This is a genomic window from Micromonospora sp. NPDC049257, from assembly GCF_040678915.1.
Classification (GTDB): Bacteria; Actinomycetota; Actinomycetes; order Mycobacteriales; family Micromonosporaceae; genus Micromonospora; species Micromonospora antibiotica.
Window position 1 is genome coordinate 111,723 of sequence record NZ_JBFAQU010000010.1, and the last position, 57,671, is coordinate 169,393.

At 72.5% G+C, this 57,671-nt stretch carries 45 protein-coding genes (2 of these 45 cut by a window edge); 23 read left to right on the forward strand and 22 right to left on the reverse strand.

All coding sequences use genetic code 11. The features are described 5' to 3' along the window. A protein-coding gene (locus AB0K25_RS17180) for a DUF3516 domain-containing protein (protein ID WP_363821045.1) crosses the window boundary here: on the forward strand, positions 1–847 show its final stretch. The gene continues 1,667 nt to the left of window position 1, outside the view; only the last 847 of its 2,514 coding nucleotides appear in the window; the start codon falls outside the window, past its left edge; it ends in the stop codon at positions 845–847. 209 nt (positions 848–1,056) lie between these two features. Here AB0K25_RS17180 and AB0K25_RS17185 read toward each other — a convergent pair whose 3' ends face one another. Further along, positions 1,057–2,493 (reverse strand): hypothetical protein, encoded by a 1,437-nt coding sequence (locus AB0K25_RS17185; RefSeq protein WP_363821048.1) that lies wholly within the window; start codon positions 2,491–2,493, stop codon positions 1,057–1,059. A gap of 502 nt (positions 2,494–2,995) precedes the next feature. Between AB0K25_RS17185 and AB0K25_RS17190 the strand changes: the two genes are divergently transcribed. From AB0K25_RS17190 to AB0K25_RS17200, 3 genes are all read left to right on the forward strand, one after another. Then, entirely contained in the window at positions 2,996–3,331 is a 336-nt protein-coding gene (locus tag AB0K25_RS17190) for a helix-turn-helix transcriptional regulator (RefSeq protein WP_219469388.1), read from the forward strand. Continuing rightward, positions 3,319–5,253 carry a hypothetical protein gene (locus AB0K25_RS17195; protein ID WP_363821051.1) on the forward strand — a complete coding sequence of 645 codons (1,935 nt, stop codon included), beginning with the start codon at positions 3,319–3,321 and terminating at the stop codon, positions 5,251–5,253. The genes AB0K25_RS17190 and AB0K25_RS17195 overlap by 13 nt, the downstream gene beginning before the upstream one ends. Before the next feature lie 283 nt (positions 5,254–5,536). After that, entirely contained in the window at positions 5,537–6,181 is a 645-nt protein-coding gene (locus tag AB0K25_RS17200) for a hypothetical protein (RefSeq protein ID WP_208568983.1), read from the forward strand. A gap of 460 nt (positions 6,182–6,641) precedes the next feature. Here AB0K25_RS17200 and AB0K25_RS17205 read toward each other — a convergent pair whose 3' ends face one another. Beyond that, positions 6,642–6,854 (reverse strand): hypothetical protein, encoded by a 213-nt coding sequence (locus tag AB0K25_RS17205; protein WP_363821054.1) that lies wholly within the window; start codon positions 6,852–6,854, stop codon positions 6,642–6,644. A gap of 141 nt (positions 6,855–6,995) precedes the next feature. Further along, positions 6,996–7,475 (reverse strand): cytidine deaminase, encoded by a 480-nt coding sequence (locus tag AB0K25_RS17210; protein WP_208568985.1) that lies wholly within the window; start codon positions 7,473–7,475, stop codon positions 6,996–6,998. A gap of 360 nt (positions 7,476–7,835) precedes the next feature. Between AB0K25_RS17210 and hrpA the strand changes: the two genes are divergently transcribed. After that, on the forward strand, positions 7,836–11,891 hold the full coding sequence (gene hrpA / locus AB0K25_RS17215; RefSeq protein ID WP_363821057.1) for an ATP-dependent RNA helicase HrpA: 4,056 nt from the start codon (positions 7,836–7,838) through the stop codon (positions 11,889–11,891). Here the strand turns inward: hrpA and AB0K25_RS17220 are convergent, their stop codons facing one another. After that, positions 11,892–12,830 (reverse strand): LysR family transcriptional regulator, encoded by a 939-nt coding sequence (locus AB0K25_RS17220; protein ID WP_208568987.1) that lies wholly within the window; start codon positions 12,828–12,830, stop codon positions 11,892–11,894. 29 nt (positions 12,831–12,859) lie between these two features. Between AB0K25_RS17220 and AB0K25_RS17225 the strand changes: the two genes are divergently transcribed. The 7 genes from AB0K25_RS17225 to AB0K25_RS17255 all read left to right on the forward strand — a co-directional run bounded on the left by AB0K25_RS17225 (position 12,860) and on the right by AB0K25_RS17255 (position 21,445). Next, positions 12,860–13,591, forward strand: coding sequence for a succinate dehydrogenase cytochrome b subunit (locus tag AB0K25_RS17225; RefSeq protein WP_208569079.1), 732 nt, complete (start codon positions 12,860–12,862; stop codon positions 13,589–13,591). Between the two features lies 1 nt (position 13,592). Further along, positions 13,593–15,530, forward strand: coding sequence for a fumarate reductase/succinate dehydrogenase flavoprotein subunit (locus AB0K25_RS17230; protein WP_219469374.1), 1,938 nt, complete (start codon positions 13,593–13,595; stop codon positions 15,528–15,530). Further along, on the forward strand, positions 15,527–16,288 hold the full coding sequence (locus AB0K25_RS17235; RefSeq protein WP_208568989.1) for a succinate dehydrogenase/fumarate reductase iron-sulfur subunit: 762 nt from the start codon (positions 15,527–15,529) through the stop codon (positions 16,286–16,288). The genes AB0K25_RS17230 and AB0K25_RS17235 overlap by 4 nt, the downstream gene beginning before the upstream one ends. Positions 16,289–16,822: 534 nt before the next feature. After that, positions 16,823–18,007, forward strand: a complete 1,185-nt coding sequence (locus tag AB0K25_RS17240) for a zinc-dependent alcohol dehydrogenase (protein ID WP_219469371.1) — start codon at positions 16,823–16,825, stop codon at positions 18,005–18,007. Then, entirely contained in the window at positions 18,004–19,023 is a 1,020-nt protein-coding gene (locus AB0K25_RS17245; RefSeq protein WP_363821062.1) for an SDR family NAD(P)-dependent oxidoreductase, read from the forward strand. Before AB0K25_RS17240 ends, AB0K25_RS17245 begins: the two co-directional genes overlap by 4 nt. 78 nt (positions 19,024–19,101) lie before the next feature. Continuing rightward, positions 19,102–20,121: a serine hydrolase gene (locus AB0K25_RS17250; protein ID WP_219469364.1), complete on the forward strand. Its 1,020-nt coding sequence runs from the start codon at positions 19,102–19,104 to the stop codon at positions 20,119–20,121. A gap of 178 nt (positions 20,122–20,299) precedes the next feature. After that, positions 20,300–21,445, forward strand: a complete 1,146-nt coding sequence (locus AB0K25_RS17255; protein ID WP_357535990.1) for an MBL fold metallo-hydrolase — start codon at positions 20,300–20,302, stop codon at positions 21,443–21,445. Between the two features lie 22 nt (positions 21,446–21,467). On the opposite strand, the gene dgt is transcribed toward AB0K25_RS17255, so the two are convergent. Continuing rightward, positions 21,468–22,979 (reverse strand): dGTP triphosphohydrolase, encoded by a 1,512-nt coding sequence (gene dgt, locus AB0K25_RS17260; RefSeq protein WP_363821065.1) that lies wholly within the window; start codon positions 22,977–22,979, stop codon positions 21,468–21,470. A gap of 258 nt (positions 22,980–23,237) precedes the next feature. Here dgt and AB0K25_RS17265 point away from each other — a divergent pair, with 258 nt between their 5' ends. Continuing rightward, positions 23,238–25,727, forward strand: coding sequence for a Tex family protein (locus AB0K25_RS17265; RefSeq protein ID WP_363821068.1), 2,490 nt, complete (start codon positions 23,238–23,240; stop codon positions 25,725–25,727). A 31-nt stretch (positions 25,728–25,758) separates the two neighbouring features. Continuing rightward, complete coding sequence (locus AB0K25_RS17270) at positions 25,759–26,193, forward strand: hypothetical protein (RefSeq protein WP_357535996.1); 435 nt, start codon at positions 25,759–25,761, stop codon at positions 26,191–26,193. Here the strand turns inward: AB0K25_RS17270 and AB0K25_RS17275 are convergent. Genes AB0K25_RS17275 through AB0K25_RS17285 form a run of 3 tightly spaced genes read right to left on the reverse strand, consistent with a single transcriptional unit; the run spans position 26,156 to position 29,219 of the window. Further along, positions 26,156–27,427, reverse strand: coding sequence for a glycosyltransferase family 4 protein (locus tag AB0K25_RS17275; RefSeq protein ID WP_357535998.1), 1,272 nt, complete (start codon positions 27,425–27,427; stop codon positions 26,156–26,158). The genes AB0K25_RS17270 and AB0K25_RS17275 overlap by 38 nt on opposite strands. 5 nt (positions 27,428–27,432) lie before the next feature. After that, positions 27,433–28,419, reverse strand: a complete 987-nt coding sequence (locus AB0K25_RS17280) for an NAD(P)-dependent oxidoreductase (protein WP_363821072.1) — start codon at positions 28,417–28,419, stop codon at positions 27,433–27,435. Next, positions 28,416–29,219 (reverse strand): sugar transferase, encoded by an 804-nt coding sequence (locus tag AB0K25_RS17285; RefSeq protein WP_363821075.1) that lies wholly within the window; start codon positions 29,217–29,219, stop codon positions 28,416–28,418. Before AB0K25_RS17285 ends, AB0K25_RS17280 begins: the two co-directional genes overlap by 4 nt. A gap of 221 nt (positions 29,220–29,440) precedes the next feature. Between AB0K25_RS17285 and AB0K25_RS17290 the strand changes: the two genes are divergently transcribed. The 3 genes from AB0K25_RS17290 to AB0K25_RS17300 are packed head-to-tail and all read left to right on the forward strand — an operon-like array spanning position 29,441 to position 32,989. Further along, on the forward strand, positions 29,441–30,484 hold the full coding sequence (locus AB0K25_RS17290) for a polysaccharide biosynthesis protein (protein WP_219469350.1): 1,044 nt from the start codon (positions 29,441–29,443) through the stop codon (positions 30,482–30,484). Further along, on the forward strand, positions 30,481–31,467 hold the full coding sequence (locus tag AB0K25_RS17295; protein ID WP_363821078.1) for an SDR family oxidoreductase: 987 nt from the start codon (positions 30,481–30,483) through the stop codon (positions 31,465–31,467). Before AB0K25_RS17290 ends, AB0K25_RS17295 begins: the two co-directional genes overlap by 4 nt. A 55-nt stretch (positions 31,468–31,522) precedes the next feature. Next, positions 31,523–32,989: an O-antigen ligase family protein gene (locus AB0K25_RS17300; RefSeq protein ID WP_363821081.1), complete on the forward strand. Its 1,467-nt coding sequence runs from the start codon at positions 31,523–31,525 to the stop codon at positions 32,987–32,989. 215 nt (positions 32,990–33,204) lie between these two features. On the opposite strand, the gene AB0K25_RS17305 is transcribed toward AB0K25_RS17300, so the two are convergent. The 4 genes from AB0K25_RS17305 to AB0K25_RS17320 are packed head-to-tail and all read right to left on the reverse strand — an operon-like array spanning position 33,205 to position 38,064. Beyond that, positions 33,205–34,458 (reverse strand): glycosyltransferase family 4 protein, encoded by a 1,254-nt coding sequence (locus AB0K25_RS17305; RefSeq protein ID WP_219469341.1) that lies wholly within the window; start codon positions 34,456–34,458, stop codon positions 33,205–33,207. A gap of 5 nt (positions 34,459–34,463) precedes the next feature. Further along, complete coding sequence (locus tag AB0K25_RS17310) at positions 34,464–35,666, reverse strand: glycosyltransferase (RefSeq protein WP_219469338.1); 1,203 nt, start codon at positions 35,664–35,666, stop codon at positions 34,464–34,466. Next, positions 35,651–37,111: an oligosaccharide flippase family protein gene (locus tag AB0K25_RS17315; RefSeq protein WP_219469336.1), complete on the reverse strand. Its 1,461-nt coding sequence runs from the start codon at positions 37,109–37,111 to the stop codon at positions 35,651–35,653. Before AB0K25_RS17315 ends, AB0K25_RS17310 begins: the two co-directional genes overlap by 16 nt. Continuing rightward, the gene (locus AB0K25_RS17320; RefSeq protein ID WP_219469331.1) at positions 37,108–38,064 is read right to left on the reverse strand and encodes an NAD-dependent epimerase/dehydratase family protein; all 957 of its coding nucleotides are present in this window, start codon (positions 38,062–38,064) and stop codon (positions 37,108–37,110) included. Before AB0K25_RS17320 ends, AB0K25_RS17315 begins: the two co-directional genes overlap by 4 nt. 237 nt (positions 38,065–38,301) lie before the next feature. Here AB0K25_RS17320 and AB0K25_RS17325 point away from each other — a divergent pair, with 237 nt between their 5' ends. Next, positions 38,302–40,332: a hypothetical protein gene (locus AB0K25_RS17325; RefSeq protein ID WP_363821084.1), complete on the forward strand. Its 2,031-nt coding sequence runs from the start codon at positions 38,302–38,304 to the stop codon at positions 40,330–40,332. A 57-nt stretch (positions 40,333–40,389) separates the two neighbouring features. On the opposite strand, the gene AB0K25_RS17330 is transcribed toward AB0K25_RS17325, so the two are convergent. Together AB0K25_RS17330 and AB0K25_RS17335 are read right to left on the reverse strand one after the other, a co-directional pair. Continuing rightward, complete coding sequence (locus AB0K25_RS17330) at positions 40,390–40,896, reverse strand: acyltransferase (RefSeq protein ID WP_357536015.1); 507 nt, start codon at positions 40,894–40,896, stop codon at positions 40,390–40,392. Positions 40,897–41,046: 150 nt separating this feature from the next. Then, positions 41,047–42,270, reverse strand: a complete 1,224-nt coding sequence (locus AB0K25_RS17335) for a glycosyltransferase family 4 protein (RefSeq protein WP_357536017.1) — start codon at positions 42,268–42,270, stop codon at positions 41,047–41,049. Positions 42,271–42,494: 224 nt separating this feature from the next. Between AB0K25_RS17335 and AB0K25_RS17340 the strand changes: the two genes are divergently transcribed. Further along, positions 42,495–43,223 carry an acetyltransferase gene (locus AB0K25_RS17340; RefSeq protein ID WP_357536019.1) on the forward strand — a complete coding sequence of 243 codons (729 nt, stop codon included), beginning with the start codon at positions 42,495–42,497 and terminating at the stop codon, positions 43,221–43,223. Here AB0K25_RS17340 and wecB read toward each other — a convergent pair. After that, on the reverse strand, positions 43,152–44,276 hold the full coding sequence (wecB, locus tag AB0K25_RS17345; RefSeq protein ID WP_363821088.1) for a UDP-N-acetylglucosamine 2-epimerase (non-hydrolyzing): 1,125 nt from the start codon (positions 44,274–44,276) through the stop codon (positions 43,152–43,154). The two genes, AB0K25_RS17340 and wecB, sit on opposite strands and share 72 nt — an antisense overlap. Positions 44,277–44,340: 64 nt before the next feature. Further along, positions 44,341–45,582, reverse strand: coding sequence for a glycosyltransferase (locus AB0K25_RS17350; RefSeq protein ID WP_357536023.1), 1,242 nt, complete (start codon positions 45,580–45,582; stop codon positions 44,341–44,343). Between the two features lie 180 nt (positions 45,583–45,762). Between AB0K25_RS17350 and gmd the strand changes: the two genes are divergently transcribed. From gmd to AB0K25_RS17365, 3 genes are read left to right on the forward strand one after another with little or no spacing between them, the layout of a single operon-like run. After that, entirely contained in the window at positions 45,763–46,776 is a 1,014-nt protein-coding gene (gene gmd / locus AB0K25_RS17355) for a GDP-mannose 4,6-dehydratase (protein WP_357536025.1), read from the forward strand. Continuing rightward, positions 46,773–47,975, forward strand: a complete 1,203-nt coding sequence (locus AB0K25_RS17360; RefSeq protein WP_363821092.1) for a glycosyltransferase — start codon at positions 46,773–46,775, stop codon at positions 47,973–47,975. Before gmd ends, AB0K25_RS17360 begins: the two co-directional genes overlap by 4 nt. A gap of 2 nt (positions 47,976–47,977) precedes the next feature. Next, complete coding sequence (locus tag AB0K25_RS17365) at positions 47,978–49,096, forward strand: DegT/DnrJ/EryC1/StrS aminotransferase family protein (RefSeq protein WP_363821095.1); 1,119 nt, start codon at positions 47,978–47,980, stop codon at positions 49,094–49,096. 73 nt (positions 49,097–49,169) lie between these two features. Here AB0K25_RS17365 and AB0K25_RS17370 read toward each other — a convergent pair whose 3' ends face one another. The 5 genes from AB0K25_RS17370 to glgC all read right to left on the reverse strand — a co-directional run bounded on the left by AB0K25_RS17370 (position 49,170) and on the right by glgC (position 56,051). Further along, entirely contained in the window at positions 49,170–50,444 is a 1,275-nt protein-coding gene (locus tag AB0K25_RS17370) for a hypothetical protein (RefSeq protein ID WP_363821097.1), read from the reverse strand. Then, positions 50,441–51,661, reverse strand: coding sequence for a hypothetical protein (locus AB0K25_RS17375; RefSeq protein ID WP_363821100.1), 1,221 nt, complete (start codon positions 51,659–51,661; stop codon positions 50,441–50,443). Before AB0K25_RS17375 ends, AB0K25_RS17370 begins: the two co-directional genes overlap by 4 nt. Before the next feature lie 23 nt (positions 51,662–51,684). Continuing rightward, positions 51,685–52,827, reverse strand: coding sequence for a hypothetical protein (locus AB0K25_RS17380; RefSeq protein WP_363821103.1), 1,143 nt, complete (start codon positions 52,825–52,827; stop codon positions 51,685–51,687). 285 nt (positions 52,828–53,112) lie between these two features. Then, entirely contained in the window at positions 53,113–54,750 is a 1,638-nt protein-coding gene (gene pgm, locus AB0K25_RS17385) for a phosphoglucomutase (alpha-D-glucose-1,6-bisphosphate-dependent) (protein ID WP_363821106.1), read from the reverse strand. 68 nt (positions 54,751–54,818) lie between these two features. Then, a complete protein-coding gene (gene glgC, locus AB0K25_RS17390; protein ID WP_363821109.1) occupies positions 54,819–56,051 on the reverse strand; it encodes a glucose-1-phosphate adenylyltransferase in 1,233 nt (410 codons plus the stop codon). Positions 56,052–56,146: 95 nt separating this feature from the next. Here glgC and glgA point away from each other — a divergent pair, with 95 nt between their 5' ends. Further along, positions 56,147–57,349, forward strand: a complete 1,203-nt coding sequence (glgA, locus tag AB0K25_RS17395) for a glycogen synthase (RefSeq protein WP_363821112.1) — start codon at positions 56,147–56,149, stop codon at positions 57,347–57,349. Positions 57,350–57,401: 52 nt separating this feature from the next. Here the strand turns inward: glgA and AB0K25_RS17400 are convergent, their stop codons facing one another. Continuing rightward, positions 57,402–57,671, reverse strand: partial view of a type II toxin-antitoxin system VapC family toxin gene (locus AB0K25_RS17400; protein ID WP_363821115.1) — the 3' portion only. The gene runs 186 nt beyond the window's last position; the window shows 270 of its 456 coding nt (coding positions 187–456); its start codon lies beyond the right edge, outside the window — the gene reads right to left on this strand; the stop codon is at positions 57,402–57,404.

Genomic DNA, 57,671 nt, shown 5'->3' on the forward strand with positions numbered 1-57,671 from the left:
CAAGGCGCGCGGCGAGGCGGTCGCCGCGATGAAGGCCGACGGCATCGAGTACGAGGCCCGCATGGAGCTGCTCGACGAGGTGACCTGGCCGAAGCCGCTGGCGGAGCTGCTGCACGCCGCGTACGAGATGTACCGGCAGGGGCACCCCTGGGTGGCCGACCACCAGCTCTCCCCCAAGTCCGTCGTGCGGGACATGTACGAACGCGCGATGACCTTCGGCGAGTACGTGCAGTTCTACGGGCTGACCCGCTCCGAGGGCCTCGTCCTGCGCTACCTCGCCGACGCGTACAAGACGCTGCGGCAGACCGTCCCGGAGGACGCCAAGACCGAGGAGCTGATCGACCTCATCGAGTGGCTGGGCGAGCTGGTCCGCCAGGTCGACTCCAGCCTGATCGACGAGTGGGAGCGGCTGCGCAACCCCTCCGACGTCGCCGACGCCGCATTGGCGCACGCGTCGCTTGAGGAGCGGGTGCCGGCGGTCACCCGCAACGCCCGCGCCTTCCGGGTGCTGGTCCGCAACGCGTTGTTCCGTCGGGTCGAGCTGGCCGCCCTGCGCCGCTGGTGGGACCTCGGCGAGCTGGACGGCGCATCGGGCTGGGACGCCGACGCCTGGGCGGAGGCGCTGGAGCCGTACTTCGAGGCGTACGACGGGATCGGGGTGGGGCCGGACGCGCGCGGCCCGGCGCTGCTCATGATCGAACAGGGGCGGGAGAAGTGGGCCGTCCGGCAGATCCTGGACGACCCGGAGGGCGACCACGACTGGGGGATCAGCGCCGAGGTCGACCTGGCCGCCTCGGACGAGGTGGGGGCCGCCGTCGTCCGGGTGACGGACGTCGGGCAGCTCTAGCGCGGAGGTCGGGGTGCGGTCGGCTGCCGGATCGACCTGACGGTGGTCGACCCGGCCCCGCCGACCGTGCTCGACCCGGCCCCGCCACGGTGCTCGGCCCCGCTCCGCCACGGTGCTCGACCCGGCCCCGGCGAGGCGGCGGCATCACCTGTTGGTGACACCGCCACCTCGCCCACGGTGCGCCCGCACCGCCCGGGTGACCGGATCGGTCAGGAACCGGCGGGTTCCTCGGCCGGTCCCGCCGCCGTGGCGGCGTGCAGACCGTGCGTCGCGAGATCGTCGGCCACGGCCAGCCCGAGCCGCACACCGCCGACGTTGGGGCCGAGATCGATCCGGTCCTCGTCGTCCACGGCGAACGCGTCGAACACCCAGTGCACCCCGAGGTAGACCCGGCTACGACCGTTCTCCTCGATCATCTGCCACAGCCCGCCGGGGAACCGGCGTGCCAGGCGTGGACGTACCGTGCCGGTGTTGTCCACGCTGATGCCGTTCAGTTCGTCGGACACGAACTCCAGCCCGTCGGCGAGGTCGTCCGGGCCGTGGCCGCCCCGGCCATAGAACTGGCGCACCGTCTGCAGTGCCGCCGCACCGAACGTCGCGTGACCCGACGGGTAGGCGGGGAAGTTCGGGGTGCGGTTCTTCTGCCCGACGTTGTTGGTGTTCGGCGCACCCGACGGCAGCCACCCGATGTCAGTGTCCGGGTCCAGTTCCGTACCGCCCTGTCCGGTCGGCCCCAGCGCACTGTCGTGCTCCCGGATCCCGACCACCGGACGCCACAGGTCGTGGCGGTACTTCTCGGTCCAGCAGAGAATCCCACCGTCCGCCATCGCGGTGTTGACCAGTGCGAACAGCCTGGCGTTGGCGGCCGGGTCGTTGTCCCGCGCCCGGGCGACCCGCCGGACGATCTGGTTGAACAGTCGTGGTGGCGTGCCGAGGCCCTTGGCACCGTCGTAGGCCCAGAACAGCCCGATGCCGGTTTCGGTGGGCGTCCGCTGCGGGAACCGGTCGGGCAGCGTACCGGTGAGGTGCGCGGCGATGCCCTTGCCGCGGATCTGCCGCAGGGCCCGCCGGTAGGCCCGGTCGCCGGGACGCGGCGGGCCGTCCAGACGGTGGCGGACGCTGACCGCGAAGCAGGCTGAGCGGGCACCGTGGAAGGGCGCGTAGAAGCCCTGCCCGGGGTTGTCCGGGTCCTCCCGGTGGTGTTCCGGGGCGAGCGAGGGCACGTAGCCCTCGTCGCTGTGACCAGGGTCGCCCCGGCGCAGCGCCAGCAGCTTCCCGGCCACCCGCCGCCCGTAGTCGTGGCTCTCGGCGGCGTGTTTGCCGTCGACCAGCCCGGCCGCGAGGTGCCGGGCCGCGAAGTGGTCCCGCTGCGCCGGGTAGAGCGCGCTCAGCGTCGTCCGGGCCGCGCCCGCGACGGCGGCGGCCACGTCGCCCCCGGTCGGCGGCGTCGGCAGCCGGTTGCCGAGGTACGGCTCCTGCCCGCCGACGATGCCGAAGAACGCGTCGTGCATGGCGAGGTGGGTGATGGCCAGCGCCCGCGAACTGCCGAGCGGGCCCCGCGCCCCCGCCTCGGTCGGATCACCCGTCGTGTGGGTGACCCGGTCCGCTTCCAGAGCGACCTCGTTCCAGTACATGATTGGGTCCACGATGCTCCCCCGAGGTGTGGTGGACAGACAGTTTCTCGACACCCGTACCGCATTCGGATGGGCGGCCAGAATTTGACGCGCATTGCGGGAACAATTCCGTTGGGTGCAATTCTCGCCGGGTCTGAGCTGCGGCTACGTCGGCGATTCGACGCCCCGATCCTGGATTGGATGTCGACAATCAATGGTTGCCACCGGCGGCACGACGGGTCAAGCGAAAGCACCGAAATTGTGGGCGACTGTCGGGAGTAGGCATTCGAGAAAACGGTGCAACGGAACCGGGCACGTACGTTGTGCCAGGTGACAGCCCCGCCCGGGGGTCGACCACACGGGGCTGGGCCACGCGCCCCCGCCCCGGAGCTTCCGGCGGGCGGGCCGCGTCCACCGGACGCGCCGGGCCGACGATCTCCGGGACCCGGTGATGTTCGGACCGCAACGATGCGGCGCCGGCCATCTCTGAGACCCTATGTAGCCAAACTCGCCGACCCTATGTAGCGTACGGCCCATGGCGTCATCCCCTCGCATGACGGCCGCCGTGGCCGGCGTGCTGGCGGCGTTTCTCACCGACCCGGCAGCCGAACGGTACGGCCTCGACATCATGCAGGTGACCGGCTATCCCAGCGGTACCGTCTACCCGATCCTCAGCCGGCTGCAGCACGCCGGCTGGCTCGACGCGCACTGGGAGGACATCGATCCCTCCGCGGCGGGCCGGCCGGCCCGTCGCTGGTACCGGCTCAGCGCCGACGGCCTCGTGGCCGCCCGGGCCGGGCTCGCCGCCTACCGGCAGCGCACCGCCACGCCCGGCGCGGCCGTCCGGGTGGAGCCGACGTGGGCTTCGTAGACCGGCTGATCGCGGCCTGCCTGCGGACGGCCGCCCGGCGCTGGCCGGTCAGCCAGCGCGACGACATGGCCCGCGAATGGGTCGCCGAGGTCGCCATGCTGCGGCAGCGCCGCGGCACCGGATGGCGCCGGATGGCCTTCGCGGCCAGTCTCGCCGTCACGCCGCTGACCTTCGACGAGAGTGGGGCGCCACGCGGCAGCTGGGAGTGGATGCGGGCTGGGGCGACGCTGCGGACCATGGCGCGGGTAGCGATGGCCGGCGCTTTCGGCTACGGGCTGGCCCTGGTCGTCCGGGAGATGGTCACGTCACTGCCGGAACTCGTGCCGGCCGACGACACCGGGTTCCTGATCGGCCGCCTGTTCCATGCCGGCGTGACCGCCGCCGTGGTGATGGTCTACGCCGTCCTGGTGGGTCGGTGGGCCGGTCGGCGTGTGGCGCCGGAGCCGGGCCCGGCAGGCAGTCTGGGCGCCGCCGCCTCGGTGGTCGTGCCGCTGGCCGTGCCGATGCCGTACGTTCTGGCCGAGCTGACCTACGAACCGCTGGTGGTGTCCGTGGCGATGGCCGCGGTGTGGGCGGTGACCACCGGGTTGCTGGTGGTCACCGGCATCCGCGGCGCCCGGATCTGGCCGGTGGTCGCCGTGCCGGTCGCCGTGGTCCTGCCGCCCGTCGTCGGCGTGCTGTTGTCGCAGGGCGTCCCGGGCGTGCCGATGTTCCTCCTACCAGACCAGCTGGCCGGCGTCGGACTGTTCCTGCTGCCGTGGACGGTGTGTGCGGTCGTCTTCGGCCGGGCCGTGGTGCGCCGCTGGTCGGCACCGGCCGAGGACGGGCTCGCGTCGCGGGCCTCGGCTGCCGTACCCGCCGTTGCGGTTCCGGCCGCCGGCCCCCGGGTCACCGTGGTCCGGGTTGTGCTGACGGTGCTGGCCGCCGCCGCGGCGCTGGTGTGGGCGATCGGCATGACGGTGTGGCAACCGTTGAGCGAGCCGACCGACGGCGCGATCGGCGAGAACAACACGTACTGGGCCCGGGAACTGCGCTGGAGCGCGTTGATCGCGATCGTCCTGAGCCTGGTCGTGCAGGTACGCGGGGACCGCCGGGCCACCCGCGGCGTGCTGTTCGGCGGGGTCGCCGGGCTGGCCGCCGACATCGTGCTCGACCAGCTGGACCTGACGTCCTCGGCCACCACCGGGCTGGCTGTCGCGGCGGTCTCGGTCGCCGTGGTGGCCTGTGCAGTCATCGGCGCCGCAGCGGTCGTGCCCCGCCCGCCGGTGCTGCTGACCGTGGCGATCGTCGCCGCCGTGCTGTCGGCCATCACGACCCAGACCGAGTCACCGACCGACGGGGAGCCCGGATTGAACCTGGGCAGTGCGGCTGCTGGTTCGCTGCTTGCGGCGGTCGCCGTGCTCGCCGCGGTCCGCGCGGCCGGGACGGTCAGCCGCTGGCGGGCCGCCGCCACGGCTGCGGCCGTCCTGCTCGCCGCCGCCGGCCCGTGGCTGGTGCGCCTGCGGTATCCGCAGCCCGTTGACGGCCGGTTCCACGGGGTCCTGCTGGCCCTCGCGCTGGCCCTGTTCGCCGTGGTGATGCTGGCCGGGCCCCGCCCGCGCACGGCCCGGCAGTGGCTGCGCCCCATGGTGGCCCTCGCCGTCGCTGCAGTCGCCATCCCTGCGCTGATCGTGCCGCTGACCTACCTCTCGATCCTCCTGCCGGTCGGCAGCCTATTCACCGCGATGGCCGGCAGCCCGCCGGTCAACAGCGCCGACCAGGACACCATCGGAGCGCTGATCGCGGTGGTGGTCGGCCTGGTGGTGGCGCGGCTGCTGCGGCCGCTGGTGTTGGACCCGGCGCCGGGATTGCCGGAGTCGGGCGTCACCGCACCGGCCGGTCAAGGCGAGCCGCCGTTCTGGCGGGCGTTCCAGGGCTCCTGAGCAGCGCGGACACGGCTGCTGGCCGGTCCAGCCGAAGATCTCGGTCGGCTGGTCGCTGGCCAGCGCCCCGAAAGTAGGTCTGGACGGTCATCGCGGAGTCCGTCAGACCTGCATCGTGTACGCCACGAACGGACCGTTCCATGTCAACCCCCGCCAGGTGGATCTGGACACCGCAAGGCTCGACTGGACAGGACAAGAGAACCCCCCTCCAGACCCTGGGAGATGTCACACCCGTCGATTAGAATGTATGTACTAATCGAGTTCCTGACCTGGGAGGACGCTCGTGACCGCGCCCGTCAACGCCCCCCTCACGCCGTACGCCACCCTCCTCGGCTTCACCCGGTACGTCGACCGCACCGGGCCCACCAAGGCAAGCTTCGTCGGCGGGCTGCGCAAGCAGCGAGCCAGCCGGCACGGCTTCAACCCGCACGGCCAGTTCGTCAAGGCGCTCAAGGCCGACATCGCCTTCCACACCGGCGGCACCCACCTGGCCGGCGTGGCCGACGTGGTCAAGCCGCGCTGGCGTCCGCTCTACCAGGCACTGGTGCCCGGCGCGACGGCCTGGCTGGAGTCGCTGGGCGAGCCGGCCGGCATCGACCTGGCGCAGACCCGCGACGCCCTCGCGATGCTCGGCGACCTACCCGTCAAGATCAACCCCCACTTCGGCATCCGGTACGCCGACGGTCACGCCGAGGCGGTCCGGCTGCACTTCGACGAGACCCCGCCGAGCGAGGAGGCGGCGTTGGCCACCCTGCACCTGATGGCCCGACACATGGACGCGGTGCTGCCGCACGCCGAGCCGGTCCTGGTCGACGTGCGGCGGGGGGTGGCGCACCGGACACCCGAGCACGTCAAGTCGGCACAGGTGGAGCAGTGGTTGGCCGGCGAGGCCGCCGCCTTCCGCGCCATCTGGTCCACCGCCGCCTGATCCCGGGCAACGGCCGGTCCGGGAGGAGCAGAGCCCACCCGGACCGGCCAGCGCCCACCGGCAGCCCACCGACCCACCGCGACCACCCTCCCCCGGCCCACCCAGCAGCGCACCCCCCAGCAGCGTCGAGGCTCGGACGCTGCTGGCTTTCACCACCCCGCCCATCCCGCCGCGCGGACGCCCCCTGGACTCGGTACCACGGGGACCGGCGTAGCGAGGCCGAGGATGCGGGTCCGCGCGGCGCAAGATCGTGCTCGAACCAGGATGTAGTGGCCTCCAACTGCGGTCGGAAAAGACGCACCCGGTGCCGGGGAAGGGGCCCAGGTGTCAGGGAAGGGGCCACGGTGCCGAGCAAGGACCCCCAGGGTTCGGGGCAGGGCCCCTGGTGCCAAGGAAGGAGACCCGGGTCCGGGGAGGAGGCCCGTCCTACTTCGGAGGGCGGGCGAGGTGGATCAGTCCGTCAGGTGCTGGCCAGGGCATCGAGGATCTTGTTGGCGATGCCGACGCGGATCTTCCAGACATCGCCGGAGACGTCATGCGTCACGCTTGCCCTGACGGATCGAGACCCCGACGTCGACACCGAGGACCCACGGTTCGACACCAAGGAGCGGCCCACGGGTAGCTGCCGGAAGAACTCGCGCCAGCCGAGAAGACCGCGCAGGAACGCCTCCACCGAGTCCAGCGACGCCAAGGATCGGCCCACGGTTCGACACCAAGAATCGGCCCACGGGTTGACGCCAAGGACCGAGGAGTAGAGAACAGGGGCTCCACACCGAGAAGCCGGGACCGGGAGGGATCGGGGCTCGACGCCGGGTCAGTCCTCCGAGGCGGGCCGGCTGGCCGGGACCGTCGGCATCGGCCACTGCCCGGTCCGCACGATCGCCGACGCATCCAGCTGCTGGTCGGCCCAGACGTAGCTGTCCGGCAGCAGGTCGGTCACCGGCAGTTTCCGCAGCGCGTCGATCGGCCCGACGATGACCTGGATGCCCGGGTGGTAGTCGAGCAGTACCTGCCGGCATCGTCCGCACGGCGGAAGCACCCCGCGCCCCCGGTCGCCCACGGCGACGATGGTCTCCAGTTCCGTCTCCCCCTGGGTGGCGGCGGCGCCGAGGGCCACCAGCTCGGCGCAGGGGCCGCCGGTGAAGTGGGCGAGGTTCACCCCGGTGAACACCCGGCCGTCGGCGGTCCGGGCGGCCGCCGCGACGGAGTGGTTGTCGCTGCGGCAGCGCAGCTTGGCGACCGCAGTGGCCGCCTGGACCAGTGCGCGGTCGGTGTCCAGCATCGTCGTCGTCATCCGGCAGCCCCCCGTGTCGCGTCGTCCGGCGGTCAGCGTAGCCCGGCGACGGCCGGTTTCCCGGGCAGCGCTCCGACGGACGCGGCGACACCTGGACCGCCCGGCCCGCAGCACCGTGACCTGCGTCTCGACCCCCTCGGCCCGCAACGCCGTGACCCGTCGGCGCGTCGACACCGTGACCTGCCCGGACCGGAGGCACCCGACGGTGGGCGCGGCGCCGCGCCCGAAAGCCGCTACCCGGGGGCCGCCCCGCAACAGACCGCCACCCGGACCACATCCACACGGCGGAGGCGGCGCCGTAGCCCGGGAGGCGTAACCCGGGGGCGGTCCGGCGGCGGGCTGCCTATCCTTGGCGACGACATGCAGAATCCAACCGCCTCCGGCCCCGCCGCGCCCGCCGATGCCGTGTCCGCCCGTGAGCTGCACCGCCGTCTCACCCCGCTGATGTTCCGCGACCAGCGCCGCCTCCAGCGTCGGCTGGACGGGGTACGCAAGCTGCGTGACCCGCAGCGGCGCGACGAGGCGCTGGTCGAGATCGCCGGGGAGGTGTCCCGGGCGGAGGCCCGGCTGGCCACCCGGCGGGCCGCCGTGCCGAGCATCACCTATCCGGCGCAGTTGCCGGTCAGCGAGCGCCGCGACGACATCGCCGCCGCGATCCGTGACCACCAGGTGGTGATCGTGGCCGGTGAGACCGGCTCCGGCAAGACCACCCAGCTGCCCAAGATCTGCCTGGAGTTGGGGCGTGGGATCACCGGGCTGATCGGGCACACCCAGCCCCGCCGGTTGGCCGCCCGGACGGTCGCCGACCGGATCGCCGAGGAACTCGGCACCGAGCTGGGGGACGTGGTCGGCTACAAGGTCCGTTTCACCGACCAGGTGAGCGACCGCAGCCTGGTCAAGCTGATGACCGACGGCATCCTGCTGGCCGAGTTGCAGACCGACCGGATGCTGCGCCAGTACGACACCCTGATCATCGACGAGGCGCACGAGCGCAGCCTCAACATCGACTTCATCCTCGGCTACCTGCGGCAACTGCTCCCCCAGCGGCCCGACCTCAAGGTGGTCATCACCTCGGCGACGATCGAGACCGCCCGGTTCGCCGAGCACTTCGCCGACGCCGACGGCCGGCCCGCGCCGATCGTCGAGGTGTCCGGGCGGACGTACCCGGTGGAGGTGCGCTACCGGCCGTTGGTCGAGGTCGCCGAGGGCGACGAGGACGGGGCCGACGACGAGGAGAACGTCCGCGACCAGATCCAGGCGATCGGCGACGCGGTGCAGGAGCTGGCCGCCGAGGGGCCGGGCGACATCCTGGTCTTCCTCAGTGGGGAGCGGGAGATCCGGGACACCGCCGAGGCGTTGGGCAAGCTGACCCAGTCGAAACGCTCGCTGCTGGGCACCGAGATCCTGCCGCTGTACGCCCGGCTGTCGGCGGCCGAGCAGCATCGGGTCTTCGCCGCCCACCCCGGTCGCCGGGTGGTGCTCGCCACGAACGTCGCGGAGACCTCGCTGACCGTGCCCGGCATCAAGTACGTGGTGGACCCGGGTTCGGCCCGGATCTCCCGCTACTCCAGCCGGTTGAAGGTGCAGCGGCTGCCCATCGAGCCGGTTTCCCAGGCGTCGGCCAACCAGCGCAAGGGCCGCTGCGGCCGGACCTCCGACGGTATCTGCATCCGGCTCTACGACGAGCAGGACTTCGCCTCCCGGCCGGAGTTCACCGACCCGGAGATCCTGCGCACCAACCTGGCCTCGGTGATCCTCCAGATGACCGCGATCGGTCTCGGTGACCTCGCCGCGTTCCCGTTCATCGACCCACCGGACCGGCGCAACGTCACCGACGGGGTCAACCTGCTGCACGAGCTGGGCGCGTTGGACCCGACCGAGGCCGACCCGGCCAGGCGGCTCACCCCGTTGGGCCGTCGGCTGGCCCAGCTCCCGGTCGACCCCCGGCTGGCCCGGATGGTGATCGAGGGCGAGCGTAACGGCTGCGCCACCGAGGTGCTGGTGATCGCCGCCGCGCTGTCGATCCAGGACCCGCGGGAGCGGCCGGCGGAGAAGCAGGCCCAGGCCGACCAGGCGCACGCCCGGTTCGCCGACAAGGAATCGGACTTCGTGTCGTTCCTCAACCTGTGGCGTTACCTGCGGGAGCAGCAGCGGGAGCTGTCGTCCAGCGCGTTCCGCCGGATGTGCCGGGCGGAGTACCTCAACTACCTGCGGGTACGCGAGTGGCAGGACATCGTCGCCCAGTTGCGCCAGGTGCTGCGTACCCCGGAACAGGGTGACGGGCGGCGGGGGCGGCGGGGCGCGACGCAGGCCCCGCCCGACGGGGGCCGGCGCGGTCCGGCCGCCGACCTGCCGGAGGAGATCGACACCCCGAAGGTGCACCAGTCGCTGTTGCCCGGCCTGCTGTCGCACATCGGGCTCAAGGACGCCCAGAAGCACGAGTACCTGGGCGCCCGGGGGGCGAAGTTCGCGGTCTTCCCCGGCTCGGCGCTGTTCAAGAAGCCGCCGCGCTGGGTGATGGCCGCCGAGCTGGTGGAGACCTCCCGGCTGTGGGGCCGGGTCGCCGGGCGGGTCGAGCCGGAGTGGGTGGAGCCGCTGGCCCAGCACCTGGTCAAGCGCAGCTACAGCGAGCCGCACTGGGAGAAGAAGCAGGCCGCCGTGATGGCCTACGAGAAGGTCACCCTGTACGGCGTCCCGCTGGTCACCTCCCGCAAGGTCAACTTCGGGCGGATCGATCCGGCGCTGAGCCGGGAGCTGTTCATCAGGCACGCCCTGGTCGAGGGGGACTGGCAGACCCACCACCCGTTCTGGCGGGACAACGAGAAGCTCCGCACCGAGATCGAGGAGCTGGAGAACCGGGCCCGCCGCCGGGACATCCTGGTCGACGACGAGAGCATCTTCGCCTTCTACGACCAGCGCATCCCCGCCGACGTGGTCTCCGGGCGACACTTCGACGCCTGGTGGAAGAAGGCCCGGCACGAGCAGCCCGACCTGCTCACCCTCACCCGGGAGGTGCTGGTCAACGCCGGGCGTGGCGGGGTCGACGAGGCCGACTTCCCGGACGAGTGGCAGGCCGACGGGGTGACCCTGCCGCTGACGTACACCTTCGACCCGACGGCCGCCACCGACGGCGTCACCGTCGACATCCCGCTGCCGCTGCTCAACCAGGTGCCGGCGGAGAGTTTCGACTGGCAGGTGCCGGGGCTGCGCGAGGAGCTGGTGATCGCGTTGATCCGGTCGCTGCCCAAGCCGATCCGACGCAACTTCGTCCCGGTGCCGGACCACGCCCGCGCGGCGCTCGCCGCGATCACCCCCGGTGCGGAGCCGCTGCTGGACGCGCTCAGCCGGCAGCTGCGCCGGATGACCGGGGTGACCGTGCCCCGGGAGGCGTGGGAGCCGGCGAAGCTGCCGCCGCACCTGCGGGTGACGTTCCGGGTGATCGGTGACGCCGACAAGCCGGTCGCCGAGGGCAAGGACCTGCCGGCCCTGCAACGCCAGCTCCGCCAGGAGGTACGCCAGGTGGTGGCCGCCGCCGCACCGGAGGTGGCCCGGACCGGGCTGACCGGGTGGACCATCGGCACCCTGCCCCGCACCATCGAGCAGGTCCGGGCCGGCTACGCGGTGACCGCCTACCCGGCGCTGGTCGACGAGGGTACGACGGTCGGGGTGAAGGTCTTCGACTCCGAGGCGGAGCAGGCCGCCGCGCACTGGGCGGGCACCCGGCGGTTGTTGCGGCTGACCGTGCCGTCACCGGCGCAGTTCCTCCAGGGGCGGCTGAGCAACGAGGCGAAGCTGGCGCTGAGCCGCAACCCGCACGGTGGGGTGCAGCAGCTCATCGCCGACGCCGCCGGGGCCGCCATCGACAAGCTGATCGCCGACGCGGGCGGGCCGGCCTGGGACGCCGACGGCTTCGCCGCGCTGCGTGACCGGGTCCGCGCCGACCTGGTCGACACGGTGGTGGAGGTGATGGGCCGGGTCCGCCAGGTGCTCGCCGCCGCGTACGCGGTGGAGCAGCGCCTCGGCGCGACCCGCAACCTGGCCGTGGTGGCCGCCCTGGCCGACCTGCGCCAGCAGCTCACCGGCCTGGTGCACAAGGACTTCATCACCGAGACCGGCTACGCGCGCCTGCCCGACCTGCTGCGCTACCTGACCGCGATGGAGCGCCGACTGGACCGGCTGACTGCCAACCCGCAGCGGGACAAGTCCCAGCAGGACCGGATCGCCACGGTGCAGAAGGAGTACCGGGACCTGGTGGCCGGGCTGCCCCCGACCCGCCGCGCCTCGGCCCCGGTGCGGCAGATCCGCTGGATGATCGAGGAGTTGCGGGTGAACGTCTTCGCGCAGGCCCTCGGCACCCCCTATCCGGTCTCCGAGCAGCGCATCTACCGCGCGATGGACGACGCCGAGGGGCGCTGATCAGGGCAGCGGTTCCACGCCCGGCGGCAGGTCGCTGGTGCTGGTGGCCGCGTGCACGTAGTCGAGCAGGATGCGGCGCAGCTCCCGCCCGGCGTGGGTGGGCACCACGTCGCGGCGGCGGGCCACCGCGATGGTCCGGCGCACCCCGGGCGGGGCGAGCCGGGTGACCCGGATGCCGGGGCGGCGGCTGACCACGATGCCCGGCACCAGGGCGATGCCCAGGCCGGCCTCGACGAAGCTGAGCACGGCGTCCATCTCGCCGCCGTCGACCGAGAAGGTGGGCTCGAAGCCGGCCTCCCGGCACGCCTGGATGGTGGCGTCGCGCAGGTCGTAGCCCTCGCGGAACATCACCAGCGGTTGGTCGCGCAGGTCGGTGATCCGCAACTCGCCGCTGACCAGGGCGGCGGGCAGCGGCTCCACCGAGGCGATCACCAGGCTCTCCCGCAGGATCGGGTCGACCCGCAGCCCGGGGTCGGCCCCCTGCGCGGGCATGATGATCAGGGCGAGGTCGAGGTCGCCGCGCAGCAGGTCGCGGACCAGGTCCTGCGAGCCGCCCTCCTCGACCCGCAGGTCGACGGCGGGGTGGGCGTCGCGGAACCGGCGCAGCACCGGTGGGGCGAGCGAGGTGGCCAGGCTGGGGGTGGCCCCGAGCCGGACCCGGCCCCGGCGCAGGCCGACCAGTTCCTGCACCTCCCGGGTGGCGGTGTCGACGTCGGCGAGGATGCGCTTGGCCAACGGCAGCAGCACCTCACCGGCGGCGGTGAGGGCGATGTTGCCGCGTACCCGCTCGAACAGGGGGGCGCCGAGGGCGGTCTCCAGAGCGTGAACTTGCTTACTCAACGACGGCTGGGTTATGCCGACGAGGTCGGCGGCTTGGGTGAAATGTCGTACTTCAGCCACCGCGACGAAGTACCTCAGCTGATGGAGCTGCATCTTCATAGCTTATGGCTATCGAGACTGCGAGGTCGATGCATTGGACGACTGATTGCAGGGCTCCTAGCGTCGGTCAGGTGGTAATCACGAAAACTCGGTCGCCCATCCGCTCGAACGTCGGTCTCAAGGCCGTCATGGCGGTGACGGGCATCATGCTCGTGCTGTTCCTCGTCGCCCACATGCTCGGCAACCTCAAGGTGTTCACCGGCGAGACCTCGTTCGACCACTACGCCCACTGGCTGCGCGACATCGGCAAGCCGCTGCTGCCCGGGGTCTGGTTCCTGTGGATCCTGCGCACCGCGCTGGTGGTGGCAGTACTCGGGCACATCTGGGCGGCGACCGTGCTGGCCGTCCGGGCCCGCGCCGCCCGACCGGTGCGCTACGCCCACCGCAAGAAGGTCCAGGGCAGCTACGCCGCGCGCACCATGCGCTGGGGCGGCGTGATCATCCTGCTCTTCGTGATCTACCACATCCTGGACCTGACCACCGGCACCCTCAACCCGGTCGGCGACGCCAGCAACCCGTACGGCAACGTGGTCGCCGACTTCGCCCCGGACCGCTGGTACGTGACGCTGTTCTACACGCTGGCGATCGTCACCGTCGGCTTCCACCTGCGGCACGGGGTGTTCTCCGCGTTGCGCAGCCTCGGCCAGCAGACCCCCCGGGGCGAGCGCCGGGCCCGTACCGCCGCGCTGGTCTTCGCCGTCGTGCTCTGCGCCGGCTACCTGGTGGTCCCGTTCGCCGTACTCACCGGATTGGTGTCCTGACATGGAACTCTTCACCGAGGGCGAGCCGATCGCCGACACGTTGGCTCCCGACGGCCCGGTCGAGAAGCGCTGGGAGACCCGCCGCTTCGAGGCCAAGCTGGTCAACCCGGCGAACCGGCGCAAGATGACGGTGATCGTGGTCGGCACCGGCCTGGCCGGTGGCTCCGCCGCCGCCACCCTCGCCGAGCAGGGCTACCGGGTCCGCAGCTACTGCTACCAGGACAGCCCGCGCCGGGCACACTCGATCGCCGCCCAGGGTGGCATCAACGCGGCCAAGAACTACCGCAACGACGGCGACTCGGTGCACCGGCTCTTCTACGACACGGTCAAGGGCGGCGACTTCCGCTCCCGCGAGTCGAACGTGCACCGGCTCGCCGAGGTGTCGGTCAACATCATCGACCAGTGCGTCGCCCAGGGCGTCCCGTTCGCCCGCGAGTACGGCGGGCTGCTGGACACCCGCTCCTTCGGCGGCGCGCAGGTGCAGCGCACCTTCTACGCCCGGGGCCAGACGGGCCAGCAGCTGCTGCTCGGCGCGTACCAGGCGCTGGAGCGGCAGATCGGCCTGGGCAACGTGGAGATGCACACCCGCCACGAGATGCTGGAACTGGTCGTCGTGGACGGCCGGGCCCGGGGCATCGTGGTGCGGGACATGGTCACCGGTGAGATCAGCACCGAGATGGCCGACGCGGTGGTGCTCGCCTCCGGCGGCTACGGCAACGTCTTCTACCTCTCCACCAACGCCAAGGGCTGCAACGTCACCGCCTCCTGGCGGGCACACCGCAAAGGCGCGTACTTCGCCAACCCCTGCTACACCCAGATCCACCCGACCTGCATCCCGGTCTCCGGCGACCACCAGTCCAAGCTGACCCTGATGAGCGAGTCGCTGCGCAACGACGGCCGGGTCTGGGTGCCGCAGAACAAGGACGACGACCGCGCCCCCCGGGACATTCCCGAGAACGAGCGGGACTACTACCTGGAGCGGATCTACCCGTCGTTCGGCAACCTGGTCCCCCGGGACATCGCTTCCCGGGCCGCCAAGAACGTCTGCGACGAGGGCCGGGGCGTCGGGCCGACCAAGCTCGGGGTCTACCTCGACTTCTCCGACGCGATCGACCGGCTCGGCCGCAAGGCCATCGAGGCCAAGTACGGCAACCTGTTCGAGATGTACGAGCGGATCACCGGCGAGGACCCGTACCAGGTGCCGATGCGGATCTACCCGGCCGTGCACTACACGATGGGCGGGCTGTGGGTCGACTACGACCTCCAGTCGACCATCCCCGGCCTGTTCGTCATCGGTGAAGCCAACTTCTCCGACCACGGCGCGAACCGGCTCGGCGCGTCGGCACTGATGCAGGGCCTGGCCGACGGGTACTTCGTGCTGCCCACCACGATCGCCCACTACCTGGCGTCCGGGCCCCGGGAGAAGGTCGACGCCAGCCACCCGGCGGCGGTGCAGGCCCGGCGCGAGGTGGAAGACCGGATCGCCCGGCTGCTGGCCGTGAACGGCGACCGGACGGTGGACTCGTTCCACCGGGAGCTGGGTCAGATCATGTGGGAGCACTGCGGCATGGAGCGCTCCGAGGCCGGGCTGCGCAAGGCCATCGACGAGATCCGGGCACTGCGGGAGCAGTTCTGGCAGCGGGTCCGGGTGCCGGGCGACGGCGAAGGGCTCAACCAGTCGCTGGAGAAGGCCGGTCGGGTGGCCGACTTCTTCGAGCTGGCCGAGCTGATGTGCATCGACGCCCTGCACCGCGAGGAGTCCTGCGGCGGCCACTTCCGGGCCGAGCACCAGACCCCCGACGGTGAGGCGCAGCGCGACGACGACCGGTTCGCCTACGTGGCGGCCTGGGAGTTCACCGGCACCGGTGAGCCGGCCGTGCTGCACAAGGAAGACCTGAAGTTCGAGTACGTCCACCCCACGCAGCGGAGCTACAAGTGAACCTGACCCTGCGCATCTGGCGTCAGTCCGGCCCCCAGGACAAGGGGCGGATGGTGACCTACCCGGTCGACGACGTCTCCCCCGACATGTCGTTCCTGGAGATGCTCGACGTGCTCAACGAGCGGCTGATCCTCTCCGGGGAGGAGCCGGTCGCGTTCGACCACGACTGCCGCGAGGGCATCTGCGGCATGTGCGGCCTGATGATCAACGGGGACGCGCACGGCCCGCAGCGCGGCACCACCGCCTGCCAACTGCACATGCGGCAGTTCAAAGACGGCGAGACGATCGACATCGAGCCGTGGCGGGCCCGCGCGTTCCCGGTGATCAAGGACCTGGTGGTCAACCGGAACGCCTTCGACAAGATCATCGCGGCCGGTGGCTACATCACCGCGCCGACCGGCAGCGCCCCCGAGGCGCACGCCGCCCCGGTGGCCAAGGCCAACGCCGACGCGGCTTTCGAATCCGCCGCCTGCATCGGCTGCGGGGCCTGTGTGGCGGCCTGCCCCAACGGCTCCGGCATGCTCTTCACCGCCGCCAAGGTCACCCAGCTGTCGCTGCTGCCGCAGGGCCAACCGGAGCGCTACACCCGGGTGATCGGCATGGTCGACGCGCACGACGAGGCCGGCTTCGGCGGCTGCACCAACGCCGGCGAGTGCACCGCGGTCTGCCCCAAGGGCATCCCGCTGAACACCATCGGCCGGCTCAACCGGGACTACCTCACCGCCACCGCCAAGCGCGGCGACACCCCCGGTTCCTGACCCCACCGACGGTCCGACCGGCCGCCTCCGGACCCTCCGACCGCCGCACCCCCGACCGAGGGGTGCGGCGGTCGCTCCGTCCCGCCCCCACGCCTCCGCCCCACGCCCCACGCCCCACACCCAGCGTGCCCCGCGCTCCGGGCCCCACGCCCCGCGCTGCGGGCTGCGGGCTGCGGGCTGCGGGCTGCGGGCTCGATCCTGGATGTAGTGGCCTCCGCACGCCATGAGGCCACTACATCCAGGATCGAGCGCGATCACGACGGAGACCGGGGACGACCACGGGCAAGGACCGAGCACGATCACGGCGGTGGTCCAGGACGATCACGGCAGGGGCCGGGGCAGGGGACGATCACGGCAGGGGCCGGGGCAGGGGACGATCACGGCAGGGGCCGGGGCAGGGGACGATCAGGGCAGGGGCCGGGGCAGGGGACGATCACGGCTCGGTGGGCCGCCGACCTTGGCTGGCCGGTGGCCGGTTCAAGCGTCCCCGCTCGGGTAGCAGACCCCTCGACGGCACGGCGAGGGGACTCAGCGATGAAGGCACTGACCTGGCACGGCAAGCGCGACGTCCGGGTGGACGAGGTCCCGGACCCCCGGATCGAGGAGCCGACGGACGCGATCGTCCGGATCACCTCGACCGCGATCTGCGGCTCCGACCTGCACCTGTACGAGGTGCTCGGGCCGTACCTGAAGCCCGGTGACATCCTCGGGCACGAGCCGATGGGCGTCGTCGAGGAGGTCGGCTCCGGGGTGACCCGACTCAAGCCCGGCGACCGGGTGGTCGTCCCGTTCAACATCGCCTGCGGGCACTGCTGGATGTGCGAGCGGCAGCTTTTCGCCCAGTGCGAGACGACCCAGGTGACCGCCGAGGGCAAGGGCGCGTCGCTGTTCGGCTACACCTCCCTCTACGGTTCGGTCCCCGGTGGGCAGGCCGAGTACCTGCGGGTCCCGCAGGCGCAGTTCGGCCCGATCGTCATCCCGCAGACCGGGGCCGACGAGCGCTACCTGTACCTCAGCGACATCCTGCCCACCGCCTGGCAGGCGGTGAGGTACGCCGACACCCCGCCCGGTGGCACCCTGGCCGTGTTCGGCCTCGGCCCGGTCGGGCAGTTCTGCGCCCGGATCGGCCGGCACCTCGGCGCGGGCCGGGTGATCGGGCTGGACCTGGTGCCCGAGCGGCTGGAGATGGCCCGCCGGCACGGCATCGAGACGCTCGACGTCAGCCAGCTCGACGACGTGCCCGGCGCGCTGGTCGACCTGGTCGACGGGCGCGGCCCGGACGCGGTGATCGACGCGGTCGGGATGGAGTCGCACGGCTCCACCAGCGGCAAGCTGGCCCAGCACGCCGCCGGGCTGCTGCCGGACAAGCTGGCCGAGAAGATGATCGACAAGGTCGGTGTGGACCGGTTGACCGTGCTCAAGGCCGCCCTCAAGGCGGTGCGGCGCGGCGGCACCGTCTCGATCTCCGGGGTGTACGGCGGCGAGGTGGACCCGATGCCGCTGATGGAGATGTTCGACCGGGGCATCCAACTGCGGATGGGTCAGTGCCACGTACGCCGGTGGACCGACGAGATCCTGCCGCTGCTGTCCGGCGACGACGACCCGCTGGGCGTGGAGGACCTGCGGACCCACCGGGTGCCGCTGGTGGACGCGCCGAAGGCGTACGAGATGTTCCAGAAGAAGGAGGACGGCTGCGTCAAGGTCGTGTTGGCTCCGTGAGTCGGGTGGTGGTGGTCACCGGGGCCACCAGCGGCATCGGCCGCGCGGCGGCCCGGGAGTTCGCCGGGCGCGGGGACCGGCTGGTCCTCGCCGCCCGCTCCCCCACCAGCCTGGCCGAGGTACGCCGGGAGTGCCGTGCGGCCGGCGCGGACCGGGTACGCACGGTGCCCACCGACGTGACCGACCCCGACGCGCTCGACGCCCTGGCCGACACGGCGGTACGCGAGTTCGGTCGGATCGACGTGTGGGTGCACACCGCGGCGGTGATGGCGTACGGCCGGTTCGAGGAGATCCCGGCGGAGGTCTTCGACCAGGTGGTCCGCACCGACCTGCTCGGCGCGGCCGGCGTCGTCCGGGTGGCGCTGCGCCGCTTCCGGGCGGCCGGCGGGGGCACCCTGATCCTCACCGGTTCGGTCCTCGGGCACGTCACCGCCCCCTACATGAGCGGCTACGTGACCAGCAAGTGGGGCCTTCAGGGGCTGGTCCGTTCGGTGCAGCAGGAGGCCCGGGACCTGCCCGGGGTGCACGTCTGCCTGGTCACCCCGGGCAGCGTGGACACCCCGGTCTACCAACGGGCGGCGAACTACCTGGGGCGGGCCGGCCGGCCACCGCTGCCGATCACCACCCCGCAGCGGGTGGCCCGGGCCGTCGCGCGCTTGGCCGACCGGCCCCGCCGGGAGGTGTCGGTGGGCCGGGTCAACCTGCTCATGCGGGGTGGCTTCACCCTCCTGCCGGGCGTCTACGACGCGCTCGTCGGGCCGTTGATGCGGCGCGGCGGGCTGACCGGGCAGCCGGTCGCCCCGCACGACGGCGTCGTCTTCTCCCCGGACCCGGCGGGCGCGGCCGTCCGCGGCGGGTGGCTGCCGGAGCTGTCCGACCTGCTGCGCCGGGCCGGTGCCCCGACCGGCCGGGCGGTGACGGCGGTCGCGGCCGGGGCGGCGGTCGCGGCCGGGACGGCGCTGGCGGTCGGGACGGCACTCGCGGCGGGTGGGGCGGCCCGGCGTCGGCGGCGGTGAGCAGCCCCCCACGGGCCGGTCCGCCCACCTAGAGTGGTGCCCCGGAGACAGCTCCGGGCACCGCTCGACGGGAGAGACGTGACCAGCAGGGTGAACCGCAGGACGGCGCTGGGTCTCGGCACGGCCGCCACGGCCGGAGCGGTACTCGTCGGCACACCGGCATCGGCCGCCGGCCGCCCCGGCAAGTCCGCTGCCCCCGCGGCGAGCCCCGAGCTCGTCGCCCCGAGGATCGCTGCGGCCTTCCAGCGGGAGAAGTCGCTGACCGGCGGCAACTGGCAGGTCCACCTCAGCCTGGAGAACGGGGTCACCCCGCTGGTCGCGGTCTCCGAGTCCGCCGACCGGCGGGTCGAGGCGTACAGCGTCAACAAGATCGCGGTGGCCGTCGCAGTGCTCGACAAGATCGACCGAGGGCTGCTCACCCTCGACCAGCGGGTCGAGGTGGCCGCCTCGACCGTGGTGCCCGGCGGTGACGGCATCTTCGTCCTGGACACCGCCTACCCCAGTTCGGTGACGGTCGGGCACGTGCTGGCCAACCTGCTCACCGTCTCCGACGACACCGCGTCGCGGCTGTGCGGTCTGGTCTGCCCGGCCGCCGAGATCAACCGCACCCTGGCCGCCAAGGGTTTCCCCAACACCCAGGTGCAGCCGCTGTCCGACCCGCACCGGTTCTATCTGGGCACCAGCACCGCCCGGGAGACGCACGCGCTGCTGCGCGCCCTGGTCGCCGGCACCCTGCTGTCGCCGTCGTCGACCGCCCTCGTACTCAAGCTGCTGCGCGCCCCGGTCGCCTTCACCGACGGCATCCGGCGCACCATGTCCTCGGCGGAGCGGGCCCGGGTGGCCACCAAGGCGGGCTGGTTCGTCGACGCCCGGCACGAGGCCGGTGTGGTCTTCGACACCACCGGGGCGGCCGTGCTGACCTACGTCCTCTTCGCCGACGGCCAGGCCGACCGGGACAACTTCGGCGCCACCCACCCGGTGGTGCAGGCCCGGGCCCGGCTCGGCCGGTTCCTCCTGGACGCCACCGCGCAGCTCAGGGGCACCGCGGACGCGCCCCGGCACCGGGTGGCCCGGCAACGACCCAGCAACGGCGGCTGACCGGCCCTGCCGTCCGTCCCGCCACCCGGACCTCCCACGGCCCGGCGTCCGGGCCGCCCCCGGCCCCGTCCCCCACCGACCGGCCCGGGGAAGCGGGGGCGGTCCGAGGGTCGGCGTGGGCGGGAGCCGCCGGTGGTGACTACCGTGTAGTGCGGGACACCGGCGAGGGGGACGACACATGGGGCAACCAGCGCAACGCGCGGTCGAGCGGAGGCTCGGCGGTCGGCTGTGGCAGGTGGCGGGGCTGGCGGCGGTCGCCGGCCTGGCCTGGACGGCGCGGGACGTGCCGGCGGCGCTGGGCGGCCGGCTGACCGGCGCACGCGCGCAACGGGCCGCCCGGTCGGCGCAGTTCCGCGACGGGACCTTCCACAACCGGGTGGCCACCCGCACCATGCCCGGCGGTGACCCCGGTCGCAACCTGCTCCGGGAGCTGCTCTTCGGCCAGCAGCGTCGCCGCCCCACCGCCCCGGTCCCGCTGGTGCGGCCCGCCCCGGCCCCGACCACCGACGTCGACCGTGAGCTGGGCATCGTCTGGTACGGCCACGCCTCGACCCTGGTCGAGATCGAGGGGCACCGGGTGCTGATCGACCCGGTGTGGAGCGACCGCTGCTCGCCGTCGGCCGCGGTGGGGCCGAAGCGGCTGCACGAGCCCCCGGTACGCCTCGACGAGGTGCCCACCGTCGACGCGATCCTGATCTCCCACGACCACTACGACCACCTCGACATGGCAACCGTCCGGGAGCTGGTGCGCCGGCAGTCGGCGCCGTTCCTGGTGCCGCTGGGCGTCGGCGCGCACCTCGACCGGTGGGGGGTGCCGGAGGACCGGATCGTCGAGCTGGACTGGTCGCAGGGGCACCGGGTCGGCGGCCTGGAGATCACCGCGACCGCCGCCCAGCACTTCTCCGGCCGGGGGCTGCGGCGTGACGGCACGCTGTGGAGTTCGTGGGTGGTCGCCGGGGCGCACCGGAAGGTCTTCTACACCGGCGACTCGGGCTACTTCGACGGGTACGCCGAGATCGGCGCGGAGCACGGGCCGTTCGACGTGACGCTGATGCAGATCGGCGCGTACGACCGGGCCTGGCCGGGCATCCACATGTTCCCCGAGGAGGCCGTCGCCGCCCACCTCGACCTGCGCGGCGACCTGCTCGTCCCGGTGCACTGGGCCACCTTCAACCTGGCCCTGCACGACTGGTCCGAGCCGGTGGACCGGCTCTGGGCCGAGGCCAAGGCGCACGGCGTGCGGCTGGCGGTGCCCCGGCCCGGCGAGCGGGTGGTGGTGGCCGACCCGCCGCCGGTCGACGGCTGGTGGCAGACGATCGCCTGACCGCGCGCCCACCGCCCGCCGCTCAGAGCACGAAGGCGTCGGTCCACAGCGCCCCGGAGCGACCCGACAGGACGTCCAGCATCGCCACGGCCTGACCGTCGGTGAGTTGGGCGACGAAGTCGACGATGGCCCGGCCGCGGGCCCGGCCGATCCGGTCGGGGGTACGCGGGTGCAGCTCCGCCTCGGCCAGCTCGACCAGGTCGGGCAGCCGGCGGGGCAGCCGGGACTCCTCCTCGGGGTCGAGCAGCCACTGCCAGAGCGCGTCGACCAGGGTGTCCAGCAGGCGGGCCTGGCCCCGCTGGTGCAGGGCCAGGTCGGGGCGGGCCAGCACGAAGCGGTGGTGGACGAACTTGAGCACCTGCACCTCGTGCCACTGCGCCGGGGCCAGTTGCACGTGGCCGGAGCGCACGTCCGGGGTGGCGGTCACCGTGATCGCGTCGACCAGCCGGGTGGTCCACCGGGCGGAGAACCGGGCCACGTACTGTTCCGCCTCGATCGACCCGTCGAAGGGCAACGCCAGCAGCCCGTCCACCAGTTCCTCGCGGACGTGCTCGACGGCGGCGGCGAATGCGTCGTCGTCGGCGATCCAGGCGTCCTTGCGGTGCAGTTGCCGACGCAGCGCCTCGATCGCCGTGCCGGGCCGGCGGGCGGCACCGGCCAACGCCGGGTCGGTGACCGCGCGCAGGTGCCCGCCCTCCCGCTGCCAGGCCATCAGCTCGGCGGCGACGGTGCCCTGCTGGAGCACCCCCACCCGGTAGAAGTCCTCCACGTCGTGGATGGCGTACGCGATGTCGTCGGCGGTGTCCATCACCGACGCCTCGACGGTCTGCTGCCACTGCGCGATCCGCCCGGTGAACGGGGCGCGGGCCTGCCGCAGGTCGGCCAGTTCCGTGCCGTACGCGCCGAACTTCGCCGAGCCGCTGTCCGGGTCGTCCGGTGGGGCGGCGGCGCCTCGGGGGGCGGGACGCAGGTGCCGGGGGTGCGGGTCGGGGTGGTCCAGCCGGGTCCACGGGTATTTCAGCATCGCCGCCCGCACGGCGGCGGTCAGGTCGAGACCGGTGGTGGCGGCCCCCCGGATCTCGGTGCTGGTGACGATCCGGTACGACTGGGCGTTGCCCTCGAATCCGTCGGCCAGCCCGAGCCGCTGCCGGGCCAACCGGTCCAGCACCCGCTCCCCCAGGTGCCCGAACGGCGGGTGACCGAGGTCGTGGGCGAGGGCGGCGGCCTCCACCACGTCCGGGTCGCAGCCACCCAGTTTCTCCAGCAGGTCCCGCTGGGTCGGGTCGGCGGTCAACCGCTCCGCGATCGCCCGGGCCACCTGCGCCACCTTGAGACTGTGGGTGAGCCGGTTGTGCACCAGCAGTCCGGAGCCGACCGGGCTGATCACCTGGGTCACCCCACCGAGGCGGGCGAAGAAGGGCGAGGCCACGATCCGGTCCCGGTCGGCCCGGAACGGGCTCGCGGCGAGGTCACCGAGGGCTCGGGCACTGCCGCCGAAGAGGCGACGGGCACGCGGATCCGCAGGTTGCTCCATGATCGCCACGCTAGCGCAGCGGGCCGACCGGCACGGCGGCACGCGACGGGTTCCCGGGCCGACGGGCCACCAGGGCGACGGGCCACCAGGGCGACGGGCCACCAGGGCGCGGCAGGCCGGCCCGGGGGCCGGGAACGGTGGGGCTGCGACGGCAGTGCGGCCGGCCCGGCGACGGGGTGGGCGGCGGGGGTGGCGCACGGCGTCGGGGGTGGGCGGCAGAATGCAGCAGGGAACCCGAAACGAAGGCGGATCAACATCGTGACCCAGTCAGTCCATCAGCGGATCGCCGACGAGCTCGGCGTCGCCGAGCGCCAGGTGCGGGCGGCCGTGGAGCTGCTCGACGGCGGCGCGACCGTGCCGTTCATCGCCCGCTACCGCAAGGAGGCCACCGGCCTGCTCGACGACGCCCAGCTGCGCACCCTGGAGGAGCGGCTGCGCTACCTGCGGGAGCTGGACGAGCGGCGGGCCGCGGTGCTGGAGTCGATCCGCAGCCAGGGCAAGCTGGACGAGGCGCTGGAAGCGCAGATCATGGCGGCCGACTCCAAGTCCCGCCTGGAGGACATCTACCTGCCCTACAAGCCGAAGCGGCGGACCCGGGCGCAGATCGCCCGGGAGGCCGGGCTGGAGCCGCTGGCCGACACGCTGCTCGGCGACCCCACCCGGGACCCGAAGGAGACGGCCGCCGGGTTCGTCGACGCCGGGCGTGGGGTGGCCGACGTCGCCGCTGCGTTGGACGGGGCGCGGGCCATCCTCATCGAGCGGTTCGCCGAGGACGCCGACCTGATCGGCACCCTGCGTGAGCAGATGTGGTCGCGGGGCCGGCTGGTCTCCCGGGTACGCGACGGGCAGCAGGCCGCCGGCGCGAAGTTCGCCGACTACTTCGACTTCGCCGAGCCGTACCCGAAGCTGCCCTCGCACCGCATCCTGGCGATGTTCCGGGGCGAGAAGGAGGGCGTGCTCGACCTCACCATGGCCCCCGACGCCGAGGAGGACCCGGACGCCCCGCCGACCGGCCCGACCCGCTACGAGGCGGCCATCGCCGGCCGGTTCGGTGTCACCGACGCGGGGCGGCCCGCCGACCGGTGGCTGGCCGACACGGTGCGCTGGGCGTGGCGTACCCGGATCCTGATCCACCTCGGGGCCGACCTGCGCACCCGGCTGTGGCAGGCGGCCGAGGAGGAGGCCGTCCGGGTCTTCGCCACCAACCTGCGCGACCTGCTGCTCGCCGCCCCCGCCGGTAGCCGGGCCACCATGGGTCTCGACCCGGGCCTGCGCACCGGGGTGAAGGTGGCGGTGGTGGACGCCACCGGCAAGGTGGTCGCCACCGACACGATCTATCCGCACGAGCCGCGTCGGCAGTGGGACGCCTCGATCGAGACGCTGGCGAAGCTGGCCGGGGCGCACCAGGTGGAGCTGGTCGCGATCGGCAACGGCACCGCCAGCCGGGAGACCGACAAGCTCGCCGCCGACCTGATCACGCGGTATCCGCAGCTCGGCCTGACCAGGGTGATGGTCTCCGAGGCCGGCGCGTCGGTCTACTCGGCCTCCGCGTACGCCTCACAGGAGCTGCCCACCCTGGACGTGTCGCTGCGTGGCGCGGTCTCCATCGCCCGGCGGCTCCAGGACCCGCTGGCCGAACTGGTCAAGATCGACCCGCGCTCGATCGGCGTCGGCCAGTACCAGCACGACCTGTCCGAGGTGAAGCTGTCCCGCTCGCTGGACGCGGTGGTGGAGGACTGCGTCAACGGCGTCGGGGTGGACGTCAACACCGCCTCCGCTCCCCTGCTGACCCGGGTCTCCGGCATCGGCGCGGGTCTGGCGGAGAACATCGTGCTGCACCGGGACGCCAACGGGCCGTTCCGCACCCGTGCCGAGCTGAAGAAGGTGGCCCGGCTCGGCCCGAAGGCCTTCGAGCAGTGCGCCGGCTTCCTGCGCATCCCCGGCGGCACCGACCCGCTCGACTCGTCCAGCGTGCACCCGGAGGCGTACCCGGTGGTGCGCCGCATCCTGGCCAGCACCGGGCAGGACCTGCGCTCGCTGATCGGCAAGTCGGCCATCCTGCGCGGGCTGCGGGCCACCGACTTCGTCGACGACACCTTCGGCCTGCCCACCGTCACCGACATCCTCGCCGAGCTGGAGAAGCCCGGCCGGGACCCGCGACCGGAGTTCCGCACCGCCACCTTCGTCGAGGGGGTGGAAAAGATCGGCGACCTGACCCCCGGGATGCTGCTGGAGGGTGTGGTCACCAACGTGGCCGCGTTCGGCGCGTTCGTCGACGTGGGCGTGCACCAGGACGGCCTGGTGCACGTCTCGGCGATGTCGCACACCTTCGTCAAGGACCCGCGCGACGTGGTGAAGTCCGGTGACGTGGTGCGGGTCAAGGTGCTCGACGTGGACGTGCCGCGCAAGCGGATCTCGTTGACGCTGCGGTTGGACGACGAGGTGCCGACCGGCGGTGACCGGCCGGCGGCCGACGGGCAGCGTCGCGAACGCGGTGCCCTCCAGGGCGGGCGCGGTGACGCGCCGGGCGGCCGGCGTAGCGGCGCGGGCGGGTCCGGCGGCGCGGGCAGGTCCGGCGGGGCAGGCGGCGCGGGCAGGTCCAGCGGGACAGGCGGGTCCGGCGGCCAGCGGGAGCAACGGGGCGGGTCCCGGGGCGGGTCGCAGCAACGGCAGGGCCGGGGCGGCTCCGCACCGGCACCCGCCAACGACGCGATGGCCGAAGCGTTGCGCCGGGCGGGCCTGGCCTGAGCGGTCGAGGGGGTGGGCGTACCGTCGCGGCATGGGTGGTGACGGCGGTACGGGGTGGCGGGAGCAGCAGCAGCGGGCGGCGCGGGCGCACGCGGCGGCCGACGCCCGCCAACGCGACGGTGAGCACGCGCAGGCCGAGGCACTGGTCGCCCGGTTCACGGCCGAGGCGACCCGGCGGGGGCTGCGGACCGCCCGGCTGGTGGCTCAGGGCTACGACGGACGGGGCCGCTACCGGACCGGCCTGACCGGCTGGTACGTCGACCGGGCCGGCCTGCGCGCGGTCGCCGTCGACGGCCGGTTCTTCCTGCTCACCGTGCCGCCGGGCGTACGCGCCAGACTGTTCGGCGTGGACGTGCCACCGGCCCGGCCGCCCCTGGTCGTCGGCCGGGGCGGACGCGACGGTGAGTCGGTCCCGCTGGCCGACCTGCTCACCCGTCGGCTGGCCGCCGGCGACGACTGGCCCTGACCGGCCCGGCGGCCACCATCTCGTGCAGGGTCCGCTCGACCCGGTCGGCACCCGTCGCGACGGAGAACATCCGGTCGTAGTGCGCCCGGCCGGCCTGCCCGAGCAGGTCCAGTTTCTCCCGGCCCAGGTCGCAGACCTCCCGCAGGGCGTCGGCGATCGAGTCGGGGTCACCGGGGCGGGCGGTGATGCCCGCGCCGCTGTCCCGGGCCACCGCGGCGGCGTCGCCTTCCGCAGCGACCAGCAGCGCCCGCCCGGCGGCGAGGGTCGACTGCACCTTGCTCGGCATCGTGTACGCGGACATGCCACCGGGCCGCAGGCTCACGTAGTGGACGTCACCGGTGGCCATCAACGCGGGCATCCGGTCCCGGGGCAGCTGCCCGAGGAAGCGGACGTTCGCCGCCCCCACCGCCTCGGCCCGCCGACGCAGCCGCTCCTCGGTGGTGCCGGAACCGGCGATCAGGCAGACCAGGCGGGGGTCGCCGGTGCGGGCGCAGGCGTCGATCAGCGAGTCGAGCCCCTGCGCCTCGCCGAGCGCGCCCGCGTACACCAGCACCACCTGGTCGGGTTGGAGTCCGAGGTCGGCGCGCAGGTCGGTGGCGCGGACGCCCAGGGTCTCGTCCGCCCACATCGGGATGTGCACCAGCTTCTCCCGGGGCACCCCCCGGCCGGCGAGCAGCTCGGCGGCGCCCGGGGAGACGTGGGCGACCCGGGCGGCGCTGCGGTACATCGCACCGCACCAGGCGGCCATCCCCCGCTCGACGGTCCGTGACACCCGACCGGTGCCGAGGAAGCCGCTGGCCAGCACACTGTCGGGCCACAGGTCCAGCACGTGCAGCAGCACCGGCACCCGGTGCACGTAGCGGGTGAACCACATCGGCAGGGCGACGCTGATCGGCGAGTTGCCGACCCAGAGGGCATCCAGACCCCGCAGCACCGGGGTGCCGGAGACCAGCGCGGAGACGGCGAAGGACCCGTAGTTGGCCAACCGACGTGGCGCGGAACGGTCGTGGCTGGGATAGAGGGCGACCCGGCGGACCCGGGCCGGGCCGTCGGTCTCGTCGACCCGGCGGGCCAGCCGGTAGCCGGGGGCCAGCCGGCCGCTCGGGTAGTTCGGGAAACCGGTCAGCACCTGGACCTCGTGTCCCCGGTCGGCGAGAGCGCGGGCGAGCATCCCGGGCAGGGCCGCCGGGCCCGGTTCCGGGTCGAACCACTGGGTGAGCAGGCCGATCCGCATCGTTCTCACCCCGCCGCCACGCCGGCCACCGGGCGGGTCGGTCGCACGCCGTCAGCCACCGGGCCGGTCGGTCGCACGCCGTCAGCCACCGGGCCGGTCGGCCGCACGCCGTCAGCCGCCCACAGGGCGCGCAGTGATTCGGTCAGGTCGTGGACCGGGGTCCAGCCGAGCACCCGGCGGGCGCGGTCCAGGTCGGCGCACATCCACGGCACCGCGGCCGAGCGGGTGGCGTCGGGCGGGAAGCCGCCCGACCGGATCTCCCCGGGGAAACCGGCCACGTCGGCCAGCAGCCGCACGACGTCGCGCGTCGCGACCGCACGTCCGCTGCCCACGTTGACGACCCGCTGCGTGGGCGCGGCGCACCGCGTCGCGGCCAGCACCGCCGCCGCCACGTCCCGCACGTCGACGAGATCCCGGTAGGTGTCGTGCAGCCCCAGAGCGAGGTCACCCGCCCCGTCGGCCGCCGCCGCGCGGACCATCGCGGTCACCCGGGCCAGCATGTTTCCCGCCGGCATCCCCGGTCCGACCGGGTTGAAGACCCGCAGCACGATCGTGTCGAGGCGGCCGGTGTCGCCTGCCAGCTCGGCCAGGCGGGTCGCGGCCAGGTGGCTGAGCCCGTACTCGCTCACGGGGGCGGCAGGGTGGTCCTCCGCGACGGCGAGGCCGTGCGGCACGACGCCGTACTCGGCGGCCGAGCCGATCCGGACCAGCCGGGCCCGGGGGGCGGCGACGGCCACCGCCTCGACCAGTTTCGCCGTGGTCACGACGTGCGCCCGCACGAAGTCGAGCCCGGAACCGACGATCCGGCCGGCCGCGCTCACCACCACGTCCGGTCGTTCCCGGGCGACCAGCCCGGTCAGCTCCGGTAGGTCCATCCGGACAAGGTCGCACTGTGCCCGGGTGGGCGACCGCAGGTCGGTGTGCCCGGCCAGTGCGGCACCGATGTGCCGGCCCAGGAAACCACCCGCGCCCAGCAGCAGCACCCGGCTCATCGGCGGTACGCGGCGTCCCGGTCGTCGACCGGCGACGACACGGGCCTCGGGCCGTCGACCGGCCGGACGTAGGCCGGCGACGACGCGTCCGTCCGGGCGTCGGCCGGTGCCGACGCGGGCGCAGGGGCGTTGCCGGTGAACTCGTGCCAGGTGGCGGCACCGGGAGCCGAGATACCTTCCCGGGTGAGCACCACCCGGACGGTGGTCAGCAGGATCTTCAGGTCCAGCAGGAAGGAGCGTCGGTCGACGTACTCGACGTCGTAGCCGAACTTCGCCTCCCAGCTCAGGGCGTTGCGCCCGCGCACCTGGGCGAGCCCGGTGATGCCGGGCCGCACCTCGTGCCGGCGGGCCTGCTCGGCGTTGTAGAGGTCGAGGTAGCGCACCAGGTGTGGACGGGGACCGACCACACTCATCTCGCCGCGCAGCACGTTCCAGAACTCGGGCAACTCGTCGAGGCTGCTCGCCCGCAGCCAACGACCCACCCGGGTGAGGCGTTGGGCGTCGGTCACCAGCCCCCGGTCCGGGTCGGGGTGGAGCATGGTGCGGAACTTCACCACGTCGAACAGTTCGCCGTGCAGGCCGGGCCGGGTGTGCCGGAACAGCACCGGCCGCCCGTGCGTCACGAGCACCACCAGGGCGACGAGGGCCAGCAGGGGTGCGCCGACGGTCAGCACGACGAGCGCGCCGAGCACGTCGAACAACCGCTTCCAGCGGTCGTACGGCCGCCGGGGTGTCGGGGTGGTTCCCCGCCCGTCGGCCCCGGCTCGCGGCGGTGCCGTGTGGACAGCAACTTTGGGCATGAAACACACCTACCACCTTTACGAAGGACGATCCGCGCTTTCACATTCGCCACCCCGGACAGGTCGACAATGGAGTGCGCAGCATCCCCGGTAAAGGTGAAACATGATTGTTCCTCCCTTTACCGGAAGCCCGCCCGGTCTCGTTATTGCAACAGTATGGTCACCTTTGACGAGATCGCGATTCCCGAGGATGGTCCGCCGGGAAACAGGCAGGAGGAGATATGCTTCCCTCGCTTTCGGACAGGCGTTTCCTGATCACCGGGGGCACGGGGTCGTTCGGCCAGACAATGGTCTCCCGACTGCTCGACGCCGGCGCCGCCGAGGTGCGGGTGCTCAGCCGGGACGAGTCGAAACAGGACGCGATGCGGCACCGCCTCGGCAACGACCGGGTGCGCTACTACGTCGGCGACGTCCGCGACTACGACAGTGTGCTCAAGGCCGCCCGGGGGATGGAGTTCGTCTTCCACGCCGCAGCTCTCAAGCAGGTGCCCTCCTGCGAGTTCTTCCCCCTCGAGGCGGTCCGCACCAACGTGCTCGGCAGCGCCAACGTGGTGGACGCCTGTGAGCGGGTCGGTGTGGAGACACTGGTCCTGTTGAGCACCGACAAGGCCGTCTATCCGGTCAACGCGATGGGCATGACCAAGGCGCTGATGGAGAAGGTCGCCCAGGCCCACTCCCGCAACAACGCGGCGGCCCGGACCCGGGTCTGCTGCGTGCGGTACGGCAATGTCATGTACTCGCGCGGATCGGTGATTCCGCTGTTCATCGACCAGATCCTGCGCGGCGGCCTGCCGACGGTCACCGACCCGACGATGACCCGTTTCCTGATGTCGTTGCCCGAGTCGGTCGATCTGGTGGAGCACGCGTTCACCTTCGGCCAGCCGGGGGACGTCTTCATCCGCAAGGCCGACGCCTGCACCATCGGCGACCTCGCCACCGCCCTGTGCAACCTGTTCGGGGTGCCGGCGAAGTTCACCGTGCTCGGCATCCGGCACGGGGAGAAGCTCTACGAGACCCTGGCCAGCCGGGAGGAACTCGCGTTCGCCGAGGACCTCGGCGACTTCCTCCGGGTGCCGGTGGACAGCCGCGACCTCAACTACTCCCTCTATTTCGAGGAGGGTGACGTCGAGCACGGTGGCCTGGCCGACTTCCACTCGCACAACGCCCGCCGGCTGTCCGTACCGGAGATCGAGTCGTTGTTGATGACGTTGCCCGAGGTGCGCGCGCAGGTGCAGGCCCACGCAGCGGCCGTGGTGACGACATGAGCGCGGCCGCCGACACCGGTCGGCCCGACCGGGTGCCCCGGCGGCGCAGCGACCACCAGGCCGACCGCCCGGCCCGTCGGGTCCTCGTCGTCGGCGTCACCGGCATGCTCGGCCACGCCGTGCTGCGCGAACTCGCCGACGACCCGGATCTCGACGTCCACGGCCTCGCCCGCACCATCGACGACCGGGCGGGGTGGTTCCCCGCGCACCTGCTCGCCCGCATCGTCGCGGCCGTGGACGTGACCCGGTTCGACGACGTCCGGCGGCTCGTGGACGAGCTGCGACCGGACGTCGTCGTCAACTGCGTCGGCGTCATCAAGCAGCGACCGGACGTGCAGGACGCGGTGCCCACGGTCACCCTCAACGCTCTCCTGCCCCACCTGCTGGCCGACGCCTGCGCGCAGGTCGGCAGCCGGCTCGTGCACGTCAGCACCGACTGCGTCTTCTCCGGCCGCCGGGGCGGCTACCGTGAGGACGACCTACCCGACCCGCCCGACCTCTACGGCCGGTCCAAACTGCTGGGCGAGGCGTCGGGAGCGTCGGCCCTCACCCTGCGTACCTCGATCGTCGGGCACGAGCTGGGCACGAACCGTTCCCTGGTCGACTGGTTCCTCTCCCGACGCAGCCAGGTACACGGTTTCACCCGGGCCATCTACAGCGGGGTGACGACCGTGGAGTTCGCCCGGCTGCTGCGCACCGTGGTCCTGCCCCGGGCGGAGCTGACCGGCCTCTACCACGTCGCCGCCGCACCGATCGCCAAGTACGACCTGCTTCGCCTGGTCGCCGAGGTGTACGGATGGCCCGGCGAACTGGTGCCGGACGACGAGTTCGTCTGCGACCGGTCGATGTGCGCGGACGCCCTCGCCCAGGTCACCGGCTACCGTCCGCCGAGCTGGCCGGACATGATCGCGGCGATGCACGCCGCCCGGTCCCGCTGGGCGCTCGACCGGGCCCGGCCGGGCCTGGCGGGCGTCCCACGCTGACGGACCAAACGACCACCGCCGGCACCGCCGGCCTGCTGGAGTCAAAGGACATCACGTGGGGAACCGAGTCGGTCAACTGTGCCTGATCGTCGGGGCGTTCGTCGTCGCGGTGGTCACCACCGTCGCCAGCGTCAACGTCCCGATGGTGGCGGTCGGGGCGGTGGCTCTGCTGCTGCTCGCGCTGTTCGCCCTCGCGCGGCAGATGGACGGCTGGCGGTGGCTGCTGGGCCTGACCATGGTGCTCCTGGTCTGCGCCTCGTCCAAGCTGCCGTCCCTGGTGGAGGCCAGCTTCTATCCCCGGTACGCGGCGGTCGCCGCCCTGATCGTCTGGGCGCTGCGCACCCCGGGACGCACGGTGGCCCGGCTCGATCGGTGGACCCGCCTGCTCATCGGCGCGCTCTGGGCGATGGCGGGACTCGCCACGCTGAGCTTCACCTGGTCGGTGGTGCCGCTGGAGACTCTCCAACGCGGCGTGGCGCTGCTCTTGCTGGCCGCGCTGGTGCACGTCCTGATCCGCTGCCGGTGGGCGGACCGGGCGGTCATGCTGGCCGACCTGCGCGTGGTCTACCTGGTCCTCAGCGGTTCCGCCCTGCTCAGCCTCGGCCTCGGGCTCGCCGACGGCACCCTCGTCGCCGCGCTGTCGCAGACCGACCGCTTCGAGGGCCTCTACAACAACCCCAACATGCTCAGCATCGTCTGTGCCCTGACCACCCCGCTGGGCTGGGCGGTCTACCGGGCGTCCCGGCGACGGGCGGAACTGCTCGGCATGGTGCCGGCCGTCGCCTGTCTGCTGCTCTCCCAGTCCCGCACCGGGCTGATCGCCGTGCTCGTCGGCGCCCTCTGGGTCGTGCTGCGGCACGGGCTGGGCCGGATGGTCCGCATCGCCGCCGGGCTGGCCGCCGGGCTGTTGGTGGCGTACCTGTTCAACCTGCTGCCGATCCTGTTCGCCGGCCCCTGGATGCGGCAGCTCGTGCTGCGCTTCACCGACCCCACCGGCGGCGACCTGTCCAACGGCCGCACCGAGATGTGGCAGGCGACTGTCGACCTGTGGTGGCAGAACCGCCCCACCCTGGGCTTCGGGTACGCGTCCCGCAACCACCTGTTCGCCCTCGCCAGCCTCGACGAGTCCTTCGGGACCGGGGTGAGCGTGGTGCACAACAGCTACCTGCAACTGCTGCTGGAGCTGGGGCTCGCCGCCGTGGCGCCGCTGGCGCTGCTGCTGCTGGCCGTCGGGCGGGTCGCGCTGCGGGCACCGGTGCGCCGGGCCGACTCGGGTCTGGTCTGGCTCGTCGTCACCGGGGTGCTGATCCAGATCACCGAGTCGGCCATCTTCGGCACCGGGCAGACCTACCCGTACGTGTTCTGGCTGGTGGCCGCCGGTGTGCTGCGGCACCTGCCCGACCGCCGGGCCGACGCGGACGACGGCGTCGAGCCCTCCCCCGCGCCGGCACACCCGCACCAGGTCCACGCCCCGGTGGACGCCGTGCCGCGCCGGCCGGTGCCGGTGCCGGTGCTGCGCTGACGTCGACCTGACGGCGCTGCCCCGAGCTCACCTCACCCGACGGCGCTGCGCTGAGCTCACCTCACCCGACGGTGCTGCACTGAGCTCACCCGACGGCGCTGCGCAACGATCACCCGACGGCGGAGAAACTGAGACCCGGCTTCGGTACCGGGCCTGGGATCGCACGACGGTGGGCGTCCGGTCGGGACGCCCACCGCCTCGTCGGAACGCCCGGGTCAGCTCCGGTCGTCGGCCGCCAGGAAGGCGCTGACCCGGTCCCGCCAGGCCCGGTGGTCGAACGACTCACGGGCCCTCGACCGGGCGGCCCGGCTCATCGCCGTCCAGTCGTCGTCGGTCAGCCGCAACGCACGCTCGACCGCCCACCGCACGTCGTCCGGCCCGTTGCCGGCGAGCACCAGCCCCTCGACACCGTCGTGCACGTAGGTGGCCAGGTCGCTGGTGTGGTTGAGCAGCACCGGGCAGCCGGCGGCGAGACTCTCCGGCACCTTGGACGGGAAGCCGTTGGCGGCGTATCCCCCGGTGGGGCGGACCAGCATCGAGAAGTGCGACTCCGCGAGCAGCGTCAGCACGGTGGCGCGGGGCACCCGACCCAGGAACCGCACCTCGGCGTGGAGCCCGTCGAGGACCGAGACGTCCAGGTCGGAGTGGGCGGCGGCAGCCTCCCGGGTGACCCCGGCGATGGTGAGGCTGACCCGTCGCTGCTGTTCCGGCGTGAGTCGGCCGATGCCGCGCAGGATCACGTCCAGCATGTCCTTGCGGGCGGGGGTGCCGGCGTAGAGCAGCCGCAGGCCGGTGGAGAGGGCGGGCGGCCGGCCGGTCGGGAAGTCGTCGCAGTCCACCTGCGGCGGCACCACCAGCACCGCCAGCCCGTGCGCCGCGAGGTATCCGGCCAACGTGGTGGACACCGCCGTGGCCCGGCCGACGAGCCGGGTGGCCAGGAACGTCGACCAGCGGTGCCGGACGAAGTACGGGGTCAGCCAGCCGTGCCGGAACTGCCGCCGGTCGTGCCGCTCGCTGGCGTCGACCACGATCGGGCAGCGCAGCACCAGACGCAGCACCGTCCAGTTGCCGAGGGTCATCAACGCCATCGGGAGCAGCACCACGTTCACGTCGCCACGGCGTACCCCCTGCCGGCGGGCGGCCCGCAGCACCCGGACCGGGCGGGCCAGCCGGGCCGGCAGCCGGGTGAGCCGGTGCCGGCCACGCACGCGCAGGGTGACCAGGTCGACGCCGGCCGCCTCGGGTGGTCGGGCCGGGAAGGCCAGCTCGCAGGGCCAGTCGTTGACGACGAGCGTGCGGCTGCCCTCGGGGGCGGCGGACCGGGCGAGTTGCAGCAGGCGGTTCGAGGTGGCGTCCCCGTGCGGAAAGGCGTAGGCGCCGACGAGCAGCGGGCGGGGCTGGTCGGCCCGTGCAGTCGATCCGCCGGCCGGCCGTGGCTCCCGGCCGACGAGCATGCTCTGATCGGTCATCTCTCTCACCGTCCCGAGCCGACCGGGGGTCGGCTGCTCTCTCGTGGCACCCGGTCCCGCCCGGGGTGGGCCGAGGCCCACCGTCGGTAGATCTCCAGGTGGATGCTGGCCGCCGTGTCGATGGCGAAGACGCTGTGCTCGAACCGGTCGGCGGCCACCGCCGGGGCGGTCGACGCGGTGTACGCCGCCGCCCGGCCCACCGCCCGCGCCCACACGTGCGGCGGGGCGTCGACACCGACGATGCTCACCCCGGGTAGCCGGTCGCCGATGAAGCGCACGCCCGGCAGGTCGGCGGCGACCGTGCCCACGCCCACCGCAACGGGTTCCAGCACTCCCCCGGGCAACCCCTCCAGGCAGGACGGGTGGACGACGACGTCGGCCTGCCGCAGCAGCCCGCCGACGTCGTCGCGGGGGCCCAGCAGGTGCACCCGGTCGCCGAGCCCGACGGCGTGCGCCGCCGCCCGGACCCGGTCGTCGTCGGCCGGGTCACCCGGCCCGACGAGCACCGCGTGCGCGGACACGCCCAGTTCCCGCAGCGCGACCAGGATCGGCGGCAACAGCCAGCGGCGTTTCTCGGGCGAGGCCCGGCCCACGGTCACGCAGACCAGGTCGGCCGGCCCCGCGCCGATCAGGGCCCGCAGGTCGTCGGGGCTGGGGCGGCGGAGCCGGTCGAGGTCGAGCCCGTTGAGCACCACCCGGCAGCGGGGGTCGGCACGCCAACCCGGGTGGTAGCCGAACGTCAGCGAACTGGGTGAGACACCCAGGATGTCGGTGGCGCAGCTGCCCAGCAGCCGACCACAGATCCACCGGTAGACCCGGCGGCGCAGGGTACGCGGCCGGTTGTCGTCCCCCCGGAAGTGCGCGACCCGTCCGGGTACGCCCCGCAGCGCGCCGAGCGCGAGCGGCACCCCGGAGAAGTTGGCGCAGTCCGCGTGCACCACGTCCGGGCGCAGCCTCCCGACCAGGCGCAGGAACCGGGCGGGGAAGCGCAGGTCGAGCGGGATCGCCGTGACGGTGCCGCCGTGCCGGGTGACCATGTCGGCCAGGGGTCCGGGCCCCACCGTGTCGCTGAGGGTCACCAGGTGCAGCTCGGTGCCGGCGGCGGCGAGCCGGGGCAGCAGTTCGGCCGTACGCATCTCGGTGCCGCCGAAGTTCAGCTCACCCACGACCCGCAGCACCCGGACCCGGCCGGTCACGACGGTCCGCACCGGGCGAGGGCCCGCCGGTATCCCACCAGCGCCGCCGGAACCATGGTGAGCAGGTACCCGGCGCAGGCTGCCGCGGGCAGCCCGGCCAGGCCGAACTGTCGCAGTCCCCAGACCTTGAGCCCGGTCGCCAGCACCAGGAACGACGCCCAGCCGACGAACTGCGGCCGGAGCAGCCCGATGCTGTTCTGCACCAAGATCAGCGGGGAGGTGACCGCGACCAGCAGGGACCAGCCGGCCAGCCCGACGAGGACGGGGAGCCGGATCGTCGACCGGTCGACCTGGCCGACCCAGAGTTCGATCAGCCGGTGGCCGTAGCCGACCAGCAGCAGCCCGACTGCCCCGACGATCACGCCGTAGAGCACCATCATGCGACGGGTGTTGCGGCGTACCCAGGCCACCTCGCCGCGCGCCAGGGCGGCGCCGTTGACCGGCCAGACCGTCATGCCCACTAGCCCGACGAAGATCCACAGGACCCCGAACAGCTTTCCGACGACCGCGTAGTGCGCCGCCACCGTCAGCCCCAGGACGTTCGCGACCAGGGGGTTGTCCACGTTGAGCGCGATCGACGACATCGTGGTGAGCGCGAAGAACTGCAGACCCAGCCGGAGCAGGCCGACGACGGTGGCCCGGTGCACGAGCCGGGGTCCCGGCCGGCTGGCGGGGTCGGCGGACCAGAAGTAGGTGACCGTGTTGAGCAGGTTCGTCACCGGCACGGCCAGCACCGCGCCGCCGACGACCACCAGCGGTCCCCAGTCGGCGGCGATGGCGACCAGCACGACGGCCAGGGCGGCCAGGGCCCCGGCCGACTGCCAGGCGTTGCTCTGCACCATCTGGCCGCGGGCGTACTGGATCCGCTGGATCACCGACAGCGGGATGTTGACCGCGAACGCGCCGAAGCAGATCAGCACCATGGTGGTGGTCTGCGCGGCGACGGCCGGGTCGCGGACGGCGAACAGGTCCACCCAGGGGACCACCGGGGTGACCACCGCGAGTGTCGCCAGCAGCAGCACCGCGACCACACCGAGGGTGGCGAAGGCCCCGGAGATCTCCCGGGCCTGTTGCCGGGGGTCGTCGGCCAGCTGACCGAGCCGGGTGAGCAGCCCGTTGCCCAGCCCCAGATCGGCGAACCAGGCCATCCCGGTGAGCGCGGTGATCGCCATCCAGAGGCCGTACCGCTGGTCGCCGAGATACCGGAAGCAGGCGGGCGTGATGACCAGCGGAGCGGCCAGGCCGATCCCCTTGGCCACCATCGCGGTGGCGATGCCCACTGTGACGGCGCGGTCGCGACCGGGCCCCGACGGTGGGCCGGACGTCGCCACCGGGGCGACGACCGCCGTGCCGGTCAGCGCCGCAGCCGGCGTCGGCGCGGGGGCCGGCGTCGGCGCGGGAGCCGGCGGTCCGGCGGCGACCGCCTCGGCGGCGGGCCGGCCCACGGCCCGGGTCACCGGAGGGGGGCGGGGGCGACCCCCAGCCGCGCGGCCAGCCACGCGCCGGTCGCCCGCAACCCCTGCGCCCGGGGGACCGGCGTGACGTCCGGGAACAGTTGCCGCAGGGTGCTGTCGTCCGCCAGCGAGTGGGGGACGTCGCCGGTACGCGGCGGCGCGTGCTCCCGGGCGATCGGCCGTCCGAGCAGCTCCTCCAACTCGTCGAGCACCTGGAGCAGGCTGGCCCGCGCCCCGAAGGCGAGGTTGACCGGATGCGGGTGGTGCACCCGGCGGCGCAGCGCGTCGAGGATGACGTCGCAGACCGTACCGACGTAGGTGAAGTCACGGGACTGGGTGCCGTCGCCGTGCACCACGACTGGTTCGCCGCGCAGGGCGGCGTGGGTGAACCGGGGAATGACGGCCGCGTACGCGTGGTCGTGCCGCTGCCCGGGGCCGTAGACGTTGAAGAACCGGAAGGCCAGGGTGGGCAGCCCGAACGACGCCTGGTGCGCCAGGGCGTACGCCTCGGTGGCGAGCTTGCTGGCCGCGTAGGGGCTCATCGGGCGGGTCCAGGTCTGCTCCGCCTTGGGCAACGCCGGGTTCATGCCGTACACCGACGAGGAGGAGGCGACGAGCACGTGTCCCACGTCGTGCCGGCGGGCCGCCTCCAGCACCATCAACGTGCCGGTGGCGTTCGCGTGGTGGGAGGCCAGCGGGTCGCGTAGCGAGCGGGGCACGCTGGGCAGGGCGGCCAGGTGGACCACCGCCTCCCGACCCGCCATCGCCGCGTCCAGGGCGGCCGGGTCCAGGATCGACCCCTCGACGAATTCGACGTCCAGCCCGTCGAGGTTGCCCCGGAGCCCGACCGAGAGATCATCGAGGACGCTGACCTCCTTGACGGCCGGCTCGTCCAGGGCGGCGCGGGCCAGGTTGGCGCCGATGAAGCCGGCCCCACCGGTGATCAGAATGCGCATGGACAACCCCCCGGTACACACCTCACCTGTTCGTCGAAGCAGGCATGCAGCACATTACGGCACAGACGGAATCTTCATCACAATTAGGACAAATCTCGGCCGTCGGCCTGCAGCAGCCCGGCCGGGGTCCACCGAACGGCCGGTGGTGCTGTCCGGGAGCCGACCGACACCAACCGCCAGCTGGGCAAACGCGCACAGTGACAGCATCGTCGCAGTTCAACGGTGGAGGTGTGGAGGATGGCCGAGCTGATCGTCTACCGGTCCAACGCCCTGATGTCCGTCAGGTCGCGGATCGACGCCACCCGGGACGTGATCATGCCCGTCAACCTGGCGTACGCGGAGAGCATGGTCGGCATGTGGCACTCCGGCCTGCCCCAGGTGAGCCTGGTGCCCTCGACCGCCACCGACGCCCAGGTGTGGCCGGTCCTGTCCGCCGTCGGCACCCGCATCCACGACACCTCGGACGACAACTGCCCGATCAACACCGGCTGGTCGTACGTCGGCGGCAACCACGGCTACAACGTCGGCAACCAGATCGCGGTGGCCAACCACGGCAAGACGACCGCCGACGTGGGTTCGCAGTGGAGCGACGGGACCCGCATCTTCACCCTGCTGGCGGTGACCAACGCCAACAGCCTGCTGTTCGGCAACCCGTACACGATCGTGGACGGCATCGCCCAGGGCGCGCGGGTGAAACCGGCCGCACCGCTCACCCACGTCTCGGGGGCGACCAACCGGACCACCGTGCCGATCACCGGCCTCACCCCCGACGTGCAGATCCGCCCGGCCACCCACTCCCACACAGTGGCCGTCGAACTCGACGGCCGGCCGGTGCCCGACGGTCGGTCCACGGGCCAGGAGCTGGTGATCCGGGAGTCGTACGTCATCCCCTCCTACCAGGGGATGATCGACACGGCACGGGCGAACATCGGCACCCCGATCGCCACGATCATGCCGACGATCCCGTCCCTGTGCCGGATCTCGAACGAATACCGCTGGTCGCCCGGTGGCAGCCTGATCGTCGCGCAGACGGTCACCGCCCTGAGCCGGTTCACCCTCAACGCGGGGGTCACCCAGTGCGGGCCGTTGACCCCGGTGGCCGGCGGCACCCGTCGGCAGTTCATGCCGAACGTGGGGGTGGCCGGCGGCCTGAACTGGTCCGTCTGGGCGAACATCGACACCCTGACGGCGCTCACCGACTTCACCCCGGCGACGCTGCGGAACCGGCTGATGCCGGCGAGCAGCATGACCCAGTGGGTGGTCAGCGGCGGGGGCGTCCAACAGTGGGGCATCGCCGTCGGGCTGCTGCCGGTCGCGGACGGGAAGCCCGAGATCCGGGTCCGTTACACCACGGCCAAGGGCTGGTTCATCAGCTCCAGCCTCAAGAAGAACTACCCGCAACTGGTCTGGGGCCGCACCCTGGCCGCCGGTGAGTCGGTGACCGGCACCGCCTACCGCCGCTACCTGGCGCCCCCGTCGACCGCCACCGAGATCGTGGTGTCCGCCGACGGCGCGGATTTCGTGGTGATCGAACGGGTCGGCACCGTGGCGCAGGCCGAGATGACGGCGCCGCAACTGTTCCACCGGCTGCTGGTCCCGGTCGGCCCGACGAACCTCGACGTGCCGGACCGGGTCACCGTCGACGGCATCCCGTACACCGTGCCGGTCTCCCCCGGGTACGGGACGTGGCGCGCGGAACCCGACCAGGTCGCATCGGGACCGCTACCGGGGGCGACCGGACCCCGGGGCAGTTACTTCCTCGTCCGGTCCGGCCCGACGCTGAGCCGCACCTGCACCGGCACCTACCAGCGGCTCCTGCTGTACCCGGTCTTCCTGGCCGAACCGACCCCGGTCGACCGGGTCTGTGTGGAGGTCACCGTGGCCGGCACCGGCGTCCTGCGGCACGGCGTGTACGCCCACGATCCGTCCACCGGGCGTCCCGCCGTCCTCGGCCCGATCGCCGACTTCGGCACCGTCGCCGTCACCTCGGTCGGGGTGCGGGAGTCCGTGCTGGTCGCTCCCGTGGTGCTGCCCGCCGGTTGGCACTGGTACGCGCACGTCTGGCAGGCCAGCGGCACCACGCCGCCCGCCGTACGGGTCAGTGGCGTCGGCGCCGCCACCACGCTGAACCTCGGTGCCGGCGCGGCGGCGATGACCGGGGACCGGTTCGGCTACGAGGTGACCGGGGTGACCGGTGCGCTGGGCGCGATCACGATCATCGGAGTCCACCAGTTCCCGCCGCCGCAGGTGGCGTACAGGCGGGCCTGACCCGGTGGCCCGTGCCCCGGCGGGGCCGCACCGGCGGGCGTCGTGTCCCGGTGGACGTCAGCCGGTCGTGACGCCGTAGATCCGCTTCATCGCCGCGTGTTTGGCCGGGACCGGCAGGTGGCCGATGCCCAGCGACTTGGCCCGCAGCCGTTCGAGGTACTCGTCGGTGGTACGCACCGGCCGCGCCGGCACCCCGGCCGCCACCGTGTTGTCCGGGATGTCCCGGGTGACGATCGAACCGGCACCGATGACGCACCGGCTTCCGATGGTGACGCCGGCCAGGATCATCGCCCGCATGCCGATGTAGACGTCGTCGCCGATGGTGATCGGCGCGGTCCAGTCGAGGTCGGGATGGTCCTTGCGCAGGATCAACGTGCCACCGTCGTGGGTGATGAACTGCACCTCGGAGGTGATGTAGACGTTGTCGCCGATGGTGATCAGCCACGGCTCCGAGCCGAACATCGCCCGGTTGACCCCGTAGAACCTGACCCGACCGGTCAGGTTGACCCCCAGGGACCGGACGAACGCCTCGGGGTCACGGGACGCGGCCAGATGGTCCCGCACCCGCCGGGCCATCGTACGAACACGACTGGGCACTTACTGTCCTCGATCGCAGGGGACGGCTACGGACCACCGGACCGGGCAGGCGGGCCCGGTCACTGGGGAAACGAGTCGGGTCCGGCCAGGGTGACGCCGGTTCCGCCCCGGACGGGATCAGCGGCAGAACTGGCGGGCGTGCGCCAGCACGTTCGGTTCCCGGTGGCGTTGCCGCCAGTGCCGGTACCGCCGTCCGGCGGTGCCCTTCGCCTCGGCCCGCTCCTCGGGCGACCGAGCGGCGAGCAGGTCGAGAGCCCGGCTGAGGCCGGCCGCCGTCGCCGGCCGCACCACCAGCCCGCCGGTGTCGGCGATCAGCTCACTGAACGGCGTGTTGTCCGAACAGACGACCGGGCAGCCGGAGGCCAGGCTCTCCAGGATCACGTGACCGAAGTTCTCGCCGAGGGTGGGGAAGAGGAAGGCGTCGTACCGGCTGAACGTCGGCATGACGTCCGCCGCCGCGAGTTCGCCGAGGTAGCGGACCCGGACGTGGCCCGGCATGGCCGTGATGATCCGCTGGCATCGCGACCAGTAGTGCGGGTCCTCCGGCGGCCCGAAGATGTCGAACTCCATCGGCCGGGTGGTGCCGGCCACCGCCTCCAGGGCCGTGGACAGGTTCTTCATCGGCGAGATCCGGCCGACGAAGACCAACCGCAGCGGCCCGTCGTGCGCGCGGGACGGCGGCGCCGGGTGCGCCGGGATCGGGCTCTCGTTGCCGTTCACCATCACCTGCGCCCACGGCATGTTCGCCCGGATCTGCTTCTCCTCCAGACCGCTGCACGCCTGCCAGCGCACCCGCAACCGGCGCAGCAGCGGTGCCCACACCGCCAGGAAGAGCCGCTTCTTGGCGGCCCTGATCGCCAGGGCGCCGGGCGACAGCTCACCGCGCGGGGCGACCAGGATGGCCCCGACAGGCACCAGGCGCAGCGCCACCACCAGGATCGACACTACCGAGAACAGCGACCAGATGCTGTTGACATAGAGCAGGTCGATCGGGCGGGAGCGGACGTGCCGGATCAGCCGGACCCAGTGCCGCGGCGCCCACGGGTCCAGGTAGAACACGGCGGAGCGGTCGTCGCGCCGCAGCAACCGTCCGGACAGCCCGGGGTAGGGTGCAGGCGAGTGGAGATCCCGGTCCCGGGTGACCAGGGTGACGTCGAGATCCCCCGGCAGGGTGTCCAGGATGAACCGCAGGGAACGGATCGGACCACCACCACGGAAGCCCGGCTCGAACACACCTGCGGTGGCGACCACCCGGTAGTTGCCCGCGGTGTCGGCGGACCGGACCGCCCGCTTCGCCGCCGCCGCAGCGTCGTCGGGGGGACGGGTTCTCGTCAGCTTCACCATCGCCCACCTTCACCGTGCCGTCCGCAGATCGGCACTCCACCTGAGTATCGGAACGCAATGACAGCGAGGAGGGTGTCGGAGCCCGCCGGGCGCGGCCTGTGCCGTGCGCTCGCGGCCACGGACACCGGCCCCCACCGCTGCCTGACCGGCGCCATCGGTGCCGCGAGGGGGTCCAGATGACGGGGAGCGACCCGCGTTCTCCGTGGCCGAGGGAGCAACGGATGACTACCGACGTGGTAATCGTAGGTGTGGGCGGGATGGGCCGTGAGCTGTACGGCGTTATTCGATTGCTGAACGCCCGGCCGGTCGACGGGATCAGCTGGCGGGTGCTCGGCTTCGTCGACGACCACCCCACCGAGCCCAATGTGGAACTCGTGCGTCGGCTCGGTGTTCCGTTCCTCGGGCCGACCCGCTGGCTGGCCGGGCAGCCGTCCACCACCCGGGTGGCACTGGGCGTGGGACACCCGCAGTTGCGCCGCGAGACCGACCAGGTCCTCGCCCGGTACGGCCTGCCCGCCGCCACCGTGGTACATCCGGCTGCCGAGATCGGCCCGGACTGCGTCTTCCAGGAGGGCCTGTTCGCCGCCGGCGGAGCCCGGGTGACGACGAACGTGGTGCTGGGCCGCCATGTACACCTCAATCAGAACTGCACCGTGGGCCATGACGCCGTCCTGGGTGACCATGTCTCGGTCAACCCGCTCGCGGCGGTCTCCGGCTACTGCCGACTGGGCGACGGCGTCATGGTGGGCACCACCGCCGCCGTCCTGCCGAGGCTGACGGTCGGCCGGGACGCCGTCGTGGGGGCGGGCGCCTGTGTGACCCGGGACGTCCCGGCCGGCACGGTGGTCACGGGCGTGCCGGCCCGGCCGGTGGGTCGGTCAGCGGCGGATGCCCGCCCAGTCGTGATGCCGGCGCACGGTCGAGAGGATGAAGTCGACCACCCGGCGTGACGTGTCCGGGACCTGGTAGTCGAGCGGGCAGGCGACCGGGCCGGCCGCCACCTGGGCCACCACCACCCGCACGCCCTCCACCACCCCGGCCGGGTCCAGACCCGTCATCACGATCGCCCCGGAGTCCAGCGCCTCGGGGCGCTCGATGGACTCGCGCAGCGTCACCGCCGCAAACCCGAGAATCGCCGCCTCCTCGCTGACGGTGCCGCTGTCGGACAGTGTGCACCGGGCGTGCCGTTGCAGGGTGACGTAATCGAAGAAGCCGAACGGCTCGTGGAAGGTGATGCCGTCCAGGAGCGTGCCGTCGACGGCGAGCGACTCCAGGCGCTTGCGGGTACGCGGGTGGGTGGAGACCAGCAGCGGCAGTCGCCACTCGTCGCGGACGCCACAGAGGCAGTCCAGCAGCCGGCGGAGCCGGTCCGGATGGTCGACGTTCTCCTCGCGGTGGGCGCTGACGACGAAGTAGCCGCCCGGTTCGAGGGCGAGCTGCGCCAGGATGGTGGACCGCTCGATCTGCGGCCGGTAGTGGTCGAGCACCTCCCGCATGGGTGAGCCGGTGTGCAGGATCCGGCGGGGGTGCAGGCCCTCGGCGAGCAGGTTGCGCCGGGCGTGCTCGGAGTAGACGAGGTTGAAGTCGGCGACGTGGTCGACCAGCCGGCGGTTGGTCTCCTCCGGCACGTTGAGGTCGAAGCAGCGGTTGCCCGCCTCCATGTGGTAGACGGGGACCTTCATCCGTCGCGCCATCAACGCCGAGATGGCGCTGTTGGTGTCGCCGAGCACCAGCAGCGCGTCCGGACGCAGCTCATCGATCGCCTGCTCGGTGCCGACCAGCACGGCACCGAGCAGACTGCCGAGCGACCGGGTGTCGGCCCGCAGGAAGCGGTCCGGGGACCGGACACCCAGCTCGGTGAAGAAGATGTCCGACAATGCGGGATCCCAGTTCTGTCCCGTGTGCACCAGGGTGTGCTCCACGGTCCGGTCCAACATGTCGATCACCCGGGCCAGGCGGATGATCTCCGGCCTGGTCCCGACGACGGTCATCACCCGGGTCACTGGACGCCTCCTCGTAGCCGATGGTGGGATTGGGGGCACCGCCCGGCGGGCGGTCGGGTCGGTCTCACGACGACCGGCCCTGTGGGGGCACCCGGCGCACCGGGTCGTTGATCGTCTGCCGTGCCTGGTCGAGAACACTGATCCGCGGCCGGCTCGCCCGCCACCGGCGGTAGGCGGCCCCCGCCGCCGCCCGGGCCGCCTGCCGCTGCGCGGGCGAGGCGGTGGCGAGCTGGGTGACCAGTGCACCCAACGCCGCCGGGGTCAACTCGGTGAGGACCTGCCCGCCACCGTCGCGCAACACGGTCGTCCACGGTGTCCGGTCCGAGCAGATCACCGGGCAGCACGCCGCCAGGCTCTCCGCGATGGCGTTGCCGAAGTTCTCACCCCGGGTCGGCAGGACGAACGCGTCGTACCGGGAGAAGGTCTCGCCGACCTGCTCGGGGCGCAGCTCTCCCCGGTAGCTGACCACGGACGGGTCCGGCAGGGCCGCTCGTAGCTCCACACAGCGCTGCCAGTACTTCGGGTCTTCCAGCGGGCCGTAGATATCGAGCCGCACCCGGGCCCGCACCTGGGCGAGCGCGGCGAGCAGCAGGTCCAGGTTCTTTATCGGGGAGATCCGTCCGATGAAGACCAGTCGTGCGTGGTCGGTCGCCGGCAGTCCGGCCGGCGCGCGACGCGGCTCCGGGCCACTGGCGATCGCGACGACACCGATCCGGGCCCGGGGCAGCGCCCGTCGGATGTCGACGGCCTCCAGCGGCGTGCTGGCGTGCCACAGCACCCTGGGCCCCCGCAGCATCCATCGCCAGCCGGACAGGAACATCCGCTTACGGGCCCGGTGCAGGCCGAGAGCGGCGGCACCGAACTCGCCCCGTGGAGCCACCAGGATGCGGTCCACCCGCAGCAGGCCGAGCCGGGCCGCGACGATGGGCAGGATCGAGAAGGCCGACCAGACGCTGTTCACGTAGAGCAGGTCGAAGCGCACCGGCCGCAGGGAACGCCAGAGCGTCCGCCAGTGCGCCGGGTGCCGGACACCGAGATAGAAGATGCTCGTCCGGCCACGTCGTACCCAGGTGCCGGAGAGCCCGGCGTAGGGATCGCTGGCGCCGAGGTCACGGTCCCGGGTCAGCAGGGTCGTCGAGACGTCGGCGCTGGCCGTGTCGAGCACGTCGGAGATGGAGCGGACCGGGCCTCCGGCCCGCCAGCCGGGGCTGAAGTAGCTCGCCGTGACCAGGACCCGGAACTTCCCCCGGTCGACACTCGCCAACCGTGTTCTGACGTCCGCCGCGGGGGTGGTGTCGCTGGCCATCCTCGCTCCTCGCTCAAGAGATGGAACTGAGTGGGCCAACGAGCGAACGTCCATTCAGTGACCGCGCCTCGCAATTTTATTCAATTCGCCGCCACGGGACGAGGAATAGTGGACGGCCGCCCGGATGGGGGTATAAGGAAGTCGCAGAAACAGTCTCTAGCACAGCACGAGAGGATCTCCATGTCGCGAGTGGCACTCATATCCGGCACCACCGGCCAGGACGGCAGCTACCTGGCGGAGTTCCTACTCGACAAGGGCTACACGGTGCACGGGATAAAAAGAAGATCGTCTTCGTTCAACACCGAGCGGATCGACGGCGTCGATGTGCATCCCCGCAGTGGCGACGCACGCCTTTTCCTCCATTACAGCGACCTGTCCGACCCGGCCTCGTTGACATCGCTGATCCGGGACATCCGGCCTGACGAAATCTACAACCTCGGCGCGCAGAGCCACGTCCGCGTCTCCTTCGACATCCCGGGTTACACCGCGGACGTCACCGGGCTGGGCGCCCTGCGGATGCTGGAGGCGGCGCGGGCGGCCGACATCGGCTGCCGCTTCTACCAGGCGTCCTCCTCGGAGATGTTCGGCTCCAGCCCGCCCCCGCAACGCGAGCAGACCCCGTTCCACCCCCGCAGCCCGTACGCGTGCGCCAAGGTCTACGCCTTCTGGTCGGCGGTCAACTACCGCGAGTCGTGGGACATGTTCTGCGTCAACGGCATCCTGTTCAACCACGAGAGCCCCCGGCGGGGCGAGAACTTCGTCACCCGCAAGATCACTCGCGCGGTGGCCAGGATCGAGGCCGGCATCCAGGACAAGCTCTACCTGGGCAACCTCGACGCGGTCCGGGACTGGGGCTACGCCCCGGAGTACGTCGAGGCGATGTGGCTGGCCCTTCAGCAGGACACCCCACAGGACTACGTGGTGGCCACCGGCGAGGGGCACTCCGTCCGCGAGTTCGTCCAGGCCGCCTTCGACCGGGTCGGTCTGGACTGGCAGCGGTACGTGGAGATCGACCCCGCCTACTTCCGGCCCGCCGAGGTCGACGCGCTCATCGGCGACTACAGCAAGGCCCGGCGGCACCTGGGCTGGGCGCCGAAGACCCTGTTCGGCGACCTGGTACGGGTGATGGTGGACGCCGACCGGCAACTCCTGGAAGACGAGCGGATGGGACGCCTCGTGCGGGTGGACCGATGAGGATCACCGTCGAGGCCACCCCGATCCGCCCCGGACACGCCGCCGGGGTCGAGGCCTTCACCTACGGCCTGTTGACCGGCATGGCCGCCGACACCTCCCACGACCTGCGGGTGAACATCCTGCGGGGCACCCTCGACCAGTGGCGTGACCAGGTGCCCGCCGAACAGGTCGGTTGGACCGAGGTCGCCCAGCCGCTGCGCTCGGACACCCCTCCCGGGCAGCTGTTGCGCCGCTGGACGCCGAGCCGGGTCCGCGACTCCCTCGCCGTCCGCAGGGCGGTCAACGCGGTCCGGCAGCGCTCGGTCCCCCGGCAGCGGGGATCGGACGTCACGCTGTACCCGTTCCACAGCGCCCCGATCGGGCCCGGCCCGTCGGTCGTCGTCGTGCACGACCTCCGACACCTGCATGCCGCCTTCCACGCCCCCGGCTTCGCCGCCGTGGTCCGGGAGAACGTGGCCCGCGCGTCCGCCCTCGTGGTCACCTGGCCCCACCCGTACCGGGAGACCCTGCGGCTGTTTCCCGAGGCAGCGGACCGGACCGCGCTCATCCCGACCCCGACGTTCCAGCCCGCGCCCGCCCGCGCCACCGCGCGGCCGGAACCGGGGCTGCTGGTCTACCCGTCCTCCACCGCGGCCCACAAGAACCACGCGACGCTGCTGGAGGCGATGGCGTCGCTCCCGCAGTGCCGGCTGGTCTGTCCCGGCCCGCTGGTCGAGCCCGAGGCCAGTCGCCTGCTCGCCCGCGCCGCGCTGCCCGACCTGCGGCGCCGGGTGTCCTTCCCCGGGTTCGTCACCCTCGACGAGCTGAACGCCCTCTACGCCCGGGCCGACGCCGTGGTGATCCCGTCGCTCTGGGAGGCGGCGAGCGGTGCGATGCTGGAGGCGTTCAGCTGGGGACTACCCGTCGCCTGCGCCGACGCCGAGCCGCTGCTGGCGCAACTGGAGTTCACCGGCGCCCAGGCGACGGTCTTCCGGGCCACGGAGCCGGCGTCCCTGGCCGAGGCGGTCCAGCGGCTGCTGGCCGACCGGGCGCACTACGCCACCGCCGCCCGGCACGCCAACGGCCGGTTGGCCCCCCGCACCTGGGCGGCGACCGGTGGCGACTACCTCGACGTGCTGCGCTGGGCGGCGCAGGGACGACCGGGGCCGATACCGAGATCCGCGTTCGCCGCCGAACTCAGCGGGGAGGGAGCATCGTGAGCATGACGGACGACCGCTATCCGGTGGCCCGACCGAGCCTGTCCGACCTGGAGCAACGGTACGTGGTCGACGCCCTGCGGAGCGGCTGGGTCTCCTCCCGGGGCCCCTACCTCGACGACTTCGAGGACCGCTTCGCCCGGCGGTGTGCCGCCGGCACGGCGGTGGCCACCGCCAACGGCACGGTCGCCCTGCACCTGGTCCTCGCCGCCGCCGGGATCGGTCCGGGCGACGAGGTCATCGTTCCCGCGCTGACCTACGTGGCGACCGCGAACGCCGTCGCGTACTGCGGGGCGCGCGCCGTCTGTGTGGACGTGCGGCCGCAGAACTGGTGCGTCGACCCCGCCGCGGTCCGGGCCGCGATCGGGCCACGCACCCGGGCGGTCATCGCCGTCGACCTGTACGGCCATCCCGCCGACTACCCCGCCCTGCGCGCGCTGTGCCACCGGCACGGCCTGCTGCTGGTCGCCGACGCCGCGGAGTCCTTCGGGGCCACGGTCGACGGGGAGCCGACCGGTTCCCTGGCCGACGCCACGACCTTCTCGTTCTTCGGCAACAAGGTGATCACCGCCGGCGAGGGCGGCTGCGTCACCACCTCCGACGCCCCGCTGGCCGAGCGGATGCGGCTGCTGCGCAACCAGGGCATGGATCCGCAACGGCGGTACTACTTCCCGGTGCTGGGCTACAACTACCGGATGACCAACCTGGCCGCCGCGCTGCTCTGCGCCCAACTGGAGCGGGCCGACGAGATCATCGCCCGGCGGGACGCGGTGATCGCCGGCTACGAGGCGCAGCTGGCCGACGAGCCGGCGCTGTCGGCGCAGCCGGTGCTCGCCGGCGTCCGCCGCGCGCCGTGGATGGCCGCCTTTCTGGTCGGGCCCGAAGGGGACGCCATCTCCCGGGACGCGGTGGCCCGGGCGCTCGACCGGCTCGGCGTGGAGACCCGGCCCTTCTTCGTGCCGATCCCCGACCTGCCGGCGCACCGTGATCCGGGCGCGCACTGCCCGGTGACCGTCGACCTGAGCAGGCGCGGCATCAACCTGCCCACCTATCCGGAGCTGACCGACGCGGGGGTCAAGGCGGTGGTGGAGCGCGTCCGCGCCGCCCTGTCGACCGTCGCCTGACCGGTCGACCCGCCCCCTGCGGCCCGCCCGTCGGCCCGCGCCCGGCTCACCCGCCGGGCGGTCCCGCCCCGGCTCACCCGCCGGGCGGGACCGGGTCGAGCCGGCGGTGTGCCGGCGCGCGGTGCGCCGCACGGTGCCGCAGCAGCAGCAGGTAGCTCCTGGCCCAGGCGACCGCGCTGACCAGAGCGAGCGCCGCGAGCGCACCGGCCGCGCCGGTGGCCCCGAACAGCACCGCCGCGCCGACGACCACGGGCACCCGCAATCCGCCCAGCAGGATGCCGAGCAGAATCGCCCGCCGGTTCGCCTGCTCCACCCGCAGCCCGGCGAAGCCGACGGCAGCCGGCACCGCGAACAGGCTCTCCAGCGCCAGCAGCACCAGCAGGCTGCGGGCCAGGTCCCAGTTGCCGCCGAGCAGCGTCCTGCCGACCGCGTCGGGCAGGAGGGCGACCGCAGCCGTCATCGGCAGGATGCCGGCAGCCACGAGCAGCGAGACCCGAACGGCCGCCCTGGACCGCACCGCCCGGGACTCGGTGCGGCTGCGGGCCAGGTACGGCAGGGTCAGCGTGGCGGCGGTGGACAGCACCAGGTTCACCGGCCCCAGCAGCGTCCTTCCGGCGCTCAACGCACCGACCACCGAGGTGCCCGCGAAGGCGGCCACCGCGCTCAGCGACAACTGCGCCGATCCGGTGGTCAGCAGGAACTGCGCCCCGAACCCCACTGCGACACGGCTCTCCGCCCGACCGATGCACCAGCCGGGCCGCACCACGTAGCCGCGGCGGACCCCGACGACCACGCCGATCAGCCCACCAGCTAAGGCCCAGATGCCGACCACGTACGGCGCGTCGAGCAGCCGGAGCAGGCCGCACAGCGCGGCGCAGCCGGTCACCGCCGCCCAGGCGGTCTCCTGGAACAGCGCCCCCGACGGGGTGCCGACGCCGACGGCGATCGCCTTCGCGTAGTCATAGAGCACCAGACCCGGCAGGGCGAGGCCCACGAACACCAGATAGGGCGAGCCATACGCCGCACCCGCGGCCCCGAGCACGGTGCCGCAGACCGTGCCGAGCAGGGTGACCCGCCGGGCGGCGGAGGTGACGCCCGTCCCCGCCGCCAGGACGGCGTCGGTCACCATGCTGCGGACCAGCCCGGAGCCGAGAACGTAGAACGAGAAGGCCAGGGCGAACTCGCCCACCCCGCCGATCGACTCCAGCCGGGTGACCGTGATCGCCACCAGCAGGTTGCCGCCGCTGGACAACCCCCCGACGAGCAGGGCGAGCACGGTCCGACCACCGCTGCGGGGGACAACCGGGGCGTCGCTACGACCGACGCGGGAGCGGGCCCGAACGGTCACCGGGCGGCACCCGCCAGCAGCGGCACCCGGTCGTCCCGCCCGACGGGGGAGCGCCGGGTCAGCCACAGCAGGAGAAAGACCGGTACCGCCGACATCAGGTGTTGCAGGAAGCCGATGGTGGAGTCGGGATAGGTCCCGGACCAGAGCAGCACATCGGAGAAGACCAGGCAGAACAACGCCAACCGGCCCGGCCCCGGTCGACCCCGCCAGCGCAGCAGCAGCGCCACGAATCCGGCCCAGAAGGCGTGTACGGCCACCACCCCGACAGGGCCGTCGAAGAACCAGATGTTGCCCAGCAACAGGAAGTTGAAGGCCGACGTCGACCCGCCGCCGAGGTACTGGTTGATCTGTTGCCCGGTCGAGATGGGCGGCCGGTCGGGATCCAGCATCCGCGGTACCAGCCCGTACCTGAGGTAGTCGACGCCCTTGGGTTGACCGAGGTCGACGGGGACCTCGACCTTTGCCACGACCGTGAGTTGACTGTCCAGACGGAGCCGGTCGGCGGCGGTGACCTGGGTGTCTACTACGACGCCGTAGTCCTTCCGGATGGTGTTGCGCTGCTCGAACATCGCGGGCCAGAGGAGGAGGAGCACCACCGTCCAGAGCAGGAGATGGCGCAGCCGGAGGACGCCGCAGACCGCTCCGGTGGCAGCCACGAAGAACACCAGCCCGACCAGGGGCGCGGAGCGGGCCGTCAGTACGGCGACGTACGACTCCACTCCGACGAGCAGGGCCAGCCAGCAGTACAGCTTCGCCGAGGAGAGCCGGCCGCTGAGGTGGCTGGCCACCAGCAGGGCGAAGCCCAGGGTGCCCCAGCCGGAGAAGAGCGCGCACAGCATCGCGAGCGGTGTGTCGGAGAGGTCACCGGACACCTGCGCGACGATGGTCCCCCGACCGAGAAGGGCCCCGCCGATGTTCGCCGCGATGCCGGTCAGGGTCACCAGCCGGGCCACGGGATAGATCCGGGGATAGCAGGCGGTCGCCTGGCGCATCCCCTGCCGCCAGCGTGGATCGGGATGCCCGAAGAGCAGGCCAAACGTCTCCACGGAGATGCTGCCCAGCAATGCCAGGCCCACCAGGTACACGATGAAACCGGTCTGCGGGTTGTCGTTGAGCACCGCCGACGGAACGATGAACACCGCGTACGGGGCGAGCACCAGGAAGCTGACCGGATAGCACCGGAGCAGAACGCCGACCAACTCCCGGTGACGTTTCACCCGGACACCACCCCCAGGGCGGGTCATGCGGGCGCCCGGCCGGGGAAGCTGCGGGCCAACCACAACAGAAAGAAGACCGTCATCGCCCACACCGCGTGTTGCAGGAACCCGATCATCGAGTCGGGGTAGGTGCCGGACCACAGCAACGCGTCGGAGAACACCAGGCAGACCAGGCTCAACCGGGCCGGGCCGGGCCGGCCCCGCCAGCGCAGCAGCAGCGCCACGAACCCGGCCCAGAAGGCGTGCACGGCCACCACCCCGTCGGGACCCTCGAAGAACCACATGTTGCCCAGCAACAGGAAGTTGGAGGCCGACGTCCGGCTACCGCCGAGGTACCGGTTGATCCGTTGCCCGGTCGTCAGAGCCGGCCGGTCGGGGTCCAGAAGCCGCGGCACCAGACCGTACCTGAGGTAGTCGACGCCCTCGGGCTGGCCGAGGTCGACGGGGACCTCCGTGGCGGCGACGACCGTCAGTTGCCGGTCCAGGCGCATCCGGTCCGTCGCGGTGACCGCGTCGTCCACCGCGACGCCCTGGTCCTCCCGTAGCCCGTTGCGGTAGTCGAACATGGCCGGCCACAGCAGCACCAGCATCAGCGTGCCGACTATCAGGTACCGCAACCGGAACACGCCGCAGATCACCCCGGCGGTGACCGCGAAGAAGACGAAGGCGATCAGGGGCGCCGTGAGGGCGGTCAGCACGGTGACGACGGCCTTGGTGGCGACGAGCGCGCCCAGCCAGCCGTACAGCTTCACCTTGGACAGGTAGCCGCCGAGGTGACTGGCGACCAGCAGCGCGAACCCGAGCGCCGCCCAACCGGAGAACAACTTGGTCAGCGCCACCATCGGCGTGTCGGACACCTCCTCGGAGATCTGCGCGACGAGGTTCCCCTCCCCGAGGTGCGCTCCCAGTAGTTCGGCCGCGATGCTGACCAGCACGACCAGGCGGGCCACCGGATAGATCCCCGGGTACCGGGCGGTCGCCTGGCGCATGCCGCGCCGCCACTGCGGATCGGGCCGTCCGAGGAGCAGACAGAACGTCTCCCCGGAGACACTGCCCAGCAATGCCAGGCCCACCAGGAACACGATGAAACCGGTACGCGGGTTGTCATTGACCACCGCCATCGGCAAGATCAACAGCGCGTACGGGGCGAGCACCAGGAAGCTCACGGGATAGCAGCGCAGCAGCCGACCGACCAGTTCCCGATGGCGTCCCGACGACGCTGCACGGGCCGGACGGGCTGCCCGGGAGTAGCCGACATCGATTGCGGAGCCAGGGTCGGAGACCGCCCTGGACCAGGTCATCGTCCGCCCCTCCCCGTTTTCGGTCGCCGCATGCGCAACGAGCGAGGCGAGGTCCACGAAACGCTCCGGAGGGGAAACTCCGGGCATCGGGGGCCGCACGGCGTGCGCCCCGTCCGGTGGCCGGACGGGGCGCGCGGGTGCCGGTCGGCACTACCCCAGCACGGTGTCGACCAGGGTCTTCGCCTCCTGCTGGAGCTGGGCCAGGTGCTCGGGCCCCTGGAACGACTCGGCGTAGATCTTGTAGACGTCCTCGGTGCCCGACGGCCGGGCCGCGAACCAGCCCGACTCGGTGGTCACCTTCAGCCCGCCGATGGACGCGCCGTTGCCCGGAGCGCTGGTCAGGATGCCGGTGATCGGCTCGCCGGCCAGCTCGGTGGCGGTGACCTGCTCCGGGGAGAGCCGGCCCAGCACCGCCTTCTGCTCCCGGCTGGCCGGAGCGTCGATCCGGGCGTACGCGGGTGCGCCGAAGCGTTCGGTCAGTGCGGCGTAGTGCTCGCTCGGGGTCCGGCCGGTGGTGGCGATGATCTCGGCGGCGAGCAGGCAGAGCAGGATGCCGTCCTTGTCGGTGGTCCAGGTGCTGCCGTCGCGGCGCAGGAACGACGCCCCGGCGCTCTCCTCGCCGCCGAAGCCGACCGTGCCGTCGAGCAGCCCGGAGACGAACCACTTGAAGCCGACCGGCACCTCCAGCAGCGGTCGGCCCAGGTCGGCGGCGATCCGGTCGATCATCGAGGAGGAGACCAGGGTCTTGCCGACGGCCGCCGCCGGCCCCCACTGCGACCGGGTCCGGAACAGGTGGCCGATCGCCACCGCCAGGTAGTGGTTGGGGTTGAGCAGGCCCCCGTCGGGGGTGACGATGCCGTGCCGGTCGGCGTCGGCGTCGTTGCCGGTGGAGACCTGGAACCGGTCCCGGGCGGCGATCAGCGACGCCATCGCGTTGGGCGACGAGCAGTCCATCCGGATCTTGCCGTCGCCGTCGAGGGTCATGAACCGCCAGGTCGGGTCGACCAACGGGTTGATCACGGTGAGGTCGAGGCGGTGCCGCTGCGCGATCTCACCCCAGTAGGCGACGCTGGCCCCGCCGAGCGGGTCGGCACCGATCCGCACCCCGGCGTCGCGGATCGCGTCGATGTCGAGCACCGACGGCAGGTCGTCGACGTAGCCGGCGAGGAAGTCGTACGTGCCGGTGGTGTCGGCGGCGCGCGCCCGCGCGTACGGGATGCGCCTGACCTCCTTGAGCCCGGTGGCCAGGATGGCGTTGGCCCGGTCCTGGATCCACCTCGTGACGTCGGTGTCGGCGGGCCCGCCGTTGGTCGGGTTGTACTTGAAGCCGCCGTCGTCGGGCGGGTTGTGCGACGGGGTGATCACGATGCCGTCGGCGAGCCCGTCGGTGCGGCCCCGGTTGTGGGTGAGCACTGCGTGCGACAGCGCGGGGGTGGGGGTGTAGCCGTCGCGGCTGTCCCGCAGCACGGTCACCCCGTTGCCGGCGAGCACCTCCAGCGCGTCGGCCTCGGCGGGGGCGGACAGCGCGTGGGTGTCCCGGGCCAGGAAGAGCGGCCCGGTCAGGCCCTCCTGGCGGCGGTAGTCGCACAGCGCCTGGGTGACGGCGAGGATGTGGTCGGAGTTGAAGGCGTTGCGCAGGCTGGACCCCCGGTGGCCGGAGGTGCCGAACGAGACCTGCTGCGCCGGGTCGTCCGGGTCCGGGTGCTCGGCGTAGTAGGCGGTCACCAGCCGGGGCACGTCGACCAGGTCGGCGGGCTCGGCGGGCTGTCCGGCACGGGGGTGGGCCACTGCGGAAACCTCCTTGGGGTACGGGTCGGTGCGCTGTCTTCCCCGGCGTCGGCCGGGTCACACCCGGCTCAGGGCTCGACGCGCTGACCCTTGCCGATGACGACGACGCCGTTGTCGGAGACGGTGTAGCGCTGCCGGTCCTTCTCCAGGTCGACGCCGATCTCGGCGCCCTCGGGCACGAAGACGTTCTTGTCGAGGATGGCGTTGCGGATCACCGCGTGCCGGCCCACCTCGACGCCCTCCATCAGCACCGCGCCGTCGACCTGCGCCCAGGAGTGCACCTTGACCTTGGGCGAGACGACCGAGTTCTCCACCAGCGAGCCGGAGATGACCGCGCCGGGCGAGATCATCGAGCCGACGGCCCGGCCGACCCGCTCGCCCCACTGGTGGACGAACTTCGCCGGCGGGTACGGCGGCTGGTCGGTGTAGATGGGCCAGTCGAAGTTGTAGAGGTTGAACACCGGGTGCACGTTGATCAGATCCATGTGCGCGTCGTAGAACGAGTCGAGCGTCCCCACGTCCCGCCAGTAGCCCCGGTCCCGGTCGGTGCTGCCGGGCACCTCGTTGTCCTTGAAGTCGTAGACGTTCGCCTCGCCCCGCTCGACGAGCATCGGGATGATGCTGCCGCCCATGTCGTGCTTGCTGGTCTTGTCGGCGGCGTCCCGCTCGACGACCTCGCAGAGCGCCCGGGTGGAGAAGACGTAGTTGCCCATCGAGGCGTAGATCTGGTCGGGGGCGTCGGGCAGGCCGACCGCGTCGGTGGGCTTCTCCCGGAACGCCCGGATCCGCTTGCCGTCCTCGCCGACCTCGATCACGCCGAACTGGTCGGCCATCGACAGCGGTTGGCGGATGCCGGCGACGGTGACCGCCGCCCCGGAGGCGATGTGGTCGTCGACCATCTGCCGGGGGTCCATCCGGTAGATGTGGTCGGCGCCGAAGACGATCACGTAGTCCGGCTGCTCGTCGTTGATCAGGTTGAAGCTCTGGTAGATCGCGTCGGCGGAGCCGGCGAACCACCAGGGGCCCCGACGCTGCTGGGCCGGCACCGGGGTGACGTAGTTGCCGAGCAGCGTCGACATCCGCCACGTCTTGGTGATGTGCCGGTCCAGGGAGTGGGACTTGTACTGGGTCAAAACGACGATCTTGAGAAAGCCGGCGTTCGCCAGATTGGACAGGACGAAATCGACCATGCGGTACATCCCGCCGAACGGGACGGCCGGCTTGGCCCGGTCCGCGGTGAGCGGCATGAGGCGCTTGCCCTCTCCGCCGGCCAGGACGATCGCGAGCACCTTGGCAGCCATGACCAGACGCTATCCATACCGCTGCGACTTCACCACTCGTACGGGCACAGTTCCGTGACCGGTGCGCGGCCGGTTTCTGCACTAGGGTGCCGGGCATGACCGACTCCGCCCCGCTGCGCGTGGACCTGCTCACCCGCGAGTACCCGCCGGAGGTGTACGGCGGTGCCGGGGTGCACGTCGAGTACCTGGCCCGGGAGCTGCGCCGGCTCGCCGACGTCCGGGTGCACTGCTTCGGCGCGGAGCGCGTCGAGCCGGGCGTCACCGCGTACCCCGAGCCGGCCGGCCTGAGCGGCGCGAACGCGGCGCTGCGCACCATGGGCGTCGACCTGGCGATGGCCGCCGGATGCGCCGGCACCGACGTGGTGCACAGCCACACCTGGTACGCCAACCTGGCCGGGCACACCGCCAAGCTGCTGTACGGGGTGCCGCACGTGGTGACCGCGCACAGCCTGGAGCCGCTGCGCCCGTGGAAGGCCGAGCAGCTCGGCGGCGGCTATGCGCTCTCCTCCTGGTGCGAGCGGACGGCGATGGAGTCCGCCGACGCGATCGTCGCGGTGAGTGCGGGGATGCGGCGGGACGTGCTGACGGCCTATCCGGCGGTGAACCCGGACCGGGTCCGGGTGGTCTACAACGGCATCGACACCGCCCAGTACGCCCCCGACCACGGCACCGACGTGCTGGACCGGCTCGGCATCGACCCGGCCCGCCCCAGCGTGGTGTACGTCGGGCGGATCACCAGGCAGAAGGGCCTGCCCTACCTGCTGCGCGCCGCCCGGGAGCTGCCCGCCGACACCCAGCTGGTGCTGCTCGCCGGAGCCCCGGACACCCCGGAGATCGCCGCCGAGGTGCAGGGGCTGGTCACCGAGCTGCGGGCCAACCGGTCCGGGGTGGTCTGGGTGGCCGAGATGCTGCCCAAGCCCGAGGTGATCCAGGTGCTCACCCACGCCACCGTCTTCGTCTGCCCGTCGGTCTACGAGCCGATGGGCATCGTCAACCTGGAGGCGATGGCCTGCGAGACGGCGGTGGTGGCGACCGCCACCGGGGGCATCCCCGAGGTGGTCGCCGACGGCGAGACCGGGCTGCTGGTGCCGATCGAGCAGGCCGGCGACGGCAGCGGCAACCCGCTGGACCCGGACCGCTTCGTCGCCGACCTCGGCGCGACGATCAACGAGCTGCTGGCCGACCCGAAGCGCACCGAGGCGTTGGGTCTCGCCGGCCGGCAGCGGGCCGTGGAGCACTTCTCCTGGGACGCCATCGCCGTCCAGACCCTGGAGCTGTACCGCTCACTCCTGGCATAGGGCGAGTTCCCGCCCTGGGCTACCGCCGCGCGGGCCAGGCGAAGGACGGCCGCTACTCGCCGGGCGTGATCAGCCGCAGCGTCGGAAAGTACGAGCGATAGCGGCTGCTGTCACGGGTGAGAAGGCGATAGCGGCACACTGCGGCGTGCGCGCCGATGTAGAAGTCGGCGATTGGCGAACGTTTGGTGCCGCCCTGCCTGCGGTAACGCGCGTACGCCTTGCCGGCCAGGAAGCCCGCCGGGTAGGGCAGTTCCTCACGGAGGAAATCTGTGGCGGGCAGCGCGGCGTCGAGTTCCTCGACACCTTCGAATCGCACTGAAAC

Excerpts from the sequence above, each read along its gene's own strand:
- hrpA (WP_363821057.1), top strand. The coding sequence starts at position 7,836 with ATGCAGAATCCAACCGCCTCCGGCCCCGCCGCGCCCGCCGATGCCGTG.
- AB0K25_RS17225 (WP_208569079.1), top strand. The coding sequence starts at position 12,860 with ATGCATTGGACGACTGATTGCAGGGCTCCTAGCGTCGGTCAGGTGGTA.
- gmd (WP_357536025.1), top strand. The coding sequence starts at position 45,763 with ATGTCGCGAGTGGCACTCATATCCGGCACCACCGGCCAGGACGGCAGC.
- glgA (WP_363821112.1), top strand. The coding sequence starts at position 56,147 with ATGACCGACTCCGCCCCGCTGCGCGTGGACCTGCTCACCCGCGAGTAC.
- AB0K25_RS17190 (WP_219469388.1), top strand. The coding sequence starts at position 2,996 with ATGGCGTCATCCCCTCGCATGACGGCCGCCGTGGCCGGCGTGCTGGCG.
- AB0K25_RS17230 (WP_219469374.1), top strand. The coding sequence starts at position 13,593 with ATGGAACTCTTCACCGAGGGCGAGCCGATCGCCGACACGTTGGCTCCC.
- AB0K25_RS17280 (WP_363821072.1), bottom strand. The coding sequence starts at position 28,419 with ATGAGCCGGGTGCTGCTGCTGGGCGCGGGTGGTTTCCTGGGCCGGCAC.
- AB0K25_RS17350 (WP_357536023.1), bottom strand. The coding sequence starts at position 45,582 with ATGGCCAGCGACACCACCCCCGCGGCGGACGTCAGAACACGGTTGGCG.
- AB0K25_RS17210 (WP_208568985.1), bottom strand. The coding sequence starts at position 7,475 with ATGACGACGACGATGCTGGACACCGACCGCGCACTGGTCCAGGCGGCC.
- AB0K25_RS17270 (WP_357535996.1), top strand. The coding sequence starts at position 25,759 with ATGGGTGGTGACGGCGGTACGGGGTGGCGGGAGCAGCAGCAGCGGGCG.
- AB0K25_RS17240 (WP_219469371.1), top strand. The coding sequence starts at position 16,823 with ATGAAGGCACTGACCTGGCACGGCAAGCGCGACGTCCGGGTGGACGAG.
- AB0K25_RS17340 (WP_357536019.1), top strand. The coding sequence starts at position 42,495 with ATGACTACCGACGTGGTAATCGTAGGTGTGGGCGGGATGGGCCGTGAG.
- AB0K25_RS17220 (WP_208568987.1), bottom strand. The coding sequence starts at position 12,830 with ATGAAGATGCAGCTCCATCAGCTGAGGTACTTCGTCGCGGTGGCTGAA.
- AB0K25_RS17325 (WP_363821084.1), top strand. The coding sequence starts at position 38,302 with ATGGCCGAGCTGATCGTCTACCGGTCCAACGCCCTGATGTCCGTCAGG.
- AB0K25_RS17365 (WP_363821095.1), top strand. The coding sequence starts at position 47,978 with ATGACGGACGACCGCTATCCGGTGGCCCGACCGAGCCTGTCCGACCTG.
- AB0K25_RS17255 (WP_357535990.1), top strand. The coding sequence starts at position 20,300 with ATGGGGCAACCAGCGCAACGCGCGGTCGAGCGGAGGCTCGGCGGTCGG.
- AB0K25_RS17290 (WP_219469350.1), top strand. The coding sequence starts at position 29,441 with ATGCTTCCCTCGCTTTCGGACAGGCGTTTCCTGATCACCGGGGGCACG.
- AB0K25_RS17320 (WP_219469331.1), bottom strand. The coding sequence starts at position 38,064 with ATGCGCATTCTGATCACCGGTGGGGCCGGCTTCATCGGCGCCAACCTG.
- AB0K25_RS17285 (WP_363821075.1), bottom strand. The coding sequence starts at position 29,219 with ATGCCCAAAGTTGCTGTCCACACGGCACCGCCGCGAGCCGGGGCCGAC.
- dgt (WP_363821065.1), bottom strand. The coding sequence starts at position 22,979 with ATGGAGCAACCTGCGGATCCGCGTGCCCGTCGCCTCTTCGGCGGCAGT.
- AB0K25_RS17305 (WP_219469341.1), bottom strand. The coding sequence starts at position 34,458 with ATGACCGATCAGAGCATGCTCGTCGGCCGGGAGCCACGGCCGGCCGGC.
- glgC (WP_363821109.1), bottom strand. The coding sequence starts at position 56,051 with ATGGCTGCCAAGGTGCTCGCGATCGTCCTGGCCGGCGGAGAGGGCAAG.
- AB0K25_RS17275 (WP_357535998.1), bottom strand. The coding sequence starts at position 27,427 with ATGCGGATCGGCCTGCTCACCCAGTGGTTCGACCCGGAACCGGGCCCG.
- AB0K25_RS17295 (WP_363821078.1), top strand. The coding sequence starts at position 30,481 with ATGAGCGCGGCCGCCGACACCGGTCGGCCCGACCGGGTGCCCCGGCGG.
- AB0K25_RS17360 (WP_363821092.1), top strand. The coding sequence starts at position 46,773 with ATGAGGATCACCGTCGAGGCCACCCCGATCCGCCCCGGACACGCCGCC.